A 57,671-nucleotide genomic window follows, 5' to 3' on the forward strand; every position below is an offset into this window, starting at 1 on the left:
GTAAGTGATAAAAGACTTCAAGTATAAGCCGTTTACTTATGACAGGTGATGGTTTTGACCCTTTACAGTAAATAACAAAAGGTGAATCATTACTTTTTTTACGTAGCATATAGCCTTTACCCCCTGATATGGCCAGAACAGGTCACTCTTCTAGGTGTACGTACCATCCTAACTTTACAGGCCATCTGTATTTTTTAGCGCTCTTGATTTTGAATAGGCTTCATCGGCAGATTTATAGTCCTTCAGGCCATCATATGCCAGGCCTAAATTGTCATAATACACAGCGTTTTTAGGGTTCAAGGAAATGGCATTTTTATAGAAACGAATTGCTTCAGCATGTTTGCCCATGACATAATTTGCGATGCCTGCCCGGTTGTTGAGCGCCTCATCTTCAGGGTTAATCTCCAACCCTTTCAGATATAGCGATAATGCTTCTTCATGCGCCACCTCATTTTCAAAGACATAGCCCAGATAATTATAGGTGTTGATATTGTTAGGGTCTGACTTCAGGGATTTCTGTAATGATTGTTTGGCCTCTTTCCATTTTTTTTGCCATATCAGTGACAGGCCAAGGCCGGAAAGTGAGATTGCGTTATTTTCATCTATTTGCGAAGCTTTCCTGAATGTCCGCTCCGCATCTTCCCATCTTTGCAAAGCATTATAAGCCAGGCCTAGATTGTTGTAATACAACACATTTTCAGGTTCGCGCTGAACGGCTTCCTGATAGTTAGCTACAGCTTTCTCTCCTTTGCCGATATTATGGTAAAACACTCCCAGACGATTGTAGTAAGTTCCTTTGGTATTTTCTATTTCCAGCGCCTTACGATACATCTGCTCGGCATTTTCATAGTCACCCATTCTTTCGTAAGCCACTCCAATGTTCTCATGGTAGACAGGTTCTCCAGGATTTAATGCCAAGGATCTGGAAAAACATTCGGCAGCCTGCTCGTACTCTCCTTGTTTTAGATAAAACAATCCCAAATCATTGTGGCGAAATGGATTATCAGGAGAGTCCCGAATACTGGTCGTCAATAATTCATGTAGTTCTTTGTCTTTCTTTTGCTTTTCCAAAATTACCCTCAGTGCGTTAAAGTACTTAGACTCATTCGGTCTCAGCTCCAGTGCCTTACGATACATTTTTTCTGCATTTGCAGCATCCTCCATTCTTTCGTAGGTCAGCCCCTTATTCTCAAAATATACCGGCTCTTCGGGATTCAGGCTTATGGATTGGGAAAAGCATGCCACAGCCTGCTCCAACTTTTTTTGCTTTAGATAAAACAGCCCCAAATCATTATGTAACAAAGGATCTTTGGGGGAGTTGCGAATACTAAAGGTCAACAATGCTTTCAGTTCACTATCTTTCTTCTGCTTTTCCAAAAGCTTTCTGAGGGAATTATAATACTTGGACTCGGTAGGCTTGCAGTTCAGGGCTTTCTGGTAGTAGGTTTGGGCATCATCGGGGGTATCCATTTTTTCGTAGTTAATACCAAGCAAATGGTATATCACATCCGGACTGCTGTCACGCAGTTTCAGGCACTTAAGATAGCTTTCAATGGCTTTTTCCCACTGCCCGGTCTGTTCGTACAGATAAGCGATGCCCCAGTAGCTTTCAAAAATCTCCTCTCCTACCCCAAACGCCTTATGGAAGTGCTGTTCGGCTTCTTCGTATTTTGTATCATAAGTCAGAATATAGCCGATATCAATATGTGCCAGGCTCAGGTCCGGTTTGCTTTGGATAGCATTCCTGTAGTACCGGGCAGAGCTTTCGTACTCTCTTGACAGGGAGTAAGCAAAGCCTATGTCACGATAGCAGTTGTAGACGATATTTTCATAAGAATGTTGCTCTACCAGGATGATCTGCAGGTGGTCAATCAATGCTTTGACTTTTTCCTTTTTCTCCTCTATCCGGTTGGCGTAACCGTAAAGTATCAGTTTGCGGCGATAGCTCCCGCTATTCAGGAAATTCATGTGCAGCGCGTCATCGTACCATTGCTCAGCGGTCTCATATTTAGATTCATCACGATAGCTATCTCCCATGAGCAGGTAAGTGTTCAGGTTCTCGGGCTCCTTCTCTATCGCCTGCAGAAAGTGCTCCCTGGCTTTGTCGTAGTCCTTCTGTTTTAAATGATATTCTCCAATAGCACTTTGAACATCTGCGCTATTATGCAACTCCCTGGCCTGATTAAAGTAAGCCAGGGCGCCCTCATAATCCGGCAGGGGGTGATACAGCTCAATCTGTCCCAGATAAACAAAGAAACTGCTTCGTTCTTTCAGCGTTAACTTTTCATTTTGAGCCAGCTCCAGATATTCAATACCAGCGGCCAGCCAGCGGCCATCCAGGATGTTAAAGTTTAGCTTACGGTATCGCTCTATTTCCGGCTGATGCCCGGTAAACCCAAAAGGAGTTTCACACAGATGTCCGTATACGTAGCCATCCCAGTGCACGAGCGCCTCTACAAACTCTTTCCACCATAAATCGTAGGCCTGCTCCATATCGCCTTCCTTACACAATCGCGTGACCTGATCTGCCGTAACAGTGGCCAGGGCAAGAAAATATTCATGCTGAAGCTTTACCAGATATTTGATATACTCGGGCCGGTCATACTTATTCCTGTCCAGATGTGATACATCCCATACTGAGTGAGGCTCGCATTGCCTGAACTGGGCAGCCAGATACTCCAGCATCTCTGCCAGCACAATCATCTCTATTTCCTGATCAAAACAGGCCTCCTGGTACAAAGGAGCAAGCAGAGAACGAATATGATGTTCGCTAAGATTCATTATATCCTATCATGTGGGTTAAGTTGATCGCGCGAAGCGGCGGACATAGCCGGCTCAGGGGTGCGTACGTTCTCTTTTGATACTTTTTTCGGTTCCAGTCTACCTTTACACCGGTCTTTAATACAAAATTCACGTCCTGAATCATAGCTGTACTCAGTACCACATACCTGACACACCAATTTGCGGTTTTGCCGCTCCTGGTCCTTATCCTCCTTTTCAGGAAAGAAACGAATCGGTGTAACCGTAGAGCTAAACAATACCGGAGTACCAAACGAATTATTGTTATAGTGCTCCAGCTCAATATCAGGATTACTCTTACGGTACTCGCATCCCAGAAAAACTCTGCCGATGGTGACAGCCTGAAAGATATCTTTTCCCGACAACAGAGAATGATAGAATTTGGCAAAGAAAGCAATTGAGGTATCGGGCGTTACTTCATTTTGCATAGCCAGCACAAAAGGGATGCCTTTTTTGATGAGGCTCACTGCCAGCCCTTTACCCATATTATTGAGCTGTCCGCTCTCACAGGCCTGCATCACTACCACCCGTGGCTGTCGGTACTTCTGGTTTGTCCCGAAGAAGTTTTCAAAGAAGTCGCTGCGTACCCACTGCTTTTGTCCATTGTTATCAATAAACGCGATCTCGGGATCTTCTTTGTTCATGCGGGCATGGCCATAAAAATGTAATATATAATCCCCATCAATCAGCGCATCAAGCGTCTTCATCTCCTGGATAAAGTTTTTTACGCTTGGGTTCTCCAGGCGCCAGGTCTCTATCATCTTATCCCCCTTATCATTCACAAACGCTTTGCCCAGGGCTTCAAAGCTGTCTTCAAATTTATCAACCTCAAGAAAGTCTTTCTGCGGATTGCAGATTACCTTCACCACGATCAGCTTATTCTGATGCTTGGGAGAATAATCAGCAGCTATCTCATTGTCATTGGCAATGTAGCGGATCAGGTCAAACTTGAGGTTTTTCTGGGCACCAATGTAAAAGGGTTCAATGCGTTTGTCGGGATTACGTTTGATTTGCAAATACTCCCAGGGCAACATCGCTAGATCGTAAGCATCCTTTTCAAATTCCAGCACGATGATCCCCCGGGTGTCATCACGCAGAATCACCGATAGCTCATTGTAGACAAAGTTTCGGGCATCCTGTTGGTCAAATAAACACAAAAGTTTGTAAAGGATGCTGCCCAGAAACTCAAAGTCATTCTTCTCAAATATGCCTTCTACCCGGGTTTTGTTCAACGCCTTATGAAATATCCTACCAATCGTAAGCTCCAGCCTGATACCTTCTTCTCTGAAAGACGCAGGTGCGGATGAAGTATCAGATTTGATAAAAGTAATGGTGTCTTTGCTAAACTTGATACGCAATATTCTAGCTTTACCTAAAGCCATAGATGTTTTATTTTTTCACATTCATGAGTACAGAAAGAAGTTCTTTGTCCATGCTTTTCTCCCACGTATCACGCTCGTCCGGTGCCAGCTGTTCATCTCCCGATAGGGGGCGGCGCACGTCTATCATCGCGCTTATTTCCTTTCGGAACTCGCCTACCTGCAGTTGCACCTGATCACGTGTCAGGTCAGGACTCATCATGACTTTATTGAGGAGGGAAAACAGCCTTGCGTTTAGCAGCTTCATCTGCTCATCCTCAAGTTTTCCGTTGATACCGGAGATAAACTCCTGCATTTTCACAAAATCCTGGTAATAAGGTAGTATTTCTACATCGCTTCTGTTTTCCGCTGCCAGTATGCTGTAGAGCACATAATCTTCTGCCCGGTAAGGCGTGGCCTCCGCGCTGGATGTGCCATGGAAAAGCTTCCCATGTTTCACAAAAAACGCTTCGGCATTGATGTTTTCTTCTGCCTCGTTGAGCAGCGCAAAATAGCCCGGCTTAAAACCCTCCTGGGTATCCGGGTTGAAGGTGATACCATGTCCTATCAATGGCTCTACATCTTTTGAATCTACCAGGTCCTCATAACTGTCCAGCACAATTTTAGCTACCTGCGCATAAGGGAGCACTGCGGTGCCGAAGCTGCCCAGGTAAGTCTGCGACGTGCTCTCTATCAGATTGAGTATCTTTCTGAGGTAATTTTGTTTCAGCGCACGCCCCAGCACCACCGTAACTGAGAATTTACCTCCCCTGTAGGGATGCAGGCCCGCCACTCTGGTATTTTCTATGATCATACCGTCAGGCAACTTCTCAATCTTACCTTCCAACATCTTCCGGCCTACAAAAAAGGGCACATCCTGTATTTTACCATCATACAAAAAACCGGTAGAAACAAATACACAAGGCTCCCAGGTTTTAAACCATTCTCTGCTGTAGGTGAGGTACATCTGATTTACCGTCACTTCAAAATACTGCTTGTTTCTTTGAAATGGCACGGCTACCCTGAGCTGTGGCTCTATGTTGGTCTGAGGGATGATGATCCGGGAGGGGCGAAAGGTCTCAGCCCCTTTGATTTTTCCCCATAATTCTGATAGTCCCATGATAATGATGGTCTGGGTTGATGGTTTTTATTTAGGTTTATCACATTCAGTCTGCCATACTAAGTGGGTTATAATGCTTTCTCTTATATAATATCATGATCAACACAGGAAACATTGGATACCTGCGTCTCAACCCAGACTGGCTATCGCCATATATTCAATAACTACCTTACTCACCATAACAATATAACTACAATTTTGGGGCTTTACAAGCAGCAAAACCCGCCCTTTATGCTACTGGCAGCGTGCCTAAAGCTATTTACTCTCCTCTTCTATTGGGAGGCTTCTTCAAAGCGACAATTTGTTTGACCACCCCTTCCTTATGAATACCTTATCATAGCAATGGGAGCTTTTGGGAGTATCGGCTTACCTTCCCTCATCAGGCAACGGATATTGACCATAGGGACCTGCTGTAGCTGCATGGCTTCGGTAGAATCCTGCTCCTGATCTGCTCATGCCTTGTGGAAGGTCATCACATACTAATCTGCCTCGGCGACTCCTCTCTGCAAGTTCCGTTGCGGAATGACTGGAAAAAAGAGAAAGCTTCTCTCTTGTCATCCCGGAGGGATCTTAGCCATGCTGAAATTATATAGTTTGTTTGGTCACCAGGCTTAGTGCGGGGGAAGTGCATCGTGCGGACGCATTACAAATGTCCGGCGTGGAGTGCGCTCGAGGATTATAAAAAGAAAGCTCCACTCTACTCTCTACCCCCCTGTCATCCCGGAGGGATCTTATCCGTATTGAAGTAAAAGGAGAAGGTTGAGTATGATGATGATACCATGCAAGATAGTGCACATAGCAAACTTGCTACAGGCTGGATGTTTACACCAAAAAAGCATTGCTACCCTATTCCATTTCCTGTATCTTAAATTGAAAAAGGTATGAAAGAAAATAAAGCGAAGATCAAAGGGGATGGTAATACGGTGTTTCAGGACATTAAGAAGTCCCGGATAGACACTTTTAAAGGTAAAGAAAAAACAATACTTCCACCATCATTGGTATTGTGATCGCCCTCGTCGGTGTGATTGTAACCATTATTGTAGGCTGGGAGGAAATACTAAGCTTTTTCGGTATATGATTAATAAAGCATGCATTGAGGGTGATCATAATATTGTGATACAGGATGCCGATGGCTCCACCATTACTATTGATGCTAACAATACTAATGAGATACAAGAGAAGTTAAAGCAACTCAATAAGGAGCAGTTGACCGCCGTGCAACAGTTACTGGATAAACATAGCGATGCGATTTTTAATCACATCAGAAAGCTTTTACAAACCTCTTTTCCCGATCAGCCTTTCCCCAAAAATCTTACTGCCTATACCAGCATTGCTAAAGAAAACATCGTAGGAAGGGAAAAAGACCTAGAGGAACTACGCCGCCGTTTATTGGAAGATAACAAACTTTCCCTCATCAATGGCATGGGGGGCATTGGAAAAACCACCCTTGCTGCAGTTTATCTGAATACCTATAAAGATGAGTATGTCCACATTGCCTGGCTGACCATTGAAACTTCTTTAGAGGATGCTATTATTGCCAATCATGACCTCCTAACTAATCTAAAGTTACAGGATGTTTCACCTGAGGAATTACTCAATGCCTCCCTGAACCAATTACGTAACCTGCATAGCTCCAAACCCAACTTACTGGTGCTTGATAATGCTACCGAACGACTGGCAAAACTATATGACCACTTACCCAAAGCCCCCCATTGGCATGTGCTAGTAACCTCCCGGGAAATGATTGAACTCTTCTCTGTGATGGAACTGGGCTTTCTGACAGAAGAGGAAGCCATCGCATTGTTTCAAAAGCACAACAGTAACTTTAACGAAGAAGAAACGAGAAGTTTTGTGCAGGATGTAGAATGCCATACTCTCACCATTGAGATACTAGCTAAGTCCGCGAAGAAAAATCGTTGGAATGCAGAAAAGATTAAACAAGCTATCAGCCTTGATGAAAAAGCAGGCATAGCCACCAGCCATAGTGGACATGAGAAAATAGACCGTATTACCTCTTATCTGATACAAATATTCCAGTTGAGCAGTTTAGATGAGCAGGAAAAATATATATTGAAGCAGTTTACAGCATTACCCAACCAATGGATAGGCTATGACTTGCTGACTAACTTATTACAAGTAGAACAATTGACCTGGAAAGAGGATTTTCCCGGAACATTAGAAGACCTTTACGAAAAGGGCTATCTGCTTAAGGATAAGGACAGCTACAAAATGCATCCGGTACTGGTAGAAGCTCTAAGCCCTCAGTTAAAAACTTCTGCTAATGAGTTAAAACTATTAATAGAAGGGGTAGCTAAACTTATTTCATATGATCAAGATAAAGATAGCCCAATTGATAAATCTACTTACATCCCTTTTGGAGATGCAATATTACAACATGCATCAGTTACCTCTACTCCTAAAATATCAGTACTACAAAATGATATAGGGATGCTGTACTATGTGCTAGGACAGTATGAACAAGCTAGAGATTTATTGGAAGATTCTTTAAATGGAGATATAACTAGTTTTGGAGAAACACATCCGAGAATAGCTATAAGAAGGTCAAATTTAGGATTAATCTATAAGGAATTGGGAGAGTTTGAAAAGGCACGTGAATTGTTTGAAAAGGCTTTACTTTCTGATATAGTTAATTTTGGAGCTTTTCATGCTAAGGTAGCAATGGATCAAGCAGGTTTAGGGTTAGTATATCATGCTTTAGGGAGATTGAAAGATGCTGAAATATTATTAAATCAAACGTTAGAATATAATAAAACTAACCTTGGAGAAAAGCATCCCGCTGTAGCTTCAGATAAATCAAACCTTGGACTATTGTATGCAGATATGGGACAGTTTGCTCAAGCCAAAAATTTACTAGAAGAAGCCTTATTGTCAGATATAGCAAACTTTGGAGAAAAGCATCCAAATGTGGCAATAAGGCAATCTAATTTAGGAACTATACATCATGATTTGGGTGAATATGAAAAGGCACTAGATTTACTAGACAAAGCTTTAATATCTGATTAAGAAAACTTTGGTGATAATCATCCTCTCGTAGCAACAAGGCAATCCAATCTAGCTCTTGTATATAGAGATTTAGGAGAACATAAGAAAGCTATGGAATTATTAGAAACTGCCCTAAAATCTACTACTGCAAATTTAGGGAATCAACATCCAAATGTAGCTATAACTTTATCAAACTTGGGCACTGTCTATAAAGCGATGGGGCTATATGCAAAAGCCAGAGAAGTATGGGTACAAGCCTATGATATATTTTGCCAAGTAGTTGGCGAAGATCACTTCCAAACTAAACATGTAAAGACTTTCCTTCAGCAAATAGAAGGAAAGTAAATACTTTGTCTGCGTATCACAAGTATTGGCAAAGCATAGTGGTTAAGATTCCTTCGCCTGTGGCTACGGAATGACTGGGAAAAGTAGAACTCCCTTCAATGAGTATACTGCTGAGCCACTCTTTCCTCTGTTCTGTGCCCAATTACAAACCTGCTGCTAAACCAGGGCGCTTCACCCTGGCCTTAGCTACTTTTTCTTTTAGCGACCTCCCCCTTACTGTAGGCTGAAGTATTCATTCCTAAAAGCAAATCCATAGGGCTTGGCCCTAAAGACAGTCTACCGGCAGGCTGCGTCAGCTGACTTGATGCTTCGGAAGTAATGTTCAGAGGCTAAGTCACCCGGCGGCGTAAGCTATACGTAGGGTTTTCCCATCCCTCCCACTGACTTTGTCCAGGAGACAAACCACTTAAAGGCTAAGCAACTGCTTTTTCTTCCCTTTATATACAAATAATACTTAGGTGAGATAGCAGATGAATGCTTCAAAAAAGAAATACAGTAGCGCCCCTTATTTGCCAGTTTTCTTCTGCGAACTGATGGTGTAAGGCAGTGCAGGGCCCCAAAGCGCTTACCACATCTTTCGGTAAATCATTATTAACATTAATTCAAAAGAAAATGAATCTGAAATCAGAAAGCAGTGTGCTGGAAGCTGCACAACTGGCGCTTTCAGCTACGGTGCGGGAGGAAAATGTCCGCCTGCATATGGAGCCTTTCGGGCTTACAGCTGCTTTGCAGCAGCAAGGTAATGAGCTGCTGGAGAAGGCCAAAAGTTGCCAGAGCAGACAAACGATTCTGTACGATGAGCAGTGGAGCATATCACAGCAGCTCAATGCCGAGTTGGATGCGACACATAGCCTGTTTAAAGAGCATGCCAAGGTAAGCCGTATGGCGTTTCGCAAAGAGCCTGATCTACTGCATAGTCTTAAGATAGAGCGCTTCGTAAAGCAGGCCTGGCCGCTGGTTCGGCAGGCGGAGTATTTCTACGAGCGGGTGCTGGAGCAGGAGCTTAACCTGCAGCCCTACGGCATCAGTAAGAAGGAGATAGAGCAGGCCAAGGCTGCGGTCAGGCGTCTGCTGGAACTGAAAGAGACCCGTATGCACAAGAAGGGTCTGGCAGAGAACTGTACGCAGGAAAAGAACGCGGCCTTCAAGGAGTTGCGCGACTGGGTAAGCAGGTTCCGCGCTATTGCCCGCCTGGCGTTTAAAGGCAATCCTCAGATGCTGGAGATCTTCGGCATACAGGTACTTAGCAAGGTGTAAACAATTCGTCTGTTTCCTACCTCCCCTCCGCTTTGCGCCTGGAGATAGGGTATAAATGGGAACGCATTCCTTGCCGGGCATTACAAATGCGCTCCGGAATTATAATGTAAGTCCCTGAACATTCCCCTGCTGTAGTTTTGCAAAAAGTAAAGCCATGGCAGGGGAATCTCAAATGAAAGCAACCACGCAATCCCTAAGACTTTTTCTTTACAGCTTCCCTCTTCTTTTTCAATCGTGCCCATATCCGAATATTTCTTTAGGAGTTCTTATTGCTATGATACGCAGCCCATACACCTCAGATTACCTTGTACAGGAGTAGTCAACTGGATATCTTCTTCAGCTTGTGTCTCAGGCGAAACATAAAGAAAGTAGGGACTAAGGCAATTTTATTACCATTCACCTCTTTGATCTTCCTGACCCGGGAGAGGTTGATGTGTATCACAAACCAGTCGGTATCCGTTGGGCTGACAGACTTCAAATCCACCGGAACCTTAAACTCAGTCAGGCCGAAGTGATAAAGCTCCGGTTGTCCGGGAAACTCAACATATTTGACGATCGCATTTCTCATTCCTATATCAGGATGAATCTGCAAGCCCTCTTTGGCCAGAATGAGCTTAAACTAATGAGCAAACTGCTCCTTTAGGTTGGCATTGATGTCTATGAGTACATCCATGACTGATGAAAAGCTACATCTGAATGCCAGTATTCCGAGATAAGTCCGCGCATAGGATTTTACAAGACTGCCTTCTGCTTAATACCAGGCACGGGGCACCTGTAGTATCACTCCTTCCAATCTATTACTATCTCCAGCGGTAGGTGGTCAGAGCCGATGAAAGGGCCTGTACCTCTTGCTTTCACCTCCACCCCTTCACTCAGCAGCGCATGGTCAATACTGACCGACAGGAAAAACCAGCGGGCATGCCAGCTGGGCAGCAGGCCGAAGCCCTGTCGGCTATCCCGCAGCTTCGTTCCCTCGCTGATCCGCTTAAAATTGGGTGAGAAGCTACTGCAGTTGAGGTCGCCCAGCAGCAGCACTTCCTTTTCGGAGTCTTTTACCAGCTGATTCAGTCGGCTGAACTGCTCATTTCTGGCTTCAAACTGAAAGGCTCCTACCGGAGGTACGGGATGCGTACCGATGATTTGTAGTACCCTGCCCTCGTAACGAACATCACTGACAAGCGTAGGCATGTTAGCCTTGCTCAAGATCAGCACTTCGCTGTTTTCCAAAGGTAGCCTGCTCATCAAAGCTATACCGAAATTGTCTTCCCTGATCTTTTGATGCGTATAGGGGTATGCAGTAAACAGCTCATCAAGGGCTTTGGCCCACCGGGAGTTGAACTCCAGGAAAAGTATGATGTCAAAATCCTCCTCTTCTATGTAGCGGATCACCTCATCATATTGGTGATTAGAGGTCAGCAGGTTGATGGAACAAACTTTTAGCCCCTGCGCAGCAGTCTCCTCCGGTGCGGGGAAGTAAAACGTATAGAGAGAGGTAATGATAAACAGTGACAGTAATGCGTTGATCAGGAAAGCTACTTTCTGCTTACGGATAAAGGCAATGGTTAGCAGCAGGAAGAAGTACAGCAGAAAATACACTCTGAAATGTGTAAAGAGGTCAAGCAGCCAGCTTAAGCTGCCCAGAAAACCCAATCCAAAAGTAAGTACCCCCACAAGAGTAAGGCCACATAAAATGTTCTTCTTCATAAGCAGGTCATACCATATGATCTCGTCTGCAAAGCTAATAAAACCTACTGGTGGTAAAAGCTGAGTTTGTCAGCAAGGCTGTATAAAGTTTGTAGGTTTGCGCAACAAGCTCATCTGATATACAAAAGCAGGATACTAATCAATTAACTCTCCGCCAAAGTTATTGTCTTCATAAGCTTTCCGGTAAGTCCTTCACTGATAGTTTATCAGCTATACTTGAGGCCAAAGTCAAAACGTTCGTGGACCACCCGCCTCAACATGCCTATTTGTCCGCAGTGCCACATGCAATGCTTGATGTTCCAGTCCAGGGCTTCTAACTTGGTTTTGGCAATGGGATGCGGGGTGCGGGTAGGTTCCAGCGGCTGTTCAAGCGCTTGCGGAGAGAGGGCACGAATGATCTCCAGTGACTTTTGTTCCATCAGCATAAGGTGTCCATGAAGCTGTGGTGGTGGCACTTTTCCCCGGGCAGCGGCGGGCGCGGCATTGGTGTAGAGGGCCGCATACTCTCGCAGGGGTATTTTTTCCATAATATCCGACTGGTGACCAGCGATGGTCATGACCGAATGAAAATAAAAACTCATAATCAGGTGCCCTGCCTGCCAGTTTACGGTTGATTCAATAATGTCGGGCATAATATCCCATCTGTCATAGGGAATAGTAGTGATCAGCTGATTGACCCAGTCGTAAGCACCTTCGGTTTGATTGGCCAGGAGTTCTACGGTATTCATAAGATGGCATTTTGGTATTAAGAGGCTGCAAGAAGTGAAATATAGTATGCGCATTATTCTTCCTGCTGCATTGCACTCAAGTTAAGAATTTGTGCGGAGCTAAATGACAGCAGATGTCATACTGTACTGTAATTTTTGCAGTTTACAGGCTTTACCTACGGTGTTTTACAGGTTCATATTCTGACAGTTTGACATTTCTACTGACATATACCCATGCTATATTGTCATATTTTGAATTGGCATCCGATTTGTTTAAAATATGATAGATCATGATCTAAGTTTTATTCTGGTTTAATCACAAATGTTTTAACGCACACAGCAGATGTGTAACAGGCTGTTGCGGCGGATTTGCGAAAGCTTATTTGTTTAATGTTTCACTTTAAAATGAATAAAACCATGACACTAATGAAAAGAAACGGAGAGTTTGTACCTGAGAGGTATTCTCCTTCTGTATCACGATTCTTTGATGACTTTTTTACCCGTGATCTGTTTGACTGGCCTTCTTTCTCTAATACCAACACTACCATCCCTAAGGTAAATGTGCAGGAAAATGACAATGACTTTAGGGTAGAAGTGGCAGCTCCGGGTATGAAGAAGAATGATTTTAAGATAGAGCTGGACAATGACATGCTTACCATCTCTTCTGAGGTGAGTCATGAAGATGAACATGAGGAAAAAGGCAAATACTCCAGAAAAGAATTTAGTTATCAGTCATTCCAACGTTCTTTCCGTTTGCCTGAAACGGTTGAAGCTGACAAAATCAAAGCTAAGTACGAAGATGGTATATTACGGCTGCTTATCCCTAAAAGGGAAGAGGCAAAACGTAAACCAGCCCGTACCATCAATATCTCATAAACGTTTAAACAAACAACCGGGTGGTGTATCCTGCATCAGGATGCGCTACCTAATTTTTATTTATTTATGTGGAAAGAAAATACTATCAATCATGAAAACCTCTTTTCTTGATTACTACAAAATGATCTTGGAAAAGGTAAGCTTTGACCGTCAACTGCTTGCCAAAGAATACCGTAAAGCCCTTAATATGTTGCATACCCATGAAGCCCAACAGCTTGACCAATGGATGAAAGATAAAGGCTTACAAATCAACAGTACCATTAATAATTCCATGTACCAGGCTACAAGGGTCAGGGCTTAAAGAAATGGCAAGCCCTCTCATAAAAGGCTTGCCATTCTTTTTTTGAAACCTAAGCTTTAAGTTCCTTCCTCAATCCTTGTTCTTTATGTTTGCTCCGAATAAGGGCAAAACAATTCGTACAGGAACTTTTCTGCTAAGCCATATTATTAGCGGCCAACACTAGTCTGCCCTGCACGATGTTGGTATTTAGAAAGTATTATTGTCACCGCTTCACTAATTTCCTCCTGTCGGTTCTCAGTATCGGTATCTAATACACCAGAAGCATAGCCCTGCCAAACCAGTTGCTGCTGGTTTTGGTCAATCAGTTCAATCACCACATCACCTTCTTTCTCGCTGTCAGCTGAGCGATAATTATTATAGCCCCAGCCCCAGTAAGAATATGGACCATAAGCATAATTCTGTGTATTTCTTTCTTCCACCAAGACTCTCGCATTTACCAGCAGGTCAGGGTTATTTTCAGAAAGCGTATAACCTTTACCTTCCAGTTCACGCTCAATGGCAGTCTTCAGACGCTTTTTATTCAGCGTATTGTAGAAAAGAGGATTATTTTCACCTTCATTTCCATCATGCTGAAACTCATCTGACCAGTAAAATGTCTCATACTGTCTGAAATCAGCATCTCTGTCATAGTCTGTATTTACCATTAAATTGGGAGTGCACCCTATGAATAGCAAGGCTGCACCTACTGTCATTATTAACTTATATGATATACTTATCATGGTTTCGACTTTTTGAGTTCAATAATATATTTGTGTTCACATCACTACAACAGTGTATGCATGCTGAAAGTTGGGTTTATCAGCTTTTCTTTACATCACAACTAGCTGATAACCAAAACTATACCTCCATATACTGATCTTAATCTAATTTGTCTTTCTTCTCAATTCACAATGCGTACAGCCAACAAGTCTGGCTATACTACTCCTTACAGCAGCTAATAAATACTACTAATAGCTATTATTAATACTACTATTAGTATAAAAATATGCTAAAGGGAGGGATTGATGATAATGCATACAGCTCATAGCTTTGCAGCAATTTAAATTAAGTCTAAATAAATTGATGATACACTCATTTACTCGTTACCTATTACTCATCCTGTGCCTAGGATTCGGCATAACTTCTATTTCATATGATTTGGCTTGCGCACAATCGTCCGGAGCCATAAAAGGGAGTATACAGTCATCGGGAGGTGATCCTTTAGCTAACATTAATGTAGCCCTGCAAGGTAGCAGTCTGGGTACTTCTACGAACAGCGAAGGTCGTTTTACCATTAGTAATGTACCTGCAGGAAATTATACATTGGTAGCATCTTCGGTGGGTTATTCTGCAAAAAAGCAGAATGTTGATGTAAAAAGTGGAGAGACTACTACGCTTAATTTACAACTAAGCGAGTCCGCAATGGAGCTAAATGAAGTACAAGTCAGTGGTCACACAGACTCTTATAAGGTAGACATTCCTTCTCCTACTTTACGCATCAAAACACCCCTGATAGAAGTCCCTCAGAACATACAGGTGGTGAATCGTGAAATGATAGAAGATCAACAGATATTTGATATGCTGGAAGGTGTATCACGCAATGTCAGCGGGGTTACCAGGCTAGAGCATTGGGATAATTACGCACGTCTCAATATGAGAGGTTCGCGTATTGCCCCATTCAGAAACGGTATGAATGTACAGTCCTCTTGGGGGCCTCTGACAGAAGATATGTCTATGGTAGAGCGTATAGAGTTTGTTAAAGGTCCTGCCGGCTTTATGATGGCCAACGGTGAGCCTAGCGGTTTTTATAATGTGGTAACCAAAAAGCCTACGGGTATCACCCAAGGAGAAGCTACTATTACAGTAGGCAGCTTTGACACTTATCGCGCTACTGCTGATCTGGATGGTAAGCTAAGCGAAGACGGAAAGCTACTTTACCGCCTCAACCTGATGGGTCAGGCCAAAGGTTCACATCGTCCTTATGAGTACAACAATCGCTATACTGTAGCTCCGGTACTCAAATACCAGATTGATGAGCGCACATCCATCACCGCAGAATATACTTACCAGTATGCTCAAACCGGCCCTATTGGTTCTGCCTATGTATTCTCTGCCAATGGTTATGCGGACTTACCTTTAGACTTTACTATTGCCGAGCCAAATATGGATCCCTCCACCATCCACGATCATAGTTCATACCTCATCCTGGAGCATCAACTTTCCGAAAACTGGCAGTTGACCGGTCAAGTGGCTTATTTTAACTATGAAGCTAGTGGTAGCTCTTTCTGGATTGCCGGAGTGGATGAAGCAGGAAATATGCAACGTACAGTCAGTATTTGGGATGCTTTGAATACTGGCAAGTTCGGCCAATTTTTTGTTAATGGTGATGTGCAAACCGGAGGCATCAAACACCATATACTGGCGGGCCTGGACCTGGGGTCTAAGCGATATATCGCTGACTGGAATCAAAGTGTTAACCTAAACGGAACAGTACCTTTCAATATTTACGATCCAGTACATTCCGTACCTCTGGATTCTTTACCTCAGTTTGATCGTACCCGCAGCCTGCGACAACGTGCCGGAGCCAATATCCTGAGCCAGTCATATTCCGGGGTTTATATACAGGATGAGCTTCACTTCTGGGAGGAAAAAATACGCCTCACTTTAGCAGGTAGAATTACCTCTACGCAAGACAGTCAATATGGTAGCGGTACTGATGAGACTAAATTTACGCCTAGAGCTGGTGTAAGCATATCCATTGATCCTCAGTCTTCTGTATATGCCCTCTATGATCAGGCTTTTGTTCCGCAGACAGGTGCTGATGTTAATGGTAATGCTTTTGATCCGATTACCGGAAATAATATTGAAGCAGGTTTGAAAAAAGATTGGTTTGATGGGCAGTGGAATTCTACCCTTGCCGTGTACCAGATCACTAAAAATAATGTACTGGTGGCAGACCCTGAAAACATCAACTTTTCTACTCAGTTAGGTCAGACGCAAACCTCAGGGGTAGAGTTAGATGTAAAAGGAGAAATTTTGCCTGGCCTCACCATGATCTGGAATTATGCCTATACCAATTCGGAGATCACTGAAGATACTGAAGAATCAAATATTGGTAATTCAGTTCCTGGTTTTGCCAAGCACCTTACAAATGGTTGGCTGGCTTACCGCTTTAATAATGTACTGGAAGGTTTCGGAATTTCCCTGGGCTACCAATGGCAGCTTGACCGCTCTAGCTGGTCATGGGCAGGCAGCACCGGCCAGGAAGCACTACCAGATTATTTCCGCATGGATGGTTCTATATCCTGGCAAAATGATAATTTCAATGTAGCATTAAATGTCAATAACATACTTGACGAGTATTTATATTCCGGCTCTGCCTACAGCACATATTATTATTGGCAAACTGAACCACCCAGAAACTTCCGCTTATCATTAGGCTATAAATTTTAAATATGACTTTTAAAAAAATCGTCGGAAAGATACATCTCTGGCTCGGATTAGCGTCCGGGCTGGTGGTGTTTATTGTAGCCATCACCGGCTGCCTCATCGCATTTGAGGATGAGATCAAAAGCATTACACGTTCTTTTCGGAGCATTACTCCTCCTGATGCAGAGCAGTCAATGCTATCTCCAACACAGCTTTCAGCCATTGCTAAAACTGCGCTAAAAACCTCAGATGAGCCCAAAGGTTATGTTTACAATGAATCCGATAAAACGACCAGCGTTTGGTTCTGGGGCTTTGAGCCGGAGCATTTTTACACCGTACATGTCAATCCCTACAATGGAAATATCGTAAATATTACTGACGAGGAAGCTGATTTTTTTCATATCATGATCCACGGCCATTACTATCTGTGGCTTCCTCCCAATATCGGGCAACCGGTTGTGGCTTACGGCACACTTATTTTTGCCCTTATGCTCATTAGTGGGTTAATATTATGGTGGCCCAAAAACAAGAAGGCACGCAAGCAGCGCTTCACGATCAAGTGGGATGCCAAATGGCGAAGGCTCAACTATGACCTGCATAATGTGATGGGTTTTTACATACTTTCCGTAGGTCTGGTCCTGGCACTAACGGGTATGGTAATGGGTATGCAGTGGTTTGCCAATACGGTACACATAGCCATGGGAGGCGATGGTGATGGTGTTTATGTTCAACCTCCTTCTGATACTACAGCCATTGTCCAGATGGAAGAGCAGCAGACAGGAATTGACCAGCTCTGGACAAAGTTGCTTCCTCAAAAGCCTGAAGATGGAATTTTATACATCGGTACTCCCCAAGATAAAGAAGGAGCTTACTACACCTATATCAATCATGATGCAGAGTCTTTTCATCAAGTAGATTATAAGCATTATGATCAATATACACTTGAGCCGTTAGATACTACCGGACCCTATGAAGGCAAGTATGAGGATGCAGACCTGGCAGATACCGTACTGCGCATGAATTATGACATTCACCGAGGAGCAATTCTGGGGTTGACCGGTAAGATCATTGCTTTCATCGCTAGCCTGATTATCGCCAGTATGCCAGTAACCGGAGTAATGATTTGGTGGGGTCGCCGAAAAAAAAGCAGGAAATCTTCTCACAAGAAAGGCTTAAAGAAAGCTATCAAAAAGGAGGAAGAGGAGCTTGTTGCCAGTAAATAAATAAGCAAATTTAACTTAAGACAAAAAATACAAAAGCGGCTTAATTGCCGCTTTTTTTGAACCCTTTATTTTCCTGCCGTAGTTGGAGGGAGGTCTATGGATTGCCAGCTTTGTTCTTCTAATACCAGATAAAGTTCATTGTAAGGATCATATCTGATATAATCATATTTAAGTGGGATCGTACTTTTTCCCTGCGTAGTCAACAAGCCATATCGTTCATTTCTGCTAATGATTACATATCCATTACCTAAATCTTCTAAAGAGTCATACTTAGGATAAATTAAGGTGCTGCCGGTATCGCTTACCAAACCCATTTGGGATTCATCATCATCTTCTTCAACCTTTTCAACAATGAAGCGGTTTTTTAGCGAAGGGCGAATTTTATCATATTCATTCGCAACCACAGTTTTTCCTTTCTTATTGACCATTCCATACTTACCTCCTTTTCTTACAACCGCCAGCCCTTCACTGTAGGGATGGGCTTCTTCAAAATGAGGCTGTACTACCAAGTGTTCTGAAAGGTCTATATATCCCCAGCGACCAAGCAGCTTTATGGCTGCCATATTACTTTGAAAACGACTGATTGAATCATAGCGATTGGCGATACGCAAACGTCCCAGTGTATCTACAAACCCAAATTTGTCATCTATCTTTACACCAAGGTAATGGTTACTCATTGCGTAGAGTTCCTGGAAATTATTGTCCAGGTCTACCAGTATTTCTCCATCCCTATTCATGATTCCGTAATGTCCGTCCTTCTGGAAAGTATAAATTGTTCCTTCCTGAAGTGCCGATATTGTATCATATTTAGTATCGAGCAATCTTTCGCCATCGTAGGTAATCAATCCGTATTTACCTTGCTCATTTTTTTCCCAGACTGTATGCCCATTGTTAATGAGTGCGTAATTGCTTACATAAATTTCATGTCCACCATTATCAACCAAGCCGTATTTGGCCGCTTCATAGCGATGCGCTTTGGTGCTGAAAACATAGAGGTCATCATGAATCCTTTCCAGGTTAAGGCTTGCCCCTTTATACTTAAACGGCTTAACGGTCCACTGCCCATAAGTATCAATAATACCCTGTCCATCTATAAAGTCTACACTGGCCCTTCCCTGACGAAAAGGTGAAACGGACAAATACTGACAAGGAATTACTTCCTCTCCTTTACGATCAATATACCCCCAATGATTTTTTCTTTTTACCGGAAAAAACCCTTCACTTTCTGGTTTAATATCCTGATAAACATAGCTTGTCAGTTGCTCACCATGGCTGTCAAACATAGACCAACTATATGAATCCTGGCCTACCTTCTGCGCTGCCAGCATATAATCTTCCTGCACGTATAGGGTGTCATAAATCGTGTCAAGAATAATTTCATTTTCTTCTGACTTAAGACTCTTCATGGCTCCATAACTGTTTCCTTTTTTAAGGATAGCGAAACCATGCAGCAGAGTGTCTATCTTCCAATTTTCTGATAGAATGAGTTCCCCTTCCTGATTGACAAAAGAATAAACATCTCCGATCTTAATCTGGTAAAGATTAACACCGGCAGGCCTCATATCTTCAAAAGTATAGGTACGAAGCTTTTTGTTATCTCCGGTGTAAGCATGCCATTTGCTGAAGGGCAGCGCAGAAACTTCTCCCTTATCACTGATTCTAACTTTTTGATACTCTATAGGCAAAATGATATGCCCATCTTCTCTTATTACTCCCTGCTTTCCGTTTTCGTAAACTTTAGCTAAATGATGCAGGTCAAATGGAGTAATGCTATCATAACGAAAAGTAGTGAGTGGATTACCTTCGGAAGTATATACTGCAAGCTTGTTTTGCTGGTCGTATACTGCGTAAGTTTTTTTAGATAGGCCTGTAATTTTGCTGTATTGGAAACCAATGACTGCCTGTCCATCTTCATCAATCACTCCGTAAGAAGGCATGTGATTGTTCATGGTTGCGGCTATCAGTTGCTCATGGTTGGCTTCAAGGGAATAATAACGAAAGCCAAGCTCCTGTTCTCCTTTGGTATTGATAAGTCCGTAAACATGCTTATGCCCCATCTCTGTACCTTTTGAAGCAATTATCAACTTATCATAAAAAGGTGACAAACTATGAAACATAGCATCTGTCACCTTTTTGTTTTTCATATCAATAAGTCCCCACTTACTTTTCTCCCGATATCCTATTACTTTATTGTATACTTTGGGGAGACTACCAACCCATCCTAAATCTTCATATTCAATAGGAATTATTGTTTTTCCCTCTTCGTCAAACAGTCCTTTTAGCTCGTTCTTTTCTACGATCGTAAAACGTAATTCATCGTTTTCAGGCGCATAATCAGCGAAAGTATTCAATGAAATCGAAAGGGTAAAAAGAGCGAGAGCTATTCTCTTTATCATAAATTAACTCCGTATGGCTTATTGATGTAAAATGTAATTTGCTGAATAGTGAATGATACAAATTTTTCACCAATTTTTAAAAAAAAGCCATCCGAAGAAAGAGTTTTAGCCCAAATATTATGACTGCACGTAAGTTGGTTGAAGTTTTTGCTAAAAACTTCTTATAATCAGTCACTGGCATATTGTTTTTCAAGTGAGCTTACCTCTGCGGATAAGCTTTTGGCATAGTCACGCTGACCTCTTATTTTTTCTTTGATCCTACCCTCTATATCATTGCTTTCTACTGCCTCATCGTAAAGAACAACTGCTTTTTCCTCAGCCTTCAAACAGTTTTTGAGCATTGCTGATTCATTTCTTCTTACAATGATAGAAGCAAAGTCAGACCAGAAGTTATCTGTACTTATGTTCAAGGAGCTTTTTTTAGATACATTACTTCCCATTTGACTAAGCTCATTCTTTAACTCTTCAGCGAATTTTTCATGAGAAACTGCGGCTTTTTCAAAAAATAAAGTAAGGGGCCTGTTGTGTACATTCTTTGAAGCATTACGGTAGGTTTCACTCGCTTTAAGTGTTCTTCCGTATATTTTTTCTAAAAGTTTAATATTGTCCTGATTTGTTGTCATACTATTATTAGTTTAAAAAACATTACTTTTTCATAACAAGTAAAAAATCATTTTGTGAGATAAAATATCTATTCAAACACTTTTTACGTGGATCTCGCATAAGATTTGTAACAGGCTTTGGCAAAGGAGTTATCAGTAGCAGTCTTAAAGATAAAAAAAACTAAGAAGTGGGTGTTTTTTTGAAAGTATTCTTCCAAACAGCTGTGTTTCAGATGATGTTGCCCTATTTCATTACGAATATCTACATTTCTATAACCTATTTTATTTCAATCGTTTAAGTGAATTTGCCACAACAATAATTATATAGTTATATAAAATAAAAAAATGATCATAATAAATTTATACTTTTCGCTGCACTGCTCTTTTTTAAATCCTTTTTCTTCCCATTAATATTACGTTGTAAAACATTGACATTTCATGGTAATGGAATCAATTCTAAATTGCCGACACTTATTTATCGGAATTTCAGACGTTTATCAATTAACGTATTTAATACGCATAGTTTTGAAAACTTTATGGTAAGAAAAACGCCATATACACTGATTATTTTTCTGCTGATATGCATCTCCTGGGATGCTTTTGGACAGGATAATAAAGAACTTGCCCGCCAACAGGTAGAAATTGGTGATGAAATTTACTACGAGCAGAAGGCCCCTGAAGTAGCTAAAGAATTCTACATACTGGCAGCACAAGCTGATCCTGATAATATCAAGGCCAATTATATGGCCGCCAAAACCATCACTGAGACGATCAATAAAGGTCAGGCCACACCTTACTATCTTCGTGTATATGAGCTTGACCCTGACTACCGTTTTGACCTTCTCTATTCTATTGGTAGAGCTTATCAGTATGGTTTGGAATTTGAGAAAGCGTTTGAGTTTTATAATCACTATCTGGCCAAGCTAGCTAAGGATACTGAGTACCGCGGGGAAGATAAAATACCTCAGAGCCAGGTAAAAAGACGTATTTATGAGTGTGAAAACGGAATGGAGTTCGTTGCCAATGCCCGTAACTTTACGATCACCAATATCGGTAGCGAAATTAACTCCAATAGCCTGGATTATGCTCCGGTAATTAATGCGGACGAAACGATAATGATCTTTACCTCTCGTCGTAAGGAAGGGAACCTGAACGAAAACGTATATGATGATAACTTTGGCTACGAAGATATCTTTATCTCCCGTAAAGTAGATGGAAAGTGGATGCCTGCCGAAAACATAGGTGAAACTGTTAACACGCTCTATTTTGAGTCCAATCTCTCCTTATCCGCCGATGGGCAGCAGCTTTATATTTACCGTGACGAAAATAATGGGGATATTTATGTTTCTGACCGTAAAAGTGATGGCAACTGGTCACAACCGGTACCACTAAGCGACAACATAAACTCCAGCTATTCTGAAAACTCAGTCTCAATTTCCCCTGACGGACAAACCATCTATTTTTCCAGTAACAGACCGGGAGGTTACGGAGGGCTGGATCTCTACAAATGTGAAAAAGACCGCCGGGGAGAGTGGGGTAAAGTAACGAACCTGGGGGACAAGATTAATACTCCTTTTGATGAAGATGGGGTGTTTATTGATTATGACAATACCACGCTTTACTTCAGCAGTAGAGGCCGTAAAGGCATGGGAGGCTATGATATTTTTAAGTCTGAGCGTGATGCAGAAGCGGAAACTGAAACCTGGACAGAACCCGTTAACTTAGGGCATCCTATTAATACCCCTGATGATGACATCTTTTTTGTAAGTACCAAGGATGGTATGCGGGGTTATTACGCTACTGTACGTAATGATGGAGTTGGCTATCTCGATATATACATGGTAGAAATTCCTGACTTAGATGCTGATCAGGAAAAGTTAGGCAAACAGAAAAGCAATCAGATCGCTGAAAATAATCAGAATCAGAACAACAAAAAACTCAACAAAGTACAAGATAATACTCCTGGTCCTTCCTTACAGGCAGTACAATTGCTACTCAAAGTAGAAGATGCTGCTACGCAGGAAGCTATCGCTGCAAGTGTGAGCATTAAAGAAATGCAAAGTGGCGAATCTATACCGGGACAAAGCGTTGCAGAAGGTATTTATCGCTTTGATATTCTTAGTGAAGAAGATGCCAACTATGTGTTAGCCGTAGAAAAAGGTGGGTATGTATACAAAAGTCTTAGAGTAGGCATTCCTGCAGCAACCCAAGAAGTCCAGGAGTTCAGAAAAAAAGTAACGCTGGATAGGATTTCATCTGACTACAAAATGATCCTGAACTTCGTTTATTTTGATTTCAACAGTGCCAGTCTAAAAGAAGAATCTTTTGATGAATTGAACCGCCTGAAGCAATTTATGATGAGCAATGCCGGTACCAGTATAGAAATCGCCGGGCATACTGATGCTGTAGGGCCCCGCGCTTATAATAAAGATTTGTCTCAGCAACGCGCACAAGCGATTGTTGACTTCCTGATCAATGAAGGAATAGAGGCAGGCAGATTAATTGCACAGGGCTACGGAGAAGAAGACCCACTTGCTTCTAATGATGATGAGGTAGAAGGCCGTGAGCTCAACCGCCGGGTTGAGATGCGAATACTCAGTACCAGTCAGATCAGTAGAAAAGACTAACTTCGATTTTCGTTCCGTAACAAATTTGATTTTTGCTGTGTTGGATACTTGGAAAAACTTTACCTTTGTCCGCCATGGCAGTAGTCCCCTACAAAGATCAAAAAAACAGTAAAAAAGAACAGGTAGCTACGATGTTCAACAACATCAGTAAACGCTACGACTTGTTGAACCACCTTCTCAGCCTGGGTATTGATATCATCTGGCGAAAAAAAGCCATCAAACAGCTCAAGGCAGAACGCCCCCAACTCATTCTGGATATGGCTACCGGCACTGCCGACTTCGCTATTGAATCTCTCTCGCTGAATCCTGAGAAAGTTATCGGTGTGGATATTTCAGAAGGAATGCTGGAGGTAGGCCGCAAAAAGCTCAAGAAGATGAAGCTGGACCATAAAATTGAGCTGAAGTTGGGCGACTCAGAAAGAATACCTTTTGATGATAATATATTTGATGCCATCATCGTTGCTTTTGGTGTACGGAACTTTGAAAACCTGGAAAAAGGATTATCTGATATGTTCAGAGTGCTTAAGCCGGGTGGTAAGGTAGTGGTACTGGAATTTTCCAAGCCAACAAAGTTTCCGCTTAAGCAATTGTATAATTTTTACTTTAAAGTGATACTGCCGGTAATAGGCCGGTTGATTTCTAAAGATCAGTCAGCATACACCTATCTACCTGAATCTGTACAGTCCTTTCCCGATGGAAAAGCGTTCTTAGAAGTACTCAAGAAGGTAGGTTACCAGAAAACAACATGCAAGACACTTACATTTGGCATCAGCTCAATATACACTGGCAAAAAGTAGTAATTTGCTGCTTTTTGCTCTCTACTTTATTCCTATCTGAGGCCCACGCCCAGCTCACCAAGTCGGAGAATCTTCCTAACTATGATAATCGCTGGCTTCACTATGGCTTCTCCATTGGTATGCACACTTCCAGTTATAGGGTGCAGTACAATGATAACTTCACCTCATCCGCTTTTGACTCGCTCCATTCTATTATGCCTTCCAATGCATTTGGCTTTTCTTTAGGATTAATTGCAAACGTGCGATTGGCAGAATTTCTGGATCTGCGCGTGACCCCAGAAGTAGTTTTCTATGAAAACAGACTGGATTACAATTATCTCCGAGCCGGGCAAAGTGTGGTAGATGAACAAATTGTAGAAACTACTTTTGTAGAATTTCCAATCTTATTCAAATATAAATCAATGCGTCGGGGTAATACCCGGATGTATCTTATCGGAGGAGTAGAACCAGGTATAGAGGCTACCGGTAAAAAGAAAGACCAGAATGACGAAGACAGATTACTGGTCAGCGGCACCAATCTATCAGTGCAGGTTGGTTTTGGTCTGGATGTCTATTTTCCACTTTTCAAATTTGCCCCTGAGGTTCGTTTTTCACGAGGCTTATTGAATATGAAAAATGATACCGAAAATGCCTATGGTGCGCCTATTCAACAACTTACTACCAATACGGTGACGCTCTATCTTCTTTTTGAGTAATTAGTAATCTAGCTTGAACATTTTATTTTCTTCCTCAGTTTTTCCCGTGTGAAAAACCAAGGAATTAACGTCGTATGGTTCAAGAGAGACCTCAGGCTTACAGATCATGCGCCCTTACATCATGCTATCAAGAGCAAAAGGCCAACTTTACTACTTTTTTTCTTTGAGCCTTCACTATTAAATGCCCCTGAAAGTAGTAACAGACACTGGCGTTTTTTATTGGAATCTGTGCGTGAGATGCAAGCCAAACTTAATGAGCATCAGACACAATTATATATTTTCCATCATGAAGTGCTTGATGTTCTCAAAGCTATTCACGCTTCTCATCCTATCGTAAATATATATTCTTATCAGGAAACAGGCTTACAAATCACTTTTGAAAGAGATAAAGCAGTAGCAGAATTTTGTAAGGCATCTGACATACAATGGTATGAGTATGAAAATAATGCGGTGGTTCGTGGTCTCAAAAATCGTGATGGATGGAGCGGACACTGGGAGCAGTTTATGCAAAGCCAGCTGGATGAAGTCACATTAAAAAAAATAATACCCTTTCATCTTTCCCAGGCTTTTTATCAAGCCCACCGCGGAAGTGACCTTTCCCATGATATCAATAATCCTGACCGTAATTTCCAGCCGGGAGGAAGTGAGTTTGCATTCAAATATCTGGTTTCTTTTCTAAAGGAGAGGGTAATAGACTACAATAAATACATTTCTAAGCCACATCTGAGCAGGAAGAGTTGTAGCCGCCTTTCTCCCTATATTGCCTGGGGAAACATATCAGTCAGACAGGTTTATCAAACGGCAGAAGCCTTTAAGCAGTGGGTTCCACATAAAAAACAGGTTAATAATTTTATCTCACGACTCCGCTGGCAAGGGCATTTTATCCAGAAGTTTGAGATGGAATGCGATATTGAGTTTGACAACTTTAACCGGGGCTTTGATGGCACTCGTACCCAATGGAATGAAGCTTATTTTAAGGCCTGGAAAAACGGTATGACCGGCTACCCCATGGTAGATGCTGCGATGCGCTGTGTAAATACTACCGGCTACCTTAATTTCAGGATGAGGGCGATGCTGGTATCTTTTCTCACCCATCACCTTTGGCTGCCCTGGAAAGCCGGGGCTACATATCTGGCAAAACAGTTTCTGGACTTTGAGCCGGGAATTCATTACCCACAATTTCATATGCAGGCCGGAACCACGGGCATCCATACTATCCGTATATACAATCCGGTTAAGCAATCCCTTACTCATGATAAGGAAGCGGAATTCATCAGGATGTGGATACCAGAAATTGCTCATCTTCCCCTTGCTTTCATTCATCAACCCTGGAAAATGACGCCTATTGAGCAGGGAATGTATAATTTTAGGTTAGGTGCGGATTATCCTTTACCTATCGTAGATCTGAAAGAAAGCGGAAAATTTGCACGAGATCAGCTGTGGCAGTTGCAGGACAAGGAAGGGGTCAAAAGAGAGGCGAATAGAATTTTGGCAAAACACACCAGCAGAAGTGGGGTTATTTAACTGTTTAATGTCATGAAACTACGCAAAAAAAGAGACCTGCCCACCAAAATTTGCCCTATATGTGGTAATCCTTTCAGCTGGCGTAAGAAATGGGAAAAGCATTGGGATGAAATCGTTTACTGCAGTGAACGCTGCCGCAGGAATAAGAACCGGTCTAAAGTGGTATAATTTAATGCTGTAAGCTTTTTCTTCCATTGTGCTATTCTGTAGATTTATATTTTGAAACACTGTTTTACCTATCAATCTCATGAAACTCAGAATCAAAGGAAATAGCATACGATTACGCCTCACACAGTCTGAAGTAGAGGACATTATAAAGGGGAAAGCGGTAAAAGAAACAGTCTCCTTTGGTGATGTATCCCCCTCATTTCATTATGTACTAGAATCTGATTCCGCTTCAAAAGCCGTATCAGCACATTATACTGAACATACCATTTGCATTCAGCTCCCTGAAGCTGAAGCTAACAGTTGGGCAACTACTGAGCAGGTAGGCATTGAAAGGGAGATTCCTCTGCAAAAAGATGAATCTTTGTATGTGCTGATAGAAAAAGATTTTCAGTGCCTGCACCAGCGTCCACGCGAAGATGAACAGGACAATTTTCCTAACCCAGCTGCCGAAAGCAAAGCTTAGTACACCCTTTTATTATGCCTTAGCCAGTGCCTTCTCTATCATTTTTCCCTCTTCTTCGGAAAGGGCTAACTTTTTGGCTGCTCTATGTCCTTCTTCCGACATCTTTTTCCAGGTCTTGGCTACAATGTCTACAATTTTTTCTTCAGGATGCTGCCTGGCAAAATCCCCAAAATAGTACTGAAGAAACACCAGACAAATCACATCTTCCAGGATTTGTGTCTCAGGATCACTTTTCAGCTTTTGTTTCTTTAACAGAAAGGCTACGCGCTCAATCGTTTTTTGATCATAGCCATGCGCAGCCATGATTTCACCTGCTTTTTTAGCGTGAAATATCTTGAGCTGAGTACGCCATTTCAAATAACCTTTTCTGTCCATCGGATATGTGTCTCGAGGAATTTCCCAGCGCCTGATATGTTGACAGCGGGCAGCCAGTTGTAGTTCTTCTGAGGCATTGGGAAAGAATACTGCCAGGGTATTACTCATCCGCTGTCCGTAGACAAGCTCTTTAGGCACATTTCTACCATCCACAATCTCGTGATGAGGATCTTCGGCATTTGCCTGATCGAAAACGGTAATGGTTTTTTCAAAGCGGGCTTTATCTTCAATCGTGTCCCCGGCTTTCTTTTCTTTCCCCAGCCAGTCAGAAGTGACCTCGTTTAGTTTCTGCACCTTGTATTCAAAATCTCCTTTGAGCTGATCACGTACTTCTTTAAGATTGTCCAGGAGTAACTGCACATCATCAGGAATTGCTTCTTCCAGGTACTCCCGAATACGTTTGGTCAAGGTAGGCGACTTGCCATTGCTGGAAACCGCTATCTTCAGATCACCTTTTTTCACTACTGAACTCAGGTAAAAATCGCAGAGGTCAGGCGTATCCGCCACATTGGTCATGATATGTTTACGACGGGTCATCTTCTTGATTTTCTCATGCAGTTTCCGGTCGTTGGTTGCCAGAAATACCAGGTCTTTGTCCCTCAGGTCTTTTCTTTTGAATTTTCTTTCAATAATTTTAATATGAGGATACTTCTTTGCCAGCTTGTAAATGTCTTCTTGCAAAATTTCTTTGCCTACTAAGGTAATATGTGTTTCAGGGCTATTTTTCACCAGAGCCTGAAGTTTCTCCAAGCCTACATATCCTCCTCCCACCACCAGTACTTCCAGTTCGTGCAGTTTAAAAAATACAGGAAACAAAACGTTCCCTTCCGTTTCTTTCTTGTTGAGCGCCATGCTTTCAAAATTAGTTTGGATACGCAAGCGAAGTTACACTTTGCCGAATGGATAGCAAGTGTTTTTCAACTACAGCTCCAATCACAATGATCGCCGGTGAAGAAATTTGTTTCTCTTCTACCCCGGTCATGATGTTTTTCAGTTTTCCTACCGCTATTTTTTCATTTACACAGGTGCCATTCTGGATTACTGCTATCGGTTCTTCCATGCCTCGCTGTTCTCCAAAAAGTTTGATGATATGCCGGAGCCTTTTCTTGCCCATCAGAATTACGATAGTGGCGGACGACTGCGCTGCCAGATGTATATCTTCGGAGAGGGTTCCGGCGCGAGTAGTCCCGGTCATCACCCAGAAACTTTCATTGATTCCTCTATGTGTGAGCGGAATATTCTGCATAGCCGGCACAGCCATGGCACTACTGATGCCGGGAACAATCTCTACCTCCAGACCATGCTTAAGCGCATACTCTTTTTCCTCCTGCCCTCTTCCAAATACAAAAGGATCACCTCCTTTGAGGCGTACTACATTTCCATGCCTGCGAGCATAACGTACTATCATACGGTTGATTTCATGCTGCTGTAGGTGATGACGTCCTGCTCTTTTTCCCACAAATATTTTCAATGCGTCTTCTTTACAGTATTTGAGCAAAGCGGGATTTGCCAGTGCATCATAGAGGATCACATCCGCGCTTTCCAGCGCCAATATTCCTTTTAGGGTAATCAGCATCTCATCCCCCGGACCGGCTCCTACCAAAGTGAGTTTTGATTTCAACATATCGTGTCAGTTTTAGACGTATTTGTACGGTGTAACAAAAGAATATTCTACGTACCAGTAAAATAATTTTGAAATAAATTTACGTAAATTTACGTAATTAAGAAATTATTTCTTTACTTCGTGATTAAAGGCTGGCCAGCTACGAAAAAATACTGCTTCATAGCTTATTTCTATATACCAACGAGATAAGCTTCATGGATTGAATACAAATAGCTAAATACCGAATGCTATGAAAAAAGTTGTCGTCATAGGAAATGGAATGGTGGGTTACAAATTTTGCGAAAAACTACGTAAAATCGCATCTCCCGAGCATGTTTCAATTACTGTTTTCGGGGAGGAGCCCCGGCTGGCTTACGATCGTGTTCATCTCAGCGAATACTTCTCGGATAAAAACGCTGATAAGCTCACCCTGGCTCCACTGGAATGGTACAGAGAAAATCAGATTAAGCTGCACAGCGGAAAACTGATCGCTCACCTGGACAGGACTGCCAAAACTGTAGAAACGCATGACCATCAGGTTTTTGAATATGATCAGTTGATTATGGCTACCGGATCCAGCCCTTTTGTACCTCCTATTCCGGGAACAGACAAAAAGGGGGTGTTCGTATACCGTACCATAGAAGATCTGGATGCCATCATCTCTTATGGCAGCAAAGTAAAAAGCGCAGCCGTTCTCGGAGGAGGCTTACTGGGGCTGGAAGCTGCCAAAGCCATGCTTGATCTGGGGCTGAAAACCCATGTAGTGGAATTTGCCTCCCGCCTTATGCCTCGTCAACTGGATGAAGCAGCTTCCAAAGCATTACAAACCAGTATTGAAAGCCTGGGAATACAAATACACCTCAACAAAAGCACTCGCGAAATTGCCGGAAACGGAAAGCTGGATGGCTTATATTTTGCTGACAATACACAACTGGATGTAGATATGCTGGTAATCTCAGCGGGAATACGTCCTCGTGATGAGCTTGCCCACCTAAGTGATCTGGAGGTTGGTCCGCGTGGTGGCATCGTGACCAATGAATTTATGCAGACTTCCGATCCCGATATCTACGCTATTGGTGAAGCTGCCCTTTACCAGAATATGATTTATGGCTTGGTAGCTCCCGGTTATGATATGGCTGAAGTAGCTGCCCAACATATCCTGGGCAGAGAGGAAAAAACTTTTATGGGTAGCGATATGTCTACCAAACTCAAACTCATTGGGGTAGACGTAGCCAGCTTTGGCGATCCTTTCTGTGAAAATCAAGCCCACTACCCTATCGTATTTGAGCATAAGTCCAAAGGAATTTATAAAAGAATTAACCTCTCCCCGGACGGAAAACTGCTGCTGGGAGGCATACTTGTAGGGGATGCGGAAGCTTACAACATGTTATTGCAAACCATGCAAAATGGACTGAGCCTTCCTCCTGATCCTGAAGACCTGATTTTAGGAGCCAGAGGAGGGGAAGGCTCTGTAGGACAAGGTGTGGAAAATCTACCTGAGCAGGCTCAAATCTGCTCTTGCGAAGGCATTACCAAAGGCGCGATATGTCAGTCAATTACTGAGGGAAATCTGAACTCGGTGCAAGAGGTGAAATCCTGTACCAAGGCAGGAACAGGTTGCGGAGGCTGTATGCCCATGGTGACTGACCTTTTTCACCATACGCTGAAAAGTATGGGCAAGCGGGTCAAGAAGACGCTATGCGAGCATTTTGACTATTCCCGTCAGGAGCTTTTTGACCTGGTAAAAATCAACGCAATAAAAAGCTACGACGAACTGCTTGACAAATATGGCAAAGGAGATGGCTGTGAAATCTGTAAGCCAGCAGTGGCTTCTATACTCGCCAGCATCTGGAATGAACTGATCACCGAACAAGATACCATACAGGATACAAACGATCGCTTTCTGGCCAATATCCAGAAAGGAGGCACTTACTCTGTAGTTCCTCGTGTTCCCGGCGGTGAAATTACTCCTGACAAACTCATCGTGATCGGACAGGTCGCCAAGAAATATGATTTGTATACCAAAATTACCGGCGGTCAGCGCATTGACTTGTTTGGTGCGCACTTGCATCAACTTCCTGATATCTGGGAAGAATTAATTGAAGCTGGTTTTGAAAGCGGACATGCTTATGGAAAATCACTACGTACTGTGAAAAGCTGTGTAGGTTCTTCCTGGTGCCGCTATGGTTTGCATGACTCTGTATCTTTTGCGCTGGAAATAGAAAACCGTTACAAAGGATTGCGCTCACCTCACAAACTCAAAAGCGCGGTCTCCGGCTGTATCCGTGAATGTGCTGAAGCACAAAGCAAAGACTTTGGCATTATCGCTACCGAAAAAGGCTGGAATCTCTTCGTCTGTGGAAATGGTGGAGCCAAGCCGCAGCATGCCCAGCTCCTGGCCTCAGACCTGGATAATGAAAGCTGCATCCGTTACATAGACCGTTTTCTCATGTTTTACATCAAAACGGCAGAGCCACTTACACGCACCTCTACCTGGCTCAACAAGTTGGAAGGGGGAATGGAATACCTGAAAGATGTGGTGGTCAATGACTGTCTGGGCATAGGGGCTCAGCTGGAGGAAGATATGAAGCGTACGCTGAATGTATACAAATGCGAGTGGAAAGAAGTGGTCAATAATCCTGAGCTTAGGGCTAAGTTTACACACTTTATCAATTCAGATGAACCTGACGAAAGTATACGCTTTGAACGTCGCAGGGAACAAAAAGTACCTGCCGAATGGGGCAAATAAGCCCATTTACCCCCTCAGTTCATTTTATCCACTGATCTATAAACATTACTTATGATATCTACAGAAGCATATAAAACAGTAAATGAAGAAGCAGTCACTACCTGGTTCAAAGCTGCTCCGGTAAATGCTTTTCCCAGCAATGGTGGAACCTGTGTGCAGTACAAGGGAAAACAAATTGCCGTATTCAATTTTAGCCGTCGCAACGAGTGGTATGCCTGCCAGAACCTCTGCCCTCATAAAATGCAGATGATTTTATCTCGAGGCTTGATAGGCACGCATCAGGAGGAACCTAAGGTAGCCTGTCCTTTTCATAAAAAATCATTTTCTCTGAAAACAGGAGAATGCATTAACGGTGATGAATGTAGCCTCGCCACCTATCCGGTTAAAATAAAAGATGAGCACGTATATATAGGTTTTAAGGAATAAGGCCGTATCCACTAAATATGATGAACAACGAAAATTCCGGGGTAACAAACTCCGGCTTTTTTATTTATGTTGACTAAAACATTAAGTATCCAAAGTAATATTACGTAAATTCTTATAGTTTTTATTTATTTAGAGCATGCAAAAGCAGCGGGAGAGAAAACATGGCTTTGAACGCCTGGGTATGATGTATGCACTGGCTTTGTCCGGCATAGCAGCGGCTATAATCATCAGTCAGATCTTTGTGCAGCGCTACATCGGCAGACAGGAATATGATTCCAGAATTGTAAACCTGGCAGGCCGTCAGCGTATGCTGAGTCAGAAGATCAGTAAAATTGCTCTACAGATTGGTGCAACTGAAAATACTGGACAACGCCAAGTTTATGCTAATGAGTTGGAAAAAGCTCTTGACCTGTGGACGCAATCATACCATGGTTTGCTTGAAGGAGACAAGAGCCTGGGGGTTATCGGTAATAACAGCGTTACGGTAGATTCAATGTATCAGGCCATTACCCCCGATTATAAAGCCATCGTAAATAACAGTCAGGACATCCTCCGCCTGATCTCCCAACATCCAGCTATTGACTCAACCCGGCTCCAACCCCACATCAAGCAGATACTCACCCATGAGTCAGCGTTTTTGACAGGCATGGATACCATCGTTTTTCAGTATGATCATGAAGCCAGAGAAAGAGTAATTCAGCTGGAAATTATTGAACTGGGTCTGTTAGGACTTTCTTTGTCCATTATATTCTTTGAATTATTTTTCATTTTTCGTCCTACCGCCCGAAGGATCAAAAAGACGATTGGCGAACTGCTAAGGTCGGAGAAACTGGCCAACGATATGTCGCGTGAGATTGGTGCTTTATACAGTTCACTGGAGCGCTCCTATCAGGAACTGGCTAAAGTAGATGTAAAGGAAGATTTACCAAAAGTATTTGCGAAAACCAAACCTTCGGGAATGTTCACCTACATATCCGATGATTTTTTAGAGATTTTAGGAGATACCCAGGAAGCCTCGCATAGTAATATTTTTGCCTGGCTGGAATATGAAGGCTACCCCTACGATCAGGTACAGAATATCCACCAGATCGTGATGCAAGGAGAACCCTGGTATGGCGAAGTAAAAGGAACTTCCGAAGAAGGAGACTTCATCTGGCTGGACATGACCATTGTCCCTACTTTTAATCGCAAACAGCAGATAGAGTCGCTCAACATCATTTGCTCTGATAAAACCGAAAGGAAAGAAGCGGAAGCTCGCTCTCATGAAATCATCAAAGACAAGATTGAGAGCGAGCTGAAAGAACAAAGAGTACGCTCTATTCTGATACTGGAAGGGCAGGAAGAAGAGAGAAGACGTATTTCGCGAGACATCCACGATGGGATTGGGCAGCAGCTTACCGCCCTTAAGTTTACTATCGAGAATATTAACCTGGAGCCTAATATGCCTACCCGGGAGGAAAAAGTAAGAGAAGCTCAGAAGATGCTCAACCAGGTAATTCGGGAAGTACGCAGGGTATCTTTCAATCTCAACCCCAGTGCCCTCAGTGACTACGGATTGGTACCGGTTACTCGCCGGTTCTGCGCAGAAGCCAGCCGTTTATCGGACAAAACCGTTATTTTTGAGAACAAGACCGGTTTTCTGAACCGTATGGATAAAAGCGTAGAAACCAATCTCTACCGTATCATACAGGAAGCGGTCAATAACGCGATTAAGTACTCTAAATCTGATGAGATCAGGGTAGAGTTTAGCCACAAAGCACATTATTTAAATGTTGATATCATTGATAACGGAGTAGGTTTTGATTTTCAGAATTACCGGAAAAGAGAAAGCAAAGATGGAACAGGCCTGGGAATCTTGAATATGCAGGAAAGAACTTATTATATTAACGGCACCTTTGAATTAAGCTCAGAACCAGGAAAAGGTACCCGGATCAACATACATTTACCCATCAATGGAAGAGACAAGAGAAACCATTAAAGCAACCTTAGCCGACGATCATGGCGTAGTAAGAAGCGGCATCAAATCATTGTTAGAAAGTGAAGGAGACATTGAAGTCATCTCTGAAGCAGAAAACGGGCAGGAAGCATTTAAGCAAGTAAAGCAACTGTCACCCGATCTGGCCATACTGGATGTGCGCATGCCTGAAATGACCGGGCTGGAAGTAGCAAGAATGATTAAAAAGTCGGGTTTCACTACCAAAATACTCATCCTCTCCATGCACGATGATGAAGACTACATCTTGCAGGCGGTAGAAAGTGGCGCTTCCGGTTACCTGCTCAAAGGCTCCAGCAAAGAAGAGTTTTTGAAAGCAGTCCGGACGGTACACAGAGGGGAAAAGTATTTCAGTGCAGATGTTTCCAGAATTTTTATTGATAGCTATCTGAATACCAAAAACCCCAAAGCATCGGCTCCACAATCCACTGTTGTGAACTATGAGCTTACCAAGCGTGAGAAGCAAATACTGACGATGCTTGTAGATGGCATTGGAAACAAAGAAATAGCCGAAAGGTTAAATAAAAGCATACGTACTATTGAGACTCATCGCTTTAATATTATGAAGAAGTTGGGGGTCAGCAATGTAGTTGAGTTGTTAAAAAAAGTAGAAGATGACAAAGGACTTAAAGATTTTCTTGCCCAAACCGAAGGTTGAATAAACTTATTGAGATGCTTATGGATAAGGCTCCAGACAATATGATCGCAGTAATTTTAAGTGGCGGACAAAGTCGCCGTATGGGACAGGATAAGGGCTTGATCCAAGAGAACGGCCTGGCCTGGACGGAATCACTGCAACAAAAACTGGAGAAGGTTGGCCTAAAGACCTATGTATCTATCAACAATCTGCAAAAAGACGCTTATGTAAATGTTTTCTCCGACCTAACTCTAATTCTTGACCATCCTTCTTCTGCTCACCTCAACGGCCCTGTCAAAGGCATACTCTCCGCTCATTTGACATTTCCCGAAAAAGACATTCTTTTCCTTCCCTGCGACATGCCTGCTTTGGCTGGTGATACTTTTTTGTGGTGGGCCAATGAATTTGCAAAGTTAAATCAGGAAGATAAAGTAGTCGTATGCAGTACCCCGGATTATTTACAACCCCTTTGTGGTGTATATAGCCAAGCTTCTCTAAAAATACTCATGCAATACTATGAAGACGAAAAGCTTCAGGACCAGAGCATGCACAATATAGTTGAGGAGATGCTGAAAGCCACTGTGATCAGTATTCCATCTGAGCTTTTACCTCAGTTTAAGAATTTTAATATACCCGACGACTTGCAGTCCTAGTTACTCTCACCTCCTCTTTCCAATTTTCCCAGTGTAGGAATAAACGTCTGTGTATTTCCTGATAGAATTGTTACTTCTCAGAACTTCAGTTCAGAAATAAAAAACTACGTACCATACTTAAAAACACCTCTTTTCCAAGACCTATCAGCAGATTACTAAGTAATTATTCTGTTAATTATTATTTTTTCAAAATAAAATTTACGTAATATTACGTAAAAACATTTTTTATTTATAGTTTTGGAATGTCAGACGAGTTGCATAAGCCCGGAAGACGCTTGCTTTGACTACTTAAACTTCAAAAACATGCGTTTAACATTTACAAAAACCTTATGTCTGCTGCTGCTCCAGCTGAGCTCAATCAAAGAAGTATATGCTCAATTTTCTATAGGAGGTGAAATCCGCCCCCGGGCTGAATTCAGAGATGGCTTCAAGACCATCAACACCGAAGCACAGGAAGCCGCATTCTTTATAGAACAGCGCTCCCGCCTGTATGTAGGTTATCAGCAGGAGAAACTCGGATTTCAGTTTAGCCTTCAGGATGTACGCATCTGGGGAAATACCGACCAGATCTACAAAGAAGATCCGGCACTTACCAATGTGTATGAAGCCTGGGGAGAGTATAAGTTTACCCCTCAAACTTCTATTCGGGTGGGACGCCAGGCACTGGATTATGATAATGCTCGTTTTCTGGGCAATCTGGACTGGGCACAGCAAGGCCGCAGCCACGATGCGGTAAAATTTATATACCAGGACAGTAGCGGCTTTACCTTTCATGCAGGGGCAGGCTTCAATCAAAATATATCCTTTGAGCCGGGAGAACTGTCTTCTACATATTACGAAGATGTAAATAATTATAAAACCATGCAGTACATCTGGCTACATAAAGACTGGGCTACTGCTAAGGCATCTTTACTGATTTTTAACGATGGCCGTCAACAGGCAGATTCAACTACTGCATTTCGCCAGACTTACGGGTTCATAGGTGACAAAAATTTAGGAAAAGTGAAGCTAGAGGGTGAACTCTACTATCAGGGAGGGGAAGATCCATCAGGTAGAAATGTAAGCGCCTGGCTGGCTGCTGTAAATGTAAACTTCAATACCAGATATACCCCGCTGACCATCGGTACAGACTATCTCTCAGGCACCAATCCCACAGATGGTAATAACCATTCATTTAATCCGCTTTATGGTACCAACCATAAGTTTTATGGGTTTATGGACTATTTCTATGTGGGCAATAATCACGGGCTAAATGGTCAGACTTCAGGACTACTGGACTTTTATGTCAAGTCAAAATTTAAGCTCGGTAATAAATCCGCTTTGATCGCTCATGTACATCATTTCAGTTCCCCAACGACTATTTATGCGGCCGAGGGAAATGGAGAAGAACTATCAGCACAATTAGGTGAAGAAATTGACCTGGTGTACAATCTGAACCTTACACCCGATGTCAATTTTAAACTAGGCTATTCGCAGCTATTCTCTACTCAATCGCTGGAAGCGATCAAAGGCGGAGCCGAACGAAAAGGCCTTAACCAATGGGTCTGGGCAATGCTTGCCATCAAACCTATATTCTATTCTAAGTAAAAATTCGTAGAAACCATACTTAAATTAGTATTATGAAAACTACTTCTAAGAAACCTGCTGTTTCTAAAAAGACAACTTCATTCAAAGCGACATCTATCAAATTATTCAGCCTCAATACAGTGCATATGCGCGCTTTCCATTTGTCGTGGTTCGCATTCTTTCTCTGCTTCTTTGGCTGGTTTGGCATCGCGCCCCTGATGGCGGTGGTGCGCGAAGAGTTAGACCTTAGCAAATCTCAGATCGGAAATATCATCATCTCTTCAGTGGCTATCACCGTATTTGCAAGGCTTGCCATCGGCTGGCTATGCGACAAAATCGGCCCCCGAATCACCTATACTTATCTGATGATACTCGGGTCTATTCCGGTGATGCTGATCGGACTAAGCAACAGCTATGAATCTTTCCTTATGTTCAGATTAGCCATTGGCGTAATCGGTGCGTCCTTTGTGATCACCCAGTACCATACTTCCATGATGTTTGCCCCCAATGTGGTAGGTACAGCCAATGCTACTACTGCTGGCTGGGGTAATATGGGTGGAGGCGTAACCCAGATGGTAATGCCGCTGATCTTTGCAGCCTTCGTTGGGCTTGGCTTTCTGGATACCGATGCCTGGAGATATGCAATGGTAGTGCCTGGTATCGCCCTTATCATTTGCGGTATCTTGTATTATAAGTATACCACTGACTTGCCTGAAGGTAATCTGAAAGACCTCAAGAAAAGTGACCCTGACTTTCACCTCAAGAGCAAAGAGAGCAAAGGAGCATTCAAAACTGCGCTTAAAGATTATCGTGTCTGGGCATTATTTGTGATCTATGGTGCATGCTTTGGCGTAGAGCTTACCATCAACAATATTGCTGCGATTTACTATCACGATTACTTTAGCCTGGACCTGAAAACCGCAGGACTTATCGCCGGACTTTTTGGCCTGATGAATATCTTCGCCCGTTCTCTGGGTGGATTTTTTGGCGATAAAGCCGGTATCAGGTGGGGGCTTAAAGGGCGGGTTGCATTCTTAGGTATAGCCCTATTGGTAGAAGGAGCTGCGCTGATCCTTTTTTCTCAAATGAGCGTACTTCCTCTCGCCATCATCACCATGATTATATTCAGCCTGTTCGTACAAATGTCTGAAGGTGCCACTTACTCCGTTGTTCCTTTTGTCAACAAAAAGGCAGTAGGCGCTATCTCTGGTATCGTAGGCGCAGGCGGTAACGCCGGAGCTGTGGCTGCGGGCTTCCTTTTCAAATCTGAAAGCCTGACTTATCCTGAAGCTCTGCTGATCATGGGTATCATCGTAGCCTGTGTATCATCTCTGACGCTTGCGGTACGTTTCTCTGCTGTGGCTGAAAAAGAAGCCAAAGAGGAAATGGATACTGCACTGGCTGACAAAAAAGGAAAGCTGGTACTCGAGCCCGCCTTAGCTTAAAAATTGATCATGAGAAAGAGTCTGAAGCCAGGCCCTCAGGCTCTTTCTTCCCTTTATAAGTTCATCATATCAATATCTTTTTGTCACTAAACTTCAAATGTATGACAAATCAACCCAGCAGCTTTCGTTCTACCTGCTCTTACTGCGGAGTTGGTTGTGGAATTATTGTGAACAAAGACCGTCAGGGAAAAGTAAGCGTCAAAGGTGATCCTGATCATCCTGTGAATAAGGGAATGCTTTGCTCCAAGGGGATGAACCTGAATTATGTGGTGGAGGAAAGGAACGACCGCCTCCTGCATCCGCAAATGCGATGGAGTCGTGCCGCGCCTATGCAAAAGGTCAGCTGGGATACCGCACTGGACAGGGCAGCTGCTGTCTTTAAATCATTGATCCAAAACTACGGCCCAGACTCCATAGGTTTTTACGTTTCCGGGCAATGCCTCACCGAAGAATACTATCTGGTGAATAAGCTCACCAAAGGTTTTCTGGGCACTAATAATATTGATACCAATTCCCGCCTCTGCATGAGTTCAGCTGTGGCAGGCTATGTCAAAACACTGGGAGAAGATTCCGTCCCTATCTGTTATGATGATATTGAGCAGGCAGATTGCTTCTTCATTGCCGGAGCCAATCCTGCCTGGTGCCATCCTATCCTCTTTCGTCGCATAGAAAAGCACAAAGAGCAAAATCCTGATGCTAAAATCATCGTCGTAGACCCTCGCAAAACCCAGAGCTGTGCTTTGGCTGATCTGCATCTGCAAATTCGTCCGGGTACCGATGCCGTCCTCTATCACGCAATTGGAAGATGTCTGATAGAACAGGGGGATATTGACCTGAGTTTTATCAAGGGGCATACCGATGGTTTTGAGACTTACCGCAAAGAAGTGATGCAAAAATCTTTGCAGGAAGCTGCTGCAACCTGCGATATTTCTATAGATGATATACTATTGGCTGCCAAGTACATCGGCAATGCCAAAGGTTTTCTTACTTTCTGGGCAATGGGGCTTAACCAAAGTGCCTCCGGCGTCAATAAAAACCTGGCCCTGATTAACCTCAACCTGATCACCGGACATATCGGAAAACCTGGCTCGGGACCATTTTCACTTACCGGGCAACCCAACGCCATGGGAGGTAGAGAAGTAGGGGGCATGGCCAGTCTGCTGGCAGCGCATAAAAACTTACTCGATGCCAATGACAGGCAGGAAGTTGCTGACTTCTGGGGCGTAGATAGCATTGCCGCTCAGCCCGGCCTCACGGCTACCCAAATGTTTGATGCTCTTCGGGAAGGTAAAATGAAAGCCGTTTGGATCATCTGTACCAACCCATTAGTTAGTCTGCCTGATGCCCGTAAAATAGAAGAAGCATTAGAAAATGCCGCTTTCGTAGTGGTACAGGACATTTCTAATCGTTCTGATACTGTAGCCTATGCTGACCTGCTGCTCCCTGCCGCGGGATGGCTGGAGAAAGAAGGCACTATGACCAATTCGGAACGAAGAATCAGCTACCTGGAAAAAGCGATTGCCCCCCCCGGAGAAGCCTTGCCTGATGCGGAAATACTGTGCCGTTTTGCGAGAAAAATGGGTTTCCGTGGCTTTGATTATTCCTCTATGGCTGAGGTATATGCCGAACATTGCGCACTCACCAAAGGTACCAACATTGATATTTCCGGTTTGAGCTACGAAGTGCTGAAGGAAAAGGGCAGTATGCAATGGCCGGTTCCACAAAAAGGTCATTCGGGAACAGAAAGGTTGTTTGAAGACAAGAAGTTTTATACGCCTAACCAGCGTGCGCAGATACAAAGCAGTGGTGCCGCAAATGCCTCGGAGCCACTTACGCCTGACTTTCCTTTGGTGCTGACCACCGGACGTGTCCGTGATCAGTGGCACACTATGACACGTACCGGAAAAGTACAAAAGCTCAGGAAACATATCAGCCAGCCCTTTCTGGAGATTCACCCTTCAGACGCGTTGATTAGAGATATTCGCGAAGATGATGTGGTGTTGATAAGCAATGCCAGAGGAGAGGTAAAAGTGAAGGCAAAAATTACCGAAAACATCAAAAAAGGAGTGGTTTTTCTGCCGATGCACTGGGGCAAAATACTGCAAAAAGATTTTGGAAGAGCCAATAACCTCACCAACAATCTTTACGACCCTGTTTCCAAAGAGCCTGACTTCAAGTTCTCGGCGGTACAGGTAGAAAAAATAAGCAAAACCAGGCAGAAAATTATTATTGTAGGAGCAGGCGCAGCCGCCTATCGCTTTATCAATACCTATCGGGAGCTAAATGAAGAAGATGAAATACATGTCTTTTCCAAAGAAGAGCATCCTTTTTATAACCGGGTGCTTCTGCCCGAATACATCAACGAAAGCCTGGGCTGGCACGATCTGATGAAGTTCAAAACAGAAGAGGAGTTTGATCAACTGCATGTTCACCTGCACCCTTCCAATGCTATCTGCATGATTGACCGTGAGTACAAAACAGTAACCGATGCGCATGGACAAAAGCACCCTTACGACCTACTGGTGATGGCTACAGGTAGCCGTGCCTTTGTACCTGGCGATGTACCCATGCATTACCCGGGAATCTTTACCATGCGCAGCCGAGAAAACGCCGATAAGCTCAAATATTACCTGCCCGAAGAAGCTCATGTGAGTATCGTAGGTGGAGGGCTTTTAGGTTTAGAACTGGCGGCCTCACTACTGGAAATGAATGTAAAGGTGACCATCATCCAGTTGGCTTCCCGCCTGATGGAAAGACAATTGGATTACACTGCCAGTAATCTGCTACGAGAGAAAGTGGAAGAAATGGGCATACAGCTACAGATGAATGACCAGGTACAACTGATTGAACAGCATAAAGCCCGGGAACCTATTCTGGTAAGGCTTAAAAGTGGAAAGTCATTGCATTGCCATGCGGTAGTTTATGCTATTGGTACCCGTCCTAATATTGAGATCGCCCGCGATGCACATCTGGCTTGTGGCAGAGGCGTAAAAGTCAACGACTACCTACAAACCTCTGACCCAAATATTTTTGCGCTGGGCGAAATTGCTGAACATCGCGAGAAGATGCTGGGCATTACTGCTGCTGCTGAACAGCAGGCTGATATGGCTGCTCGCTTCATTGCCGGAGACCCGCTGAGCATGTACCAGGGCTCAGTACCTATGAATATTCTCAAGTTTTCACACTTGGATTTATGTTCTATTGGCATTCCGGACATACCGCATAAGCACCGGCACGAGTATGAAGAAATATTCTTTCTGGATAAGTCTAAAGCTTATTACAAAAAGTGCATCATCCACAAGGACCGGCTGGTAGGTGCTATCCTGATGGGTGATAAGTCTGAGTTTGCGGAGTTCAAAAGCCTGATTGAAGAACAGACAGAACTGGGCGACATGCGGGAAAAACTGCTCCGGAGTGGTGGCGCTTCAAGGCCAGTAAAAGGAAAGCTCGTCTGCTCCTGCGGAAATGTGGGGAAAGGTAATATTACCGAAGCGATTAACCAGGGTTGCCATGAGCTGAGACTGCTCTGCGAAGCTACGGGTGCCGGACTGGGCTGTGGTAGCTGCAAACCTGAACTCAAATCCCTGATTGATGACGAATTAACCGTTAACGTGTAGCTGGGTTGGTGTTATACCGCTTGGCGTAATTTTGAGTATTATCAATTGAAACTGGCATTGCGTTTAACACCTATTGCCATACGATAATTATTGCCATAACATTTTTGACCCCAGTGTATTGTATAATCTATTTAGGCCCATAACATATTAATTTTCAAAGATCACACATCTGAGCGCTGGCTATTTCCGTTACTATCCAAATGTAATAACGATAGCTAACTTAATAATGCAAGCCTCCCTACGTATTGTCCTCATTGTATTTTATGGATTAGCCATTCCTTCTACTTCTCTGGCCCAGGTTTTGGACTGGACAAAAAAGCAGGTTAGCAGTGTACTCAACGATACATCTGCCACTGAGCAACCCAAGTTCATTGCCTATCCTACTATTGCTTATGCCCCTGAAACCCGCTGGGAATTTGGAGTAAGTGCTCTTTATGTATACTACGCGCAAAAAGATACTACCAACCGCCTAAGTGAGATCAATGCTTTTACCTTCTTCACCCTGGAGCAACAGTACGGACTTTGGCTGGACCATGCCCTATACTCAGACCAGAGTGAGTGGTTTTTTCTCGGCAGGCTGCGGTACCAGCGCTTCCCCCTACTCTATTATGGCATAGGGCCCGATACCCCTGAAGAAGAGTTAGCACAGGTAGATGCCAACAGCATAGCAGTCAGGGAAAGGGTGCTGCGTAATATTACAGGCAGCTTGTATATGGGCATAGAGCTGGACTTCCAACGCCTGGGAAATGTAGACTTTATTCCTGTTCAAAATGAACCATTTCCATTACCTACCGGCAACGAAGGTTCTACCAATATGGGAATAGGTATTGGGCTGGTGTATGATGACCGACACAATGTGCTGAATGTCAGAAAAGGATTTTTCGGAGAAACAGGCTTTTTGCACTATGATGAGCGCTGGGGAAGCGACTTCTCCTTTACCCAATACTTTCTGGATGCCCGTTACTACTATCCGGTGAATCGCAATCAGGTGCTGGCTCACCAGCTATATGGCGTTAGCATGAATGGTGAGGTACCTTTTAACCAACTGGCGTTGATGGGAGGGGAAAGCCTCATGCGGGGCTACTATACCGGACGCTACCGGGATAAGACCCTGCTTGCCACCCAGCTAGAATACCGCTTTCTGCCTTTTCCCTTCAGCCGCCGCTGGGGTGCCGCTGCTTTTTTAAGCGCCGGAGGGGTAGCACCGGAGCCAAGAGAAATCAAGCTGGGAGACTGGGTAGTCGCAGGTGGAGCCGGGGTGCGCTTCCTGCTTTTCCCTACCAAAGACATCTACACCCGCCTTGATGTCGCTTTCACAGAGGAAGGTGTGGGCTATTACTTCTTTATCGGAGAGGCATTTTAGGGGACGGGACTGTTAGCACCAGTGGAAATATATGCGGAATGCGGCCGGTTGAGATGCACGATCGTATTACGGTGTTAAAGAAAGAATGGACCTTTTAATATTAAAATAACTTTAGGCTGGCATAATTACCTTCTTTGCATCTGATTAAGCTTTAGTTTTGGTCAGCAGGGTTTCAATTTTTATTTTTCAAGGCTTGATAATATTGTATTATCAGGGCTGGATCTCAGTCTGTTAGAGCGCTTCTTTGGGATTATTTCTTTTTTAACACAACTGCGTAGGATTCTGACAAAGGATTATCTACTGTACCCGGTAGTTCAAGGGTTTCTGTCTCCCTCCACTTTGACACCGAAATATCCATTCCGGTTAATTCATATGTTCCTTCCCGGGCATTTACATGCACTGATCCTTTTGCAGGAAAATATACGATCAGCGTACTCTTATCCTCGTTTGCGAGGCAGTATGCTTCGTTATTTTCCCGGGCCGATAACAGATCAGTGGAAGGTTCAAGGGTGAAGACTTCCTGCTGATCGGTGAGCATTCTCAGGCTTTTTATTTGATGCTGCGCCTCTTCGGTCAGCGCAATTCCACTAGGCTGACGGTGAAACCTCACGGCTGCATGCCCTGCAAACACATTTCTCCAAAATCTTTCCCTTCCGTCCTGATGATTCCCCGACCATAGCTTATCTCGATCGCCACCATATATTTTCACATTGTTGATCGGACGTATTTTTTCGGATCGGGCCACCGCCTCTCTGGCCCAGAGCCCGGTGAGATAGTGTACCTCTCCTTTCTGTGCATTGTGATTGGAAACATCCAGAAATTGATATGATGTCGTATCATGCAAAGAAAACGTGAACTTCGCCGTTTCATGAAGAGCAGGATCAAAGTACTCCCTGTACCAATCATTCAGTTCGGGCGCCTGTACAATTGCCCCTTCTACATTACTCTCAGTAGGATCCCAGCTGTCCCACATTTCGGTGACATAGATATTTTTCCCGTGCTGCTGCGCTAACTGATGCAAATAAGCCGACCAGTATTTCCCCCATTCAAAATTGACCGTGGTTTCATTGTCAATGCAGTACAATACATTATCGTACGGCAAGGAAACCTCCATGAGTTTGTTTACAAAACGCTTCTGGTAGTTTAAGAGCAGTTGGTTGTCATTAAGCGCCGGCACCGATAAGAAAAAGGGGTTAGGGGAAGATTGGGCGGGATGATCAATCGTATCCGGCAAGCCAGACGCTTCCATCGTATAGGTACTATTGAGTTTTGGATTAAATGGGTTGTCTGCCCATGCTTTTTCTCCCCAGTAAAAATCGTAAGTCGCCCATACTTCAATTTGCACGACGATTTTCAGTTTGCTGGCATAACGCAATAGATCGTCCAGTCTTTTCCAATAATCAGGATTAGGACTGTCGAGCTCAAATAACCCCTCCGCATCCCGGGTGAACGGCTTCGCGTTATGTTCATCACGGGCACTCATGGTGCACCGCACATAATTTCCACCCACCGACTGTAATAGTTCCAGATGCGCTTTCAAATCCTCAATCTGGAATAGATTGTCTTCCATACTCCCCCCTATCAATAGGACGGGCTTCCCGTCATACATCCAATAAAAAGGGTTTTTCTGGTAGATTTGTATTCCTTCCGAGCTTTGCATTGCCATATTGCGCTCCGCCTGCATTCCGGGTGAGCTGCAACTACACAAAAACAGAATCAAAAACCACACGAAAACTGATATAACAGAGTACCTCATAATACTGGCTATTATACTCATTTTTTTCCATTATTTCCTCTCATGGTTGAACAGTAGCATGGTAATTACTAAGTAGCCGTTCTATTAGATTCCAATTAAGCATTTAGCCCGATTTTGCTTATGCCCAATGCTACCCGCTAGTTTATTTCATTTTTTAAACGAATTGACTTAAATATTCTTCAAAGGAACTTTTCTTTTTATCAGCACAAAATATCCTTTCTGTGGAAATCACCTTACAAAACTATACTTGGTTAGCAGTACAATGCTTCTTTCAAAAAAAAAAAGCCTCGTAGTTCAGCAAGAGAGGAAGTTGGTTAGCGATCATTAAAGTCTCCGCATCAATAGGGGAAAGACCGATATTCCTCAATTCCTATCATCATTTTGCTAAAAGCACAAACCCAGTTGCTACAAACTATTTTTATACATCTAACTTTTCCCTGCATTTACTGTTTATCACACAAACATCACCATTTTTTAATTTTATGTACCAAACTACTGAGACTGATTTTCCCTATCTTAAGAACCAAGATTATGCAACCTGGCCCGGAAAGCCTTATCCTCTGGGGGCCACTTATGATGGAGAGGGTGTCAACTTCGCCCTATTTAGTGAAAATGCCACCGCAGTTTACCTTTGTCTGTTCGATACCGCGGAAGATGAAAATGAGCATGCCTGTATTCAACTCAAAGAGCAGACTGACCATGTCTGGCATGTTTACATCCCCGACTTGAAGCCCGGCCAGCTTTATGGCTATAGGGTAGACGGCCATTACGAACCCGAACGAGGTATGCGTTTCAACCCACATAAGCTCCTTATAGATCCTTATGCCAAAGCCATCAACGGTTCCATTAAGTGGAGTAGCGCTATTTTTGGTTACCCTGTCTCTTCGGGAGAGGAGTACAGAGACCTGCAACAGGATACTGAGGATAGCGCGACAGGCATGAACAAATCTATTGTCATCGACCATGTATTTGATTGGGAGGGCGTAGAAAAACCAGACATTCCACTGCACAAAACGATTATCTACGAAGTGCATGTGAAAGGCTTCACTGCCCAGCATCCCGATATTGACCCTAAGCTGAGAGGTACTTACAGAGGCATGGCCCAGCCAGAAGTTATTGAATATTTTAAAAAGCTCGGAATCACTGCTATTGAGTTGCTACCTGTCCACCATTTTGTTAATGACCATGTTCTGGTAAATAAAGGGCTGAGCAACTACTGGGGTTACAACAGTATTGGTTTTTTTGCCCCTTACTCAGAGTACTGTTCTTCAGGAAAAATGGGGGAACAGATTACTGAGTTTAAAGAAATGGTAAAGGCTTATCATAAAGCCGGCATAGAAATCATACTGGATGTGGTCTATAACCATACAGCTGAAGGCAATCACTTTGGCCCTACCCTCAGCTTTAAAGGCATTGATAATTCCGCGTATTACCGCCTGGTAGAAGATAACAAACGGTACTACATGGATTATACAGGCACCGGTAACAGTCTGAACATGCTCAACGCACGTTCCCTGCAACTGGTGATGGATAGCCTGCGCTACTGGGTCACAGAGATGCAGGTAGATGGTTTCCGTTTTGACCTCGCTTCTACCCTTGCCCGTGGTCTGCATGAAGTGGGCAAACTTTCTACTTTTCTGGACACGATTCACCAGGACCCTATTGTCTCACAGGTAAAGCTGATTGCTGAGCCCTGGGATATAGGAGAAGGGGGCTATCAGGTAGGTAACTTTCCTGTACAATGGGGTGAATGGAATGGTAAGTACCGGGATAGTGTGCGCCGCTTCTGGAAGGGTGACGAAAGTCAGGTAGGTGAGTTAGCCAACCGCCTGAGCGGAAGTAGCGATTTGTACGAAGATACCGGGCGTAAACCTACCGCCAGCATTAATTTTATCACTGCCCACGATGGCTTTACTTTGCACGACCTGGTCAGCTATAATGAAAAACACAACGAAGCCAATCAAGAAGATAATCGTGATGGAGAATCCCATAACCTGAGCTGGAACTGTGGTGTGGAAGGCCCTACCGATGACCCGGAAATCATTGAGCTGAGAGAGAGGCAAAAGCGAAACTTTATGGCTACGCTCATCCTCAGTCAGGGAATTCCTATGATCAGTATGGGAGATGAATATGGAAGGACTCAGCATGGCAACAACAATGTGTATTGTCAGGATAATGAGATCAGCTGGTTTGATTGGGAGTGGAACGAACGGCAGCAAGCATTCTGTGATTTTACCCGTACACTGGTTGCGATCCGTACACACTCTCCGGTCATGCGTCGCCGGCGCTTTTTTCTGGGCAGAAAGGTACACGGATCAGGAGTAAAAGATATCCGCTGGCTCCGTACCGATGGCAAAGATATGACAAATAAAGACTGGTCGTCTTCCTACGTGCGCTGCCTGGGCATGCAACTCAATGGCAAAGCGATGGAGGAGTACGATGAAAAAGGAAATCGTATTACTGACGATGTATACTTGTTACTGGTCAATAGCTACTGGGAGGACGTGCCTTTTACTTTTCCCAGAAGACTCAGAAATGCCCACTGGGAAGTACTGGTAGATACCAATCAACCGGAAAGGATGGAAGAGGATAAACTGGTTTCCAAAGAGCTGATATTACACTCTCGCTCGCTGTTCTTACTGAAGAAAAAGGATATGCGGAAGAGAAAACGGAAGAAGACTTAAAGTTTTTAGTGTTATAGTTCTAGTGTTATAGTTTTTTAGAAATTATTTAACCATAACACATAGAACCGTAACACTATAGCTCTCTCCTTTCATTTAACGAGGAATAGTGCCAATTTTACTTCATGAAAGATAAACAGACTATCGTTATCACCTGTGCTCCTCATGTGAGTAAAATTCTGGCTGAAGAAGTGAAGGACTTAGGCTACCCGGTTAAGGCAAGCAGCATACTGGAAGTGACAACCGAAGGGAGCTTCAAAGACTGTATGTACCTTAACCTTCATCTGCGCAGCGCACATCGCGTACTATACCAACTCAAACGTTTCCGTACGGCCAATGCTGAGCAGTTATACCACCAGTTGAAAAGTGTAGCCTGGGAAGAGTACATTCCTTCCAATAGTTATTTTAGTGTCAGCTCATTCGTAAAAAACCCTACCATAAGAGATACACGCTTCGCTAACCTTAAAGTAAAAGACGCTATTGTTGACTACCTCCAAGACAAATTTGGGCGCCGTCCTGACAGTGGCCCGAAACAGGATAGGATCGTAGTATTTCTGCACTGGAAAGAGCGTGAGGCGGGTATCTTTCTGGATACTTCAGGAGAAAGCATCGCCAAGCATGGATATCGCAGGGTAACGGTTGAAGCACCTATGCAGGAAGCACTGGCAGCAGCCATTATTCGCTCTACTGCCTGGAGGCCAGATTTACCTTTTGTCAACCCTATGTGCGGAAGCGGTACGCTGGCCATAGAAGCCGCACTGATCAAAGCGAATAAAGCCCCGGGACTGCTCAGAAATAATTTTGCCTTTATGCACCTCAATACATTTGACACTCAGGATTGGGAGCAAATGCGTCAGCAGGCAGAGCAGGAGGCTAAGAAAACCATCGCAAACTTTACTAATCAACTGGCGAACATCATTGCTACCGACCTGGACCCCAAAGCCATAGCCGCAGCCCGCCAGAACGCAGCCAAAGCAGGTGTAGCGGGTTTGATCCGTTTTGAAGTGGCTGACTTCAGGGACACAGAGTTACCGGCACCTAAAGAGGAAACTGCGGGTAAACCTGTGGTGGTCATCAATCCTCCCTATGGTGAGAGATTGGGTGAAGAGGAGCAGCTTTTCTCTCTTTATCAGGAAATGGGGGACTTTTTTAAGCAAAAATGTGCGGGATATTTGGGTTACATTTTTACCGGAAACCTTAACTTATCTAAAAAGGTAGGGCTCAGAACGAATCGCCGCATAGAATTTGTCAATGGAAAAATAGATTCTCGTCTTTTGGAATATGAATTGTATACGGGAAAGGGCTAGGAATACGTTATAGTAGTGTAATAGAGATGAAGCGAATTAAAGAAAAGATCATAGATCCCATTTATTATTCCCTGCCAGTGCAGCTTCTGGTGTTACATCTGCGTAAAAACCAGCTGCTGTTGTTGGCATGGGTCTTCCTTTTCGCGGCAGTGACAGGCAGTGTAGGCAAAAACCTGGGCATCCCCTATCTTTTCCTTGACCCTGAGTATATGGGTAAAGTTGATTTCATCAGCTTTTTTATTGTAGGCATCACGGTCGGTGGTATGACCATGGCCTATCATATCACCTGTTACATTCTGGATGGTAATAACTTTAGTTTTCTGGGGGTACTTTCCCGGCCATTTGCCAAGTTAGCCCTGAATAATGCCATCATTCCCATTGCTTTTGTCATCACTTACATCTTTCACATCATAGGCTTTCAACTCAAAAATGAGTATAATACTTATTGGGATATCTTTGTCAAAGTAGCAGGTTTCCTTTCTGGCTTCATGCTTATGCTGGCGTTCTTGTTCGCCTATTTTAAGTTTACCAACAAAGATATTTTCAAATTTGTAGCTTCTAATGTAAACCGGCAGCTCAAAAGGGTAACGATTTCCAGAGTGAGAATCATGCAAAACCTTAAGACTGCCCAAAAAAACCCGAACCGGGTTGATCACTATTTTGACATTAACTTTAAGCTACGCAGAGCACCCTCTGGCTCTTATGATAAAGATCTGGTAACCAGAGTGTTTGACCAGAACCATCTTAACTCTATCATCATTGAGTCTTTCATCTTTTTACTGATACTGGCGCTGGGCTTGTTCCACGACCGTCCACTGTTCCAGATTCCTGCTGCTGCCAGCGGGGTTTTACTTCTCACCATCATCATGATGTTGATCGGTGCCATAACTTATTGGCTTAGGGGCTGGGCTACTACCGTAGTAATCGTAGTATTTTTCCTGATGAATGCGGTAGTCAAGAATAGCTGGATCAGCAGTACTTACAAAGCTTTTGGGCTGAACTACGAAGTGCCGCACGCGAATTATACGTTGGAACAAATTCAGAAAGAAAATGATAGTCTGCAATATGTACAGGATAAAGCAGCTACACTGAACATACTGGAAAACTGGAAGCAAAAAGTTACGCTGGAAGATACAGTACGTAAACCCAAAATGGTCTTTGTCTGCACCAGTGGTGGTGGTTTACGTGCTGCTCTCTGGACTATGGTAGCCCTGCAAAATGCTGACAGCCTTAGCAGGGGCAAGCTCTTTGAGCATACCCAACTCATCACCGGCGCATCCGGGGGGCTGATAGGGGCTTCATATTTTCGGGAACTGGTATTAAGAAAAAAGCTTATGAGGCAGGAGAAGATGGTTGAGCCGCTTGCTCAGTTTACCGCTCTTACTAGCGATTCTGAGTATTCTGTTTATGATTCACGTTATGTTGATAATCTGGGGAAAGACAACCTCAACGCCATCATTTTCACACTGCTAGTCAATGACCTTTTTATCCGATTTCAGCCCTTTGAGGTAGAGGGAAAGAATTACATCAAAGACCGTGGCTATGCCTTTGAGCAACAAATCAACAAGAATACTGAGGGCATACTGAACAAACGGCTTGTAGATTACCAGTTACCGGAACAGCAGTCATTAATCCCTATGATGATGCTCTCTCCTGCGATTGTGAACGATGGGCGTAAGCTTTATATCTCTCCACAGCATATATCATATATGAATACAAGCTTTGAGCTTTATCCTGAGCAGAATGGTCATCAGGAGAAAGTAAAGGGCATTGATTTTATGCGTTTTTTCGCGACTCAGGATGCGGGCTCACTGCGTTTCCTGACCGCGCTACGGATGAATGCGGCATTTCCCTACGTGACTCCTAATGTAAGCATGCCTACCGAGCCTCGTATCCAGATCATGGATGCCGGCCTCACTGATAACTTTGGTATTTCGGATGCCACACGATTTATGTATGTGTTTAAAGACTGGATCAGTGAAAATACTTCGGGGATCGTATTGTTAAGTATACGAGACTCAGAAAAAATAGAACCGATTCAGAAGCCTTTAGGAAGCTCTCTGCTGCAAAGGATGACAGCTCCTTTTCGTTTTTTGTACAGCAACTTATTCAACATACAGGATATCAACAATGATGACCGTCTGGAATATATGCAAAGCTGGCTGAATGTTCCTTTCCACCAGGTCAACTTGGAGTATCATTCTCGCTGGGATGATCTGAACAACAAAAATAAAGCTACGGTAAAAGAACGTCCTTCTCTGAGTTGGCACCTCACCAGCCGTGAAAAGAACAATATCATCAACAATATACAGCATCCCAAAAATCAGGCAGCACTTAAGCGGCTTCAGGAAATTTTGAATTAGCCAAAAAGTTCAACCGCTGCTCTAAAGGTATTGCAGTGTGCATCTACGATATCTGCCATGCGCACCGAGTAACCTCCACCCATACAACTTGCTACAGGTAAACCATAAGTTTTGCAGGTTTGAAAAACAAATCTATCCCGCTGAAAACAACCGTCTTTTGTCAATGACAACTTTCCCAGCTTATCAGTGGCCAATGCATCTACCCCCGCCTGAAAGAAAGCAATCTCAGGCTGATGTTGCTCTATCAGTCGCGGTAGTGTCTTTTTAAGCATGCCCAGATAAACCTCATCATCAGTACCTGTAGGAAGCGCTATATCCAGGACCGATTTCTCTTTTTTCAGTGGGTAATTATCTGTTCCATGCATACTGAAAGTAATTACTGCGGAATTTTCAGCAAAAATAAAAGCATTCCCATTTCCCTGATGTACATCCAAATCAATGATTAAAGCTTTTTTGATCAGGTGATTCCGAAGTAAATACGAGGCAGCGATAGCAATGTCGTTGAGTGTACTGAAACCTTCTCCTCTATCAGGGTATGCATGGTGAGTTCCTCCTGCCAGGTTCATTCCTATACCTTTTCTTAATGCAGACTCTGCTGCTTTCAATGTGCCTGCTACACTATTCATAGCCCTTTTTACAGATATCTCAGTATTGGGTAGACCTATTCTTCTGACCATGCGAGGGGAAAGCGTGCATGACTTGACCTGCTGCCAGTACTCGGGGGTATGGACTAATAGAATAGCCTCTTCACTAATCAGCCCGGGGTCAATAAGTTGACTTTCAGTAATCAGTCCCTGGTAGAGTAACTGCTCTTTGACCAGCACATACTTGTCAATAGGAAAGCGGTGCTGCTCAGGTAAGTTATAATGATAGCGTTCGGAATAAAAAATTTCAATAGACGACACATTAATCAATCATGTATTCAAAAGCTCCCTGGAGAGGGACACAATGATAAGGAATTTTTAATTCCTTTGCCTCTTCTGCCAGCTTAGCTGCATGATAAAAAGTATTAGAGCTGTCGATAATTAAGCGACCATACTCAAAATACTGATTCAGCTTATCTATTGATTTGAGGGCATTATTACTGATGATTACGGCATCAACCTTCAGCTTATTTTGCAAAGCATAATTTTGAGAAAAAGGTTCTGTGATCGATACTACCTTTCTTCCATTCCATACCAAAAAATGCAAATTATCGCGGTGCTGACTTGCTAACGCTTCATCCATTCTGTTTTTGTCCAGGAAAGTAGTAACCCCTCCTTTAAATACCTGATTTGAAGCCATATGATACATAGCTTTTTTATCAGGCTTACCTAAATGATAAGTATTTCTGCCTTTAGTCAAATCAATACGGCTCTCTTTAGAAACATTGTAAAAAGTAATACTCTTCTCCTGATACTGCTCATATACATGGGCTAACCTTAATGTAAGGGCAAACAACAGGCAAGCGCTGAACATCCACACATAGCGGAACCTCCGAAAGTAGAAAAGCATCAACAGACTTAAGATGGCTACGTAAAACAGGAGCGTTTCTTCAGTACTGAAATAAACATTTTTAAACACACTAAAGGGCAATTGCTCAATAGCCATCACTCCCTGATTTACAAAAATGATACTTTTCTCAAGTAAATATGAAGGGTAGACCAATAAAGCAGGAACAGCAAAGCCAAGCGCAAAGCATAACAAACCTAAGGAAAGGATCAGGTAAGCGGCAGGGATGACCAGTATATTAGAAAGCCAGAAATAAAGCGGAAACTGCTGAAAATAATAAAGACCGAGGGGAAAAGTAGCGAGCTGAGCGGCTATAGAAACAGCAGTAAGCCCCCAAAGCCAATCCAGCCATTTGTTATTAGGTGTAAACCATTGATAAATTTTAGGTTGCAAATAGACAATACCCAGCACCGCTAAATAAGAAAGCTGAAAACCAACTGACATGATAAGGAAGGGATCGTAAAGCAATAGAAAAAAAGCGGAAGCCGCGATCGTATTGTAAATATTGGTCTGCCTCCGGCTAGCTTCTGCTACGATGATAAAACTAAACATTGTTGCTGCTCGCATTACAGAAGGTGACAAGCCCGTAAGCAAAGCATAACCCCATAGGGCTAATAAACACAATATAGTCTTTAGAACAACTCCCCACCTACCACCTCTTTCCAGCGGTCTTAACAGGAACGAAAGCACCAAATAGATAATCCCAACATGAAGGCCGGAAACAGCTAATACGTGCATAGCTCCTGCTGCGGCATATGCATTGCGGATCTCGTCATCAAGCCCGGTCTTAATACCTAGTACCAGAGCCAAAGCTATTCCCCTAGCCTGCTTATTGTGAATTCCTTGTTCAAATATCGCTTGGCAACTTTTACGCATAGCGTAGGCGAAAGATAAAACAGGGTTTACAATACCTCGCTCCTGCATCACCCATTGTTCTCGGGGGAGATAATGCTGATGGTAAATATGTTGATTTACTAAAAATTGCTGATAGTTAAACTCATGAGGATTTGTTGGAGGCTTTACTAACTGTGCTTTGCCTTTGATCAATATTTTGTCTCCATATGTGAGCCTGTGTAAACTATCAGCTTTGGGTTGATAGATAATGACTTTTCCCTTGGCTGGTAGCGTACTGACTTGTGTCATGCTATCTTTTCGTACCAGCAGACTTACGTCAGCAAGTGTACTATAAGAGTTGGCCTTTGTTTCACCAGGAGCTATGACAGTGGCAACATAGTGAGTATATGGTTCAGACAATTGAGCCAAATGAAACGGACTTCGGTCATCCTGACGATATTGCGCATAAAAAAAAGAGGCTGCTAATAACCAAAGTAGACCTACCAAGCCGGTTAGGGATGACCACCGGTACCTGAGTTGTTTAGGAATACCAAAAGCAAGTGCTGTATAACAAGCCGCTATGAATAAGAAACCATAAGTTGGAAGGTGCCAGGAAAAATGGCGGGTTAATAAAATTCCAGCAATGAATACTAGCGTAAACCGTATAAAAGGATAGGGTAACCACCTAAACATAGCTTATGTATTTTCTTAACTACTAAAAATACATTGAGCTATACTCTAAAACTCACTCATCCTTTCCACAACATAACCTTGTAAGAAAGTAGGAGATTTACTCTGTTGCATGGGCTGTTATTTCTTTCAAAGAATTTTCGTCAATAGTGGGTTTACCATATGCAATTCGTCGGAAGCAAAAATATTGTAAATTGTATTTTCTTCCTGTGGATGCTGTGAACCCCCAGATTACCTCTGTATTTCCATCAAATATATCCTGGACTAAGTCTCTTGTGCCCTGAAACACAATAGCATTATCTAATTTCACGATTACTTCCTTTGTCTCAGGATTCCAGCTAAAACGAAAGTTATGCATACTATCATCCTCCATATCAAAGTCATCGTCCCCTCCATTCCAGAAATTTTCGTGAAAACTGCTCCCGTTCTCTAAGTATGCTACATGATCGGATATTGGATCGTTTTGTATAGGGTTGTAATAGGTATCAAACTCTACAGCTACAGAAGGTGCTATAAAATTCCCCGAAGCAAAGGCGGGATTAAATCGTCCATAACCAATACCTTCACCGTAAGTACCAAAAGCATTATATCCTCGTGGGTCATTATGTATTACAAAAGCAATTCCGTCGGCTCCATATTCATCTTTATCTCCCAGGTAGATATCAAATTCTATCTCAAAATAATCTGATAAGTCGAGTTTATTGGTGCTGTAAGCAATTCCTTCAGCGTAAGGCTCATTGGGCGTAAGCATGATGCAACCGGAAGGCATATAATCTGCTGTACCTCTTAACTCAAACTGGGCATGGGTAGGGAAAGAAATTGAGATAATCCCTAAAGTAAAGGCAATGGCAAAACTTTTTTTCATCGGACTGATAGTGAAAATTCAAAACCCAAGATAAGCCTGATTGTTGTGAACCAACCTAATATAAGATAAGAAATTTATGTAGTAAACACCAAGCCAAGATCTACCAGATGAAAATATCTTTAAACAATTTGTCCAAAGGCTGGTATTAATAATATTAATATTTGAATACAACCTTAAATCAAATTTTTGGAATTATGGCACAAGAAGAAACTAAAAGCTGGCCAGAACTAGCAATAGGTTTATATGATAAACTGACTGGTCGCAACGCAGAAATCACATATAAATTTGACGATTTTGATCTATATGTACCTAGCAAAGCAGGTGGTAGTGGCAGTACTGATTTTGCCCACTGGAAAATGAATGGTACAGTTAAGATTACTACGACTGATAATGTTAATCAGTAAAATATAGGTAAAACCCTAAGGGTTTTACCTATATTTTTGATCATACTCTTTAAATTATTTTTTATGGCTAAGCCGGTAAAAGTATTTGCTGATCTAAGTATACAAAGTGAAGATGGAGAAATAATTGTCAAAAACGCAGATGACGGGAGTCTTATTTTTGACTTTCCCACCCGTCAAAGTTTTAACAATTTTACTGAGGTACCTCTACCGTTCAAGCCAAGTTTAAAGGCCATTGGAAAAGCAAACGCTGCCTTATTGCAGCAGCGTCAACCAGTTGTTATAAGAGTAGATCATGAGGACTGGATTATACTGGGAAAAACTCCCAAAGCCACTCTGAAATTTGTAAAATTAGCGCCCTTTTATCTTAAGCAAAACTTATCCTGGAAGGACAGCCTGTATCTTGTCGGTACTGCTTTAGGTTTTGCTATAGGCTATTTGGCCATTAGAAAAGAAAGTTAAAGCCTGCTCTCATGTTTGCAAGTTTGGCATTGCCGGGCTGCATAAGCGCAAGAAGGTTGTCTGTAACGGCATGAAACTGTAGTCCTGTACCCATAGCGATTCCCAAACCTAAGTTATTGTATGAACGTGCATGCATGGTATATGAGGCTGACGCCTGAAACCATCGCCCAAGGGTCTGAGTTACTCCTAAAGACATTCCCTTACGAAAACCTCCCATAAAATCTGAATAAAGTGTAGCTGAAGCCATTGTTTTGGAAGCCAGTTGATACGAGCCTGAAAGGTAAATTTGAGTAGGTAAAGATGTACTGTACGCTTCGTTAGTTTCATCAAACTCAAAGACGCTAGCAATAGAATCAATCACTTCAGTTTCATCAAACTCAAAAGAACCACTGAAAAGCTCGTTATTATTAATCCCAGTGAAGGTATACACGCCTTGAGATTTGTAATTCGTAACCCCTTCCTTCCATTTGATATAGCCAAGATTAATGATAGAGGCACTGAAACTCAATGCACTTGAATACTGATAGCTTGCACCAAGGTCTAAGCCAAGCCCAAGGTTAGCCATATTTGTCAGATAATCTATATCTACTTCTTCCAACATATCTACACCGGCAGTACGAACCAGAATATCTGCATCGGCGGTGATGGCATACAGATCCTCTTCTCCGGCTGTATGCAAATTAACATTGGAACGCACAGTACGGACATTGGACATTCCAAAGAGTGTCTTAATCCTTCCTCCTACTACTAGTTTGTCTTCAGCCAGAATCTTTCTGTTAAAACCAAGTCCTATCTCTCGGTAATGCATGCCATTAAGCTTGTACCCATCCAGACTTGTAGTGCTACCCGGAGTATTACCTTCTACAGCCAGATCCAACAAACTACTGGAGTACCCTAGTCTTGCCTGTACATGTTCAGTTATATTAAGGGAAAAACGATTTTTGCCCGCTTTGAAGTTCAACCCAAATATATCAGCCGATGCACTGCTATGCACATAATCTTTGCCATTTAGCTTGAGGTC

General features: G+C 43.1%; 45 protein-coding genes and 1 pseudogene (1 of these 46 cut by a window edge). 29 read left to right on the forward strand and 17 right to left on the reverse strand.

Features of this window, described 5'->3' with window-relative positions; genetic code table 11:
* Positions 1-174 precede the first annotated feature (174 nt).
* The 4 genes from OKW21_RS20635 to OKW21_RS20650 all read right to left on the reverse strand — a co-directional run bounded on the left by OKW21_RS20635 (position 175) and on the right by OKW21_RS20650 (position 5,835).
* Entirely contained in the window at positions 175-2,781 is a 2,607-nt protein-coding gene (locus OKW21_RS20635; RefSeq protein ID WP_277482862.1) for a tetratricopeptide repeat protein, read from the reverse strand.
* The gene (locus OKW21_RS20640) at positions 2,781-4,181 is read right to left on the reverse strand and encodes a CHAT domain-containing protein (RefSeq protein ID WP_277482864.1); all 1,401 of its coding nucleotides are present in this window, start codon (positions 4,179-4,181) and stop codon (positions 2,781-2,783) included. The genes OKW21_RS20635 and OKW21_RS20640 overlap by 1 nt, the downstream gene beginning before the upstream one ends.
* 7 nt (positions 4,182-4,188) lie before the next feature.
* Positions 4,189-5,277, reverse strand: a complete 1,089-nt coding sequence (locus tag OKW21_RS20645; RefSeq protein ID WP_277482865.1) for a hypothetical protein — start codon at positions 5,275-5,277, stop codon at positions 4,189-4,191.
* Positions 5,278-5,643: 366 nt separating this feature from the next.
* The gene (locus OKW21_RS20650) at positions 5,644-5,835 is read right to left on the reverse strand and encodes a hypothetical protein (RefSeq protein ID WP_277482867.1); all 192 of its coding nucleotides are present in this window, start codon (positions 5,833-5,835) and stop codon (positions 5,644-5,646) included.
* A gap of 323 nt (positions 5,836-6,158) precedes the next feature.
* Here OKW21_RS20650 and OKW21_RS20655 point away from each other — a divergent pair, with 323 nt between their 5' ends.
* The 5 genes and pseudogenes from OKW21_RS20655 to OKW21_RS20675 all read left to right on the forward strand — a co-directional run bounded on the left by OKW21_RS20655 (position 6,159) and on the right by OKW21_RS20675 (position 9,882).
* Positions 6,159-6,284, forward strand: coding sequence for a hypothetical protein (locus OKW21_RS20655; RefSeq protein WP_277482869.1), 126 nt, complete (start codon positions 6,159-6,161; stop codon positions 6,282-6,284).
* A gap of 67 nt (positions 6,285-6,351) precedes the next feature.
* Positions 6,352-8,301 carry a tetratricopeptide repeat protein gene (locus OKW21_RS20660; protein ID WP_277482871.1) on the forward strand — a complete coding sequence of 650 codons (1,950 nt, stop codon included), beginning with the start codon at positions 6,352-6,354 and terminating at the stop codon, positions 8,299-8,301.
* Between the two features lie 39 nt (positions 8,302-8,340).
* Positions 8,341-8,625: pseudogene (locus OKW21_RS20665) on the forward strand (tetratricopeptide repeat protein); the annotation flags it as partial.
* A gap of 98 nt (positions 8,626-8,723) precedes the next feature.
* The gene (locus OKW21_RS20670) at positions 8,724-8,852 is read left to right on the forward strand and encodes a hypothetical protein (protein ID WP_277482873.1); all 129 of its coding nucleotides are present in this window, start codon (positions 8,724-8,726) and stop codon (positions 8,850-8,852) included.
* Between the two features lie 385 nt (positions 8,853-9,237).
* Positions 9,238-9,882 carry a PQLLE family protein gene (locus tag OKW21_RS20675; protein WP_277482875.1) on the forward strand — a complete coding sequence of 215 codons (645 nt, stop codon included), beginning with the start codon at positions 9,238-9,240 and terminating at the stop codon, positions 9,880-9,882.
* 319 nt (positions 9,883-10,201) lie between these two features.
* Here OKW21_RS20675 and OKW21_RS20680 read toward each other — a convergent pair whose 3' ends face one another.
* The 3 genes from OKW21_RS20680 to OKW21_RS20690 form a co-directional block, all read right to left on the reverse strand.
* Positions 10,202-10,450, reverse strand: coding sequence for a hypothetical protein (locus tag OKW21_RS20680; RefSeq protein ID WP_277482877.1), 249 nt, complete (start codon positions 10,448-10,450; stop codon positions 10,202-10,204).
* A gap of 212 nt (positions 10,451-10,662) precedes the next feature.
* Entirely contained in the window at positions 10,663-11,586 is a 924-nt protein-coding gene (locus tag OKW21_RS20685) for an endonuclease/exonuclease/phosphatase family protein (RefSeq protein WP_277482879.1), read from the reverse strand.
* Between the two features lie 206 nt (positions 11,587-11,792).
* Positions 11,793-12,314, reverse strand: coding sequence for a DinB family protein (locus OKW21_RS20690; RefSeq protein WP_277482881.1), 522 nt, complete (start codon positions 12,312-12,314; stop codon positions 11,793-11,795).
* A gap of 405 nt (positions 12,315-12,719) precedes the next feature.
* Here OKW21_RS20690 and OKW21_RS20695 point away from each other — a divergent pair, with 405 nt between their 5' ends.
* Together OKW21_RS20695 and OKW21_RS20700 are read left to right on the forward strand one after the other, a co-directional pair.
* The gene (locus OKW21_RS20695) at positions 12,720-13,169 is read left to right on the forward strand and encodes an Hsp20/alpha crystallin family protein (RefSeq protein ID WP_338130075.1); all 450 of its coding nucleotides are present in this window, start codon (positions 12,720-12,722) and stop codon (positions 13,167-13,169) included.
* 91 nt (positions 13,170-13,260) lie between these two features.
* A complete protein-coding gene (locus tag OKW21_RS20700; protein WP_277482885.1) occupies positions 13,261-13,470 on the forward strand; it encodes a hypothetical protein in 210 nt (69 codons plus the stop codon).
* A gap of 146 nt (positions 13,471-13,616) precedes the next feature.
* On the opposite strand, the gene OKW21_RS20705 is transcribed toward OKW21_RS20700, so the two are convergent.
* Positions 13,617-14,189 carry a DUF4136 domain-containing protein gene (locus OKW21_RS20705; protein WP_277482887.1) on the reverse strand — a complete coding sequence of 191 codons (573 nt, stop codon included), beginning with the start codon at positions 14,187-14,189 and terminating at the stop codon, positions 13,617-13,619.
* Positions 14,190-14,532: 343 nt separating this feature from the next.
* On the opposite strand from OKW21_RS20705, the gene OKW21_RS20710 reads away from it, so the two are divergent.
* Both OKW21_RS20710 and OKW21_RS20715 read left to right on the forward strand, forming a co-directional pair.
* Positions 14,533-16,902: a TonB-dependent receptor gene (locus OKW21_RS20710; RefSeq protein WP_277482890.1), complete on the forward strand. Its 2,370-nt coding sequence runs from the start codon at positions 14,533-14,535 to the stop codon at positions 16,900-16,902.
* Positions 16,903-16,904: 2 nt separating this feature from the next.
* Positions 16,905-18,101: a PepSY-associated TM helix domain-containing protein gene (locus tag OKW21_RS20715; protein WP_277482893.1), complete on the forward strand. Its 1,197-nt coding sequence runs from the start codon at positions 16,905-16,907 to the stop codon at positions 18,099-18,101.
* Positions 18,102-18,166: 65 nt separating this feature from the next.
* Here OKW21_RS20715 and OKW21_RS20720 read toward each other — a convergent pair whose 3' ends face one another.
* The gene (locus OKW21_RS20720; protein ID WP_277482895.1) at positions 18,167-20,497 is read right to left on the reverse strand and encodes a WG repeat-containing protein; all 2,331 of its coding nucleotides are present in this window, start codon (positions 20,495-20,497) and stop codon (positions 18,167-18,169) included.
* 167 nt (positions 20,498-20,664) lie between these two features.
* Entirely contained in the window at positions 20,665-21,120 is a 456-nt protein-coding gene (locus OKW21_RS20725; protein WP_277482898.1) for a DUF2383 domain-containing protein, read from the reverse strand.
* A 515-nt stretch (positions 21,121-21,635) separates the two neighbouring features.
* On the opposite strand from OKW21_RS20725, the gene OKW21_RS20730 reads away from it, so the two are divergent.
* The 6 genes from OKW21_RS20730 to OKW21_RS20755 all read left to right on the forward strand — a co-directional run bounded on the left by OKW21_RS20730 (position 21,636) and on the right by OKW21_RS20755 (position 27,373).
* A complete protein-coding gene (locus OKW21_RS20730) occupies positions 21,636-23,726 on the forward strand; it encodes an OmpA family protein (protein ID WP_277482901.1) in 2,091 nt (696 codons plus the stop codon).
* 74 nt (positions 23,727-23,800) lie between these two features.
* The gene (gene ubiE / locus OKW21_RS20735) at positions 23,801-24,523 is read left to right on the forward strand and encodes a bifunctional demethylmenaquinone methyltransferase/2-methoxy-6-polyprenyl-1,4-benzoquinol methylase UbiE (RefSeq protein ID WP_277482904.1); all 723 of its coding nucleotides are present in this window, start codon (positions 23,801-23,803) and stop codon (positions 24,521-24,523) included.
* On the forward strand, positions 24,472-25,218 hold the full coding sequence (porT, locus tag OKW21_RS20740) for a type IX secretion/gliding motility protein PorT/SprT (RefSeq protein ID WP_277482907.1): 747 nt from the start codon (positions 24,472-24,474) through the stop codon (positions 25,216-25,218). Before ubiE ends, porT begins: the two co-directional genes overlap by 52 nt.
* Before the next feature lie 48 nt (positions 25,219-25,266).
* Positions 25,267-26,742, forward strand: a complete 1,476-nt coding sequence (locus OKW21_RS20745) for an FAD-binding domain-containing protein (protein ID WP_277482909.1) — start codon at positions 25,267-25,269, stop codon at positions 26,740-26,742.
* 12 nt (positions 26,743-26,754) lie between these two features.
* On the forward strand, positions 26,755-26,910 hold the full coding sequence (locus tag OKW21_RS20750; RefSeq protein WP_277482912.1) for a DUF2256 domain-containing protein: 156 nt from the start codon (positions 26,755-26,757) through the stop codon (positions 26,908-26,910).
* A 79-nt stretch (positions 26,911-26,989) separates the two neighbouring features.
* Positions 26,990-27,373, forward strand: a complete 384-nt coding sequence (locus tag OKW21_RS20755; protein WP_277482914.1) for a DUF7009 family protein — start codon at positions 26,990-26,992, stop codon at positions 27,371-27,373.
* 12 nt (positions 27,374-27,385) lie between these two features.
* Here OKW21_RS20755 and OKW21_RS32610 read toward each other — a convergent pair whose 3' ends face one another.
* Together OKW21_RS32610 and cobA are read right to left on the reverse strand one after the other, a co-directional pair.
* Entirely contained in the window at positions 27,386-28,627 is a 1,242-nt protein-coding gene (locus OKW21_RS32610; protein ID WP_338130076.1) for a DUF4202 family protein, read from the reverse strand.
* Positions 28,611-29,372 (reverse strand): uroporphyrinogen-III C-methyltransferase, encoded by a 762-nt coding sequence (gene cobA / locus OKW21_RS20770; protein WP_277482916.1) that lies wholly within the window; start codon positions 29,370-29,372, stop codon positions 28,611-28,613. Before cobA ends, OKW21_RS32610 begins: the two co-directional genes overlap by 17 nt.
* A gap of 229 nt (positions 29,373-29,601) precedes the next feature.
* On the opposite strand from cobA, the gene nirB reads away from it, so the two are divergent.
* The 9 genes from nirB (at position 29,602) to OKW21_RS20815 (ending at position 43,800) form a co-directional block, all read left to right on the forward strand.
* Complete coding sequence (gene nirB, locus OKW21_RS20775; protein ID WP_277482921.1) at positions 29,602-32,100, forward strand: nitrite reductase large subunit NirB; 2,499 nt, start codon at positions 29,602-29,604, stop codon at positions 32,098-32,100.
* 51 nt (positions 32,101-32,151) lie between these two features.
* Positions 32,152-32,526 (forward strand): nitrite reductase small subunit NirD, encoded by a 375-nt coding sequence (gene nirD, locus OKW21_RS20780; RefSeq protein WP_277482923.1) that lies wholly within the window; start codon positions 32,152-32,154, stop codon positions 32,524-32,526.
* Positions 32,527-32,662: 136 nt separating this feature from the next.
* Positions 32,663-34,504, forward strand: a complete 1,842-nt coding sequence (locus tag OKW21_RS20785) for a sensor histidine kinase (RefSeq protein ID WP_277482925.1) — start codon at positions 32,663-32,665, stop codon at positions 34,502-34,504.
* Complete coding sequence (locus OKW21_RS20790; protein ID WP_277482928.1) at positions 34,479-35,177, forward strand: response regulator transcription factor; 699 nt, start codon at positions 34,479-34,481, stop codon at positions 35,175-35,177. The genes OKW21_RS20785 and OKW21_RS20790 overlap by 26 nt, the downstream gene beginning before the upstream one ends.
* Positions 35,178-35,197: 20 nt before the next feature.
* Positions 35,198-35,809, forward strand: a complete 612-nt coding sequence (locus OKW21_RS20795; RefSeq protein WP_277482930.1) for a molybdenum cofactor guanylyltransferase — start codon at positions 35,198-35,200, stop codon at positions 35,807-35,809.
* A gap of 303 nt (positions 35,810-36,112) precedes the next feature.
* Positions 36,113-37,396 (forward strand): alginate export family protein, encoded by a 1,284-nt coding sequence (locus tag OKW21_RS20800; protein ID WP_277482932.1) that lies wholly within the window; start codon positions 36,113-36,115, stop codon positions 37,394-37,396.
* Positions 37,397-37,428: 32 nt separating this feature from the next.
* A complete protein-coding gene (locus OKW21_RS20805) occupies positions 37,429-38,820 on the forward strand; it encodes a NarK family nitrate/nitrite MFS transporter (protein WP_277482935.1) in 1,392 nt (463 codons plus the stop codon).
* 101 nt (positions 38,821-38,921) lie between these two features.
* A complete protein-coding gene (locus OKW21_RS20810) occupies positions 38,922-42,437 on the forward strand; it encodes a nitrate reductase (RefSeq protein ID WP_277482937.1) in 3,516 nt (1,171 codons plus the stop codon).
* Positions 42,438-42,663: 226 nt separating this feature from the next.
* Entirely contained in the window at positions 42,664-43,800 is a 1,137-nt protein-coding gene (locus tag OKW21_RS20815; protein WP_277482940.1) for a BamA/TamA family outer membrane protein, read from the forward strand.
* Positions 43,801-44,050: 250 nt separating this feature from the next.
* Here OKW21_RS20815 and OKW21_RS20820 read toward each other — a convergent pair whose 3' ends face one another.
* Positions 44,051-45,466, reverse strand: coding sequence for a hypothetical protein (locus OKW21_RS20820; RefSeq protein WP_277482942.1), 1,416 nt, complete (start codon positions 45,464-45,466; stop codon positions 44,051-44,053).
* 572 nt (positions 45,467-46,038) lie between these two features.
* On the opposite strand from OKW21_RS20820, the gene glgX reads away from it, so the two are divergent.
* From glgX to OKW21_RS20835, 3 genes are all read left to right on the forward strand, one after another.
* Positions 46,039-48,240 (forward strand): glycogen debranching protein GlgX, encoded by a 2,202-nt coding sequence (gene glgX / locus OKW21_RS20825; protein WP_277482944.1) that lies wholly within the window; start codon positions 46,039-46,041, stop codon positions 48,238-48,240.
* 122 nt (positions 48,241-48,362) lie between these two features.
* Positions 48,363-49,544: a THUMP domain-containing class I SAM-dependent RNA methyltransferase gene (locus OKW21_RS20830; protein WP_277482947.1), complete on the forward strand. Its 1,182-nt coding sequence runs from the start codon at positions 48,363-48,365 to the stop codon at positions 49,542-49,544.
* Positions 49,545-49,570: 26 nt separating this feature from the next.
* Positions 49,571-51,907 carry a patatin-like phospholipase family protein gene (locus OKW21_RS20835; RefSeq protein ID WP_277482949.1) on the forward strand — a complete coding sequence of 779 codons (2,337 nt, stop codon included), beginning with the start codon at positions 49,571-49,573 and terminating at the stop codon, positions 51,905-51,907.
* On the opposite strand, the gene OKW21_RS20840 is transcribed toward OKW21_RS20835, so the two are convergent.
* The 3 genes from OKW21_RS20840 to OKW21_RS20850 form a co-directional block, all read right to left on the reverse strand.
* A complete protein-coding gene (locus OKW21_RS20840) occupies positions 51,904-52,812 on the reverse strand; it encodes a histone deacetylase family protein (protein WP_277482952.1) in 909 nt (302 codons plus the stop codon). The two genes, OKW21_RS20835 and OKW21_RS20840, sit on opposite strands and share 4 nt — an antisense overlap.
* 1 nt (position 52,813) lies before the next feature.
* Positions 52,814-54,925 (reverse strand): ComEC/Rec2 family competence protein, encoded by a 2,112-nt coding sequence (locus OKW21_RS20845; RefSeq protein WP_277482956.1) that lies wholly within the window; start codon positions 54,923-54,925, stop codon positions 52,814-52,816.
* Between the two features lie 97 nt (positions 54,926-55,022).
* The gene (locus OKW21_RS20850) at positions 55,023-55,787 is read right to left on the reverse strand and encodes an L-type lectin-domain containing protein (protein ID WP_277482958.1); all 765 of its coding nucleotides are present in this window, start codon (positions 55,785-55,787) and stop codon (positions 55,023-55,025) included.
* Between the two features lie 194 nt (positions 55,788-55,981).
* Here OKW21_RS20850 and OKW21_RS20855 point away from each other — a divergent pair, with 194 nt between their 5' ends.
* Complete coding sequence (locus tag OKW21_RS20855; protein ID WP_277482960.1) at positions 55,982-56,191, forward strand: hypothetical protein; 210 nt, start codon at positions 55,982-55,984, stop codon at positions 56,189-56,191.
* 63 nt (positions 56,192-56,254) lie between these two features.
* Positions 56,255-56,650 (forward strand): hypothetical protein, encoded by a 396-nt coding sequence (locus OKW21_RS20860; protein WP_277482961.1) that lies wholly within the window; start codon positions 56,255-56,257, stop codon positions 56,648-56,650.
* Here OKW21_RS20860 and OKW21_RS20865 read toward each other — a convergent pair.
* A protein-coding gene (locus OKW21_RS20865) for a DUF5723 family protein (RefSeq protein ID WP_277482963.1) crosses the window boundary here: on the reverse strand, positions 56,634-57,671 show its 3' portion. 270 nt of this gene lie beyond the right edge of the window; the window shows 1,038 of its 1,308 coding nt (coding positions 271-1,308); its start codon lies beyond the right edge, outside the window; it ends in the stop codon at positions 56,634-56,636. The genes OKW21_RS20860 and OKW21_RS20865 overlap by 17 nt on opposite strands.

The sequence above is a fragment of the Catalinimonas alkaloidigena genome (assembly GCF_029504655.1).
GTDB classification, from domain to species: domain Bacteria; phylum Bacteroidota; class Bacteroidia; order Cytophagales; family Cyclobacteriaceae; genus Catalinimonas; species Catalinimonas alkaloidigena.

Bases quoted from the DNA above. Each gene is read 5' to 3' on its own strand.
- OKW21_RS20830 (WP_277482947.1), top strand. From the start codon at position 48,363: ATGAAAGATAAACAGACTATCGTTATCACCTGTGCTCCTCATGTGAGT.
- OKW21_RS20845 (WP_277482956.1), bottom strand. From the start codon at position 54,925: ATGTTTAGGTGGTTACCCTATCCTTTTATACGGTTTACGCTAGTATTC.
- OKW21_RS20635 (WP_277482862.1), bottom strand. From the start codon at position 2,781: ATGAATCTTAGCGAACATCATATTCGTTCTCTGCTTGCTCCTTTGTAC.
- nirB (WP_277482921.1), top strand. From the start codon at position 29,602: ATGAAAAAAGTTGTCGTCATAGGAAATGGAATGGTGGGTTACAAATTT.
- OKW21_RS20675 (WP_277482875.1), top strand. From the start codon at position 9,238: ATGAATCTGAAATCAGAAAGCAGTGTGCTGGAAGCTGCACAACTGGCG.
- OKW21_RS20650 (WP_277482867.1), bottom strand. From the start codon at position 5,835: ATGACAAGAGAGAAGCTTTCTCTTTTTTCCAGTCATTCCGCAACGGAA.
- OKW21_RS20705 (WP_277482887.1), bottom strand. From the start codon at position 14,189: ATGATAAGTATATCATATAAGTTAATAATGACAGTAGGTGCAGCCTTG.
- OKW21_RS20690 (WP_277482881.1), bottom strand. From the start codon at position 12,314: ATGAATACCGTAGAACTCCTGGCCAATCAAACCGAAGGTGCTTACGAC.
- OKW21_RS20645 (WP_277482865.1), bottom strand. From the start codon at position 5,277: ATGGGACTATCAGAATTATGGGGAAAAATCAAAGGGGCTGAGACCTTT.
- OKW21_RS20725 (WP_277482898.1), bottom strand. From the start codon at position 21,120: ATGACAACAAATCAGGACAATATTAAACTTTTAGAAAAAATATACGGA.
- OKW21_RS20685 (WP_277482879.1), bottom strand. From the start codon at position 11,586: ATGAAGAAGAACATTTTATGTGGCCTTACTCTTGTGGGGGTACTTACT.
- OKW21_RS20785 (WP_277482925.1), top strand. From the start codon at position 32,663: ATGCAAAAGCAGCGGGAGAGAAAACATGGCTTTGAACGCCTGGGTATG.
- OKW21_RS20700 (WP_277482885.1), top strand. From the start codon at position 13,261: ATGAAAACCTCTTTTCTTGATTACTACAAAATGATCTTGGAAAAGGTA.
- OKW21_RS20805 (WP_277482935.1), top strand. From the start codon at position 37,429: ATGAAAACTACTTCTAAGAAACCTGCTGTTTCTAAAAAGACAACTTCA.
- OKW21_RS20680 (WP_277482877.1), bottom strand. From the start codon at position 10,450: ATGAGAAATGCGATCGTCAAATATGTTGAGTTTCCCGGACAACCGGAG.
- glgX (WP_277482944.1), top strand. From the start codon at position 46,039: ATGTACCAAACTACTGAGACTGATTTTCCCTATCTTAAGAACCAAGAT.
- OKW21_RS20670 (WP_277482873.1), top strand. From the start codon at position 8,724: ATGAGTATACTGCTGAGCCACTCTTTCCTCTGTTCTGTGCCCAATTAC.
- OKW21_RS20860 (WP_277482961.1), top strand. From the start codon at position 56,255: ATGGCTAAGCCGGTAAAAGTATTTGCTGATCTAAGTATACAAAGTGAA.
- cobA (WP_277482916.1), bottom strand. From the start codon at position 29,372: ATGTTGAAATCAAAACTCACTTTGGTAGGAGCCGGTCCGGGGGATGAG.
- OKW21_RS20815 (WP_277482940.1), top strand. From the start codon at position 42,664: ATGCAAGCCTCCCTACGTATTGTCCTCATTGTATTTTATGGATTAGCC.
- OKW21_RS20715 (WP_277482893.1), top strand. From the start codon at position 16,905: ATGACTTTTAAAAAAATCGTCGGAAAGATACATCTCTGGCTCGGATTA.
- OKW21_RS20800 (WP_277482932.1), top strand. From the start codon at position 36,113: ATGCGTTTAACATTTACAAAAACCTTATGTCTGCTGCTGCTCCAGCTG.
- nirD (WP_277482923.1), top strand. From the start codon at position 32,152: ATGATATCTACAGAAGCATATAAAACAGTAAATGAAGAAGCAGTCACT.
- OKW21_RS20820 (WP_277482942.1), bottom strand. From the start codon at position 45,466: ATGGCAATGCAAAGCTCGGAAGGAATACAAATCTACCAGAAAAACCCT.
- OKW21_RS20655 (WP_277482869.1), top strand. From the start codon at position 6,159: ATGAAAGAAAATAAAGCGAAGATCAAAGGGGATGGTAATACGGTGTTT.
- OKW21_RS20660 (WP_277482871.1), top strand. From the start codon at position 6,352: ATGATTAATAAAGCATGCATTGAGGGTGATCATAATATTGTGATACAG.
- OKW21_RS20810 (WP_277482937.1), top strand. From the start codon at position 38,922: ATGACAAATCAACCCAGCAGCTTTCGTTCTACCTGCTCTTACTGCGGA.
- OKW21_RS20790 (WP_277482928.1), top strand. From the start codon at position 34,479: ATGGAAGAGACAAGAGAAACCATTAAAGCAACCTTAGCCGACGATCAT.
- OKW21_RS20750 (WP_277482912.1), top strand. From the start codon at position 26,755: ATGAAACTACGCAAAAAAAGAGACCTGCCCACCAAAATTTGCCCTATA.
- OKW21_RS20835 (WP_277482949.1), top strand. From the start codon at position 49,571: ATGAAGCGAATTAAAGAAAAGATCATAGATCCCATTTATTATTCCCTG.
- OKW21_RS20710 (WP_277482890.1), top strand. From the start codon at position 14,533: ATGATACACTCATTTACTCGTTACCTATTACTCATCCTGTGCCTAGGA.
- OKW21_RS20720 (WP_277482895.1), bottom strand. From the start codon at position 20,497: ATGATAAAGAGAATAGCTCTCGCTCTTTTTACCCTTTCGATTTCATTG.
- OKW21_RS20850 (WP_277482958.1), bottom strand. From the start codon at position 55,787: ATGAAAAAAAGTTTTGCCATTGCCTTTACTTTAGGGATTATCTCAATT.
- OKW21_RS20730 (WP_277482901.1), top strand. From the start codon at position 21,636: ATGGTAAGAAAAACGCCATATACACTGATTATTTTTCTGCTGATATGC.
- ubiE (WP_277482904.1), top strand. From the start codon at position 23,801: ATGGCAGTAGTCCCCTACAAAGATCAAAAAAACAGTAAAAAAGAACAG.
- porT (WP_277482907.1), top strand. From the start codon at position 24,472: ATGCAAGACACTTACATTTGGCATCAGCTCAATATACACTGGCAAAAA.
- OKW21_RS20755 (WP_277482914.1), top strand. From the start codon at position 26,990: ATGAAACTCAGAATCAAAGGAAATAGCATACGATTACGCCTCACACAG.
- OKW21_RS20695 (WP_338130075.1), top strand. From the start codon at position 12,720: ATGAAAAGAAACGGAGAGTTTGTACCTGAGAGGTATTCTCCTTCTGTA.
- OKW21_RS20855 (WP_277482960.1), top strand. From the start codon at position 55,982: ATGGCACAAGAAGAAACTAAAAGCTGGCCAGAACTAGCAATAGGTTTA.
- OKW21_RS20795 (WP_277482930.1), top strand. From the start codon at position 35,198: ATGGATAAGGCTCCAGACAATATGATCGCAGTAATTTTAAGTGGCGGA.
- OKW21_RS20640 (WP_277482864.1), bottom strand. From the start codon at position 4,181: ATGGCTTTAGGTAAAGCTAGAATATTGCGTATCAAGTTTAGCAAAGAC.